A 57,120-nucleotide genomic window follows, 5' to 3' on the forward strand; every position below is an offset into this window, starting at 1 on the left:
GCCTTGCTCGTCCGCGTGGTCTTCTTCGCGGCGGGCTTGGCGGCCTTCTTGGCCGCCGTCTTGGCCGTCTTGGCGGCGGTCGCCTTCTTGGCGGCCGTGCCGGTGACCGTCTTCGTGGCGGTCTTCTTGGCGGTGGCCTTGGTCGCCACCGTCTTCGCCGCCTTGCGCGGCCGGGTCACCGACGGCGCGTCGCTGACCCGGTCGGCGCCCAGGACGTCCCGCAGGAACTTGCCGGTGTGGCTGGCGGGGACGCCCGCGACCTGCTCGGGGGTGCCCTCGGCGACCACCAGTCCACCGCCGGCACCGCCCTCGGGGCCCATGTCGACGACCCAGTCGGCGGTCTTGATCACGTCGAGGTTGTGCTCGATGACGATGACCGTGTTGCCCTTGTCGACCAGGCCGCCGAGGACCGTCAGCAGCTTGCTGATGTCCTCGAAGTGCAGACCGGTGGTCGGCTCGTCCAGGACGTAGACCGTGCGCCCGGTGGAGCGGCGCTGCAGCTCGCTGGCGAGCTTGACGCGCTGGGCCTCACCGCCGGACAGGGTGGTGGCGGACTGGCCGAGCCGGACGTAGCCGAGGCCCACGTCCTTCAGGGTCTTCATGTGCCGGGAGATCGCGGGCACCGCCTCGAAGAAGTCGGTCGCCTCCTCGATCGGCATGTTCAGCACGTCGGCGATGGACTTGCCCTTGTAGTGGACCTCCAGGGTCTCCCGGTTGTACCGGGCGCCGTGGCAGACCTCGCACGGGACGTAGACGTCCGGGAGGAAGTTCATCTCGATCTTGATCGTGCCGTCGCCCGCGCAGTTCTCGCAGCGGCCGCCCTTGACGTTGAAAGAGAAGCGCCCGGGCAGGTAGCCGCGGACCTTCGCCTCCGTCGTCTCGGCGAACAGCTTGCGGATGTGGTCGAAGACGCCGGTGTACGTCGCCGGGTTCGACCGCGGGGTGCGGCCGATGGGCGACTGGTCGACGTGGACGACCTTGTCGACGAGGTCGTCGCCGTCCACGCGCGTGTGCCTGCCCGGGACGTTCCGCGCGCCGTTCAGCTCGCGGGCCAGGTGGGTGTAGAGGATGTCGTTGACCAGCGTCGACTTGCCGGAACCCGAGACGCCGGTGACGGCCGTGAACACGCCCAGCGGGAAGGACACGTCGATGTCCTGGAGGTTGTTCTCCCGGGCGCCGTGCACGGTGAGCCGCCGGGAGGGGTCCTGCGGGCGCCGGATGTCGGGCAGCGGGATGGCCTTCCGCCCGGACAGGTACAGCCCGGTCTGCGACTCGGCGTTGTCGAGCAGCTCCTTCAGGGAGCCGCTGTGCACCACCTTGCCGCCGTGCTCACCGGCGCCGGGGCCGATGTCGACGATCCAGTCGGCGACCTTGATGGTGTCCTCGTCGTGCTCGACGACGATGAGGGTGTTGCCCATGTCCCGGAGCCGGACCAGGGTCTCGATCAGCCGGTGGTTGTCGCGCTGGTGCAGGCCGATGGACGGCTCGTCGAGGACGTACAGCACGCCGACGAGTCCGGAGCCGATCTGGGTGGCCAGCCGGATGCGCTGGGCCTCGCCGCCGGAGAGGGTGCCCGCCGCGCGGTTCAGCGAGAGGTAGTCCAGGCCGACGTCGACCAGGAACCGCAGCCGCTCGTTGACCTCCTTCAGGACCCGCTCGGCGATCTTCTTGTCACGGGCGTTGAGCGTCAGCTCGCCCAGGAAGTCCGCGCAGTCGCTGATGGACATCGCCGAGACCTCGGCGATCGACTTGCCCATGACGGTGACCGCGAGGACGAGGGGCTTCAGGCGGGTGCCCTCGCAGGTGGGGCAGGGCACCTCGCGCATGTAGCCCTCGAAGCGCTCGCGGCTGGCGTCGCTCTCCGCCTCGCTGTGCCGGCGCTTGACGAAGGGGATCGCGCCCTCGAAGGCCGTGGTGTACCGGCGCTCGCGGCCGTACCGGTTGCGGTAGCGGACCTCGACCTGGGTCTTGTGGCCGTACAGCAGGGCCTTGCGGGCACGCTGCGGAAGGCCCGCGAAGGGGATGTCCGTACGGAACCCGAGCGCGTCCGCGAGGGCGCCGATCAGGCGGCCGAAGTAGTCCTTGGTGTGCCCGTGCGACCAGGGGTGGATGGCGCCCTCGTCGAGGGACTTGTCCTCGTCGGGGACGATCAGCTCCGGGTCGACCTCCATGCGCGTGCCGATGCCGGAGCAGTCGGGGCAGGCGCCGAAGGGCGAGTTGAAGGAGAAGGAGCGGGGCTCCAGCTCCTCGAAGGACAGGTCGTCGTACGGGCAGTACAGGTGCTCGGAGTACATCCGCTCGCGCTCGGGGTCGTCCTCGGGGAGGTCGACGAAGTCGAGCACGACCATGCCGCCGGACAGGCCGAGCGCGGTCTCCACGGAGTCGGTCAGGCGCCGCTTGGCGGAGTCCTTCACGGTGAGGCGGTCGACGACCACCTCGATGGTGTGCTTCTCCTGCTTCTTCAGTGTGGGCGGGTTGGACAGCTGGACGGTCTCGCCGTCCACCCGCGCGCGGGAGTAGCCCTTGGTCTGGAGGTCGGCGAAGAGGTCGACGAACTCGCCCTTGCGCTCGCGCACCAGCGGCGACAGCACCTGGAAGCGGCTGCCCTCCGGCAGCTCCAGGACCTTGTCCACGATGGCCTGCGGCGACTGGCGCGAGATCGGCCGGCCGCACTCGGGACAGTGCGGCTTGCCGATGCGGGCGAAGAGCAGGCGCAGGTAGTCGTAGACCTCGGTGATGGTGCCGACCGTGGAACGCGGGTTGCGCGAGGTCGACTTCTGGTCGATGGAGACCGCCGGGGAGAGGCCCTCGATGAAGTCGACGTCCGGCTTGTCCATCTGGCCGAGGAACTGCCGGGCGTAGGAGGAGAGCGACTCCACGTAGCGCCGCTGGCCCTCGGCGAAGATGGTGTCGAAGGCCAGGGAGGACTTGCCCGACCCGGACAGGCCCGTGAAGACGATGAGCGAGTCACGAGGCAGGTCGAGCGAGACGTTCTTCAGGTTGTGCTCGCGCGCGCCACGGACGATGAGACGGTCGGCCACGCCGGTCCGCACCTTTCTTGAGAGAAGTGACAGGGGCGGGGCCCCCGTCTTTCTCAGACTAGGGGGAGCCACTGACAACGCCGGTCGGATTCACCGGTTGTCAACAAACCCCGACTTCCCAGCATGCCCGACGCCGCTTACGACCATATAGCACGTGCATTCGAATTACGGGGGCCGTGCACAACCTTCACCCGAAGGTGTGGTCCGGTCTAAGGTCAGCAGCATGATTGATCACGCTCATGACCTGGAGTCTGTACGTGACGCTACCGAGCGGCTCCTCACCGCGGTCGGGAAACTGGACAACGCGTCCGTGACGGAGTCGTCACGGCTGCCCGGCTGGAGTCGTGGCCATGTCCTCGCCCACCTCGCCCGCAACGCCGACGCCCTCGTGAACGTCCTCGAAGGACGCCCGATGTACGTCTCCGGCGAGGCCCGGGACGCCGACATCGAGCGGGACGCCCCGCGCCCGCTCGACGTCCAGCTCGCGGACGTGCGCGAGAGCGCGGCCCGGTTCCAGGACACGGCGGCCGTCCCCGCGGACTGGTCGCGGACCGTGGAGCTGCGCAACGGGATCACCGACTCGGCCTCCAGGGTGCCGTTCCGGCGTTGGGCCGAGGTGGCGCTGCACCACGTGGACCTGGGCATCGGCTACGAGCTGGAGGACCTCCCGGCGGAGTTCACCGAGCGGGAGACCGACTTCCTCGCCGCCCGGTTCACCGGTCACCCCGAGGTGCCGCCGACCCGGCTCACCGACGGCACGCGCGCGTGGCGCACGGGGCGGGAGGCGGCGGCCGCCGAGGTGACCGTCACCGGTCCCCCGGCCGATCTGCTCGGCTGGCTCGCCGGGCGTCGTGCGGGCTCGGCGCTCACGGTGGAGGGCGGTGCGCTGCCGGTCCTGCCTCCCCTCTAGGCGGCAGCCTGCGGGCGGCCTCCCGGCGCTAGGCTGGCCGTCATGACGTACAGCGGAGAGGTGACGGTCGGCGGACCCGCCGACGTGCACGAGCTCAAGGACCTGATGATCACCAAGGTCGCGGTCGGCCCGATGGACAACAACGCCTATCTGCTGCGCTGCCGGGCCACCGACGAGCAACTGCTGATCGACGCCGCCAACGACGCGCACACCCTGCTCGGCACGATCGGTGACGACGGCATCGCGTCCGTCGTCACCACCCACCGGCACGGCGACCACTGGCAGGCGCTCGCCGAGGTCGTCGCGGCCACCGGCGCCCGTACCCACGCCGGCCGGCACGACGCCGAGGGCATCCCGGTGCCGACCGACGTCCTGGTCGACGACGGCGACACGATCCGGGTGGGCCGGGTGGAGCTCACCGCGCGCCACATCGTCGGCCACACACCGGGCTCCATCGTCCTGGTCTACGACGACCCGCACGGGCATCCGCACGTGTTCACCGGGGACTGCCTGTTCCCGGGCGGCGTGGGGAACACCTTCAAGGACCCGGACGCCTTCGCGAGCCTCATCCATGACGTGGAGACCAAGGTCTTCGACCCGCTCCCGGACGAGACGTGGGTCTACCCCGGCCACGGCAACGACACGACGCTCGGCGCGGAGCGGCCGCACCTGCCGGAGTGGCGGGCGCGCGGCTGGTGAGGCGCGGGAGCTTCCAGGGCGGGCGCGTCCGGCACGTGTCCGCGCCCTCGCGCCCGGGTGCGCGCCCCGTGTGAAGCGTTCGCACACACCCGCGGTCCGCGCGCGCTCCCCGCGCGAGGGTGCGGCGCGGTCGACTGGTGGCAGCCCCGCACAGGAACGACGGCTCCTGCGCGGCACGGGCCGCCGGCCTCCCGACCCCCGCCCCCGGCCGGCGGCCCCGGCGCCTCAGGTCCTGGCCGAGCCCGCCCCGGCCAGGGCCGCGATCCGCTCCACCCCGAAGACGTATCCCTGCACACCGCACCCCGCGACGACCCCGTCGGCGCGCTGCGAGACGTAGGAGTGGTGCCGGAACGGCTCACGCTGGTGGATGTTGGAGATGTGGACCTCCACCACCGGCAGCCCGTCGCAGGTGTTGAGCGCGTCGAGGATCGCGACGGACGTGTGCGAGTAGGCGGCGGGGTTGATCACGATGCCGCAGTGGTGCAGCCGGGCCTCGTGGATCCAGTCCACCAGTTCGCCCTCGTGGTTGGACTGCCGGAAGTCCACCGTGCCGCCGTGCGCGGCCGCCGCCTTCACGCACAGCGCTTCGACGTCGGCGAGGGTGTCGGAGCCGTAGATCTCCGGCTGGCGCTGGCCGAGCAGATTCAGGTTGGGCCCGTTCAGGATCATGATCGGTGCGTTGGCCAGGGTGCGGGGCACGGTTCCTCCGGTCCGTGAGGGGGTGCTGCGGCCCCTGCGCGGCCGCCGCTCGGTCCCCGGTCTATCACGGTGCGCGGACGCCCCGGTCCCGGGCTACGGGTTGACGGCCAGTTCCAGGTACGCCGCGAACAGCATCAGGTGGACGCCTCCCTGCAGGGGCGTGGACCGGCCCGACGAGCAGGCCGGGAGCGGAGAACGGCTTTGCCGTTCGCCGCTCCCGGACCCGGGTGGATCAGGCCTCGACGCTGTCCTTCGACGCCTCGCCGCTCCCGGCGGCCGCCGTCTCCGCCTCGGCCTCGGCCTGCTTCTTCGAGGCACGGAGGCTGGTGATCGTGGTGACGATCAGGACGGAGCAGATCACGCCGAGCGAGACCGGAATGCTGATCTCGGGGACGTGGACGCCGGACTCGTGCAGGGCGTGCAGCACCAGCTTGACGCCGATGAAGCCCAGGATCACGGACAGGCCGTAGGACAGGTGGACCAGCTTCTTCAGCAGGCCGCCGATGAGGAAGTACAGCTGGCGCAGACCCATCAGGGCGAAGGCGTTGGCCGTGAACACGATGTACGGGTCCTGCGTCAGGCCGAAGATCGCCGGGATGGAGTCGAGCGCGAAGAGCACGTCGGTGGTGCCGATGGCGAGCATCACGACCAGCATCGGGGTCATGATCTGCTTGCCGTTCTCCTCGATCCACAGCTTGGTGCCGTGGTACCGGTCGGCGACACCGAAGCGTCGCTCGGCGGCCTTGAGGAGCTTGTTCTCCTCGAACTCCTCGTCCTCCTCGTCGGCCCGGGCCTCCTGGATGAGCTTCCAGGCGGTGTAGATGAGGAAGGCACCGAAGATGTAGAAGACCCAGGCGAAGCTGGCGAGGATCGCCGCGCCCGCGGCGATGAAGACGGCCCTGAGGATCAGGGCTATGAGGACACCGATGAGCAGGACCCGCTGCTGGTACTGCGAGGGCACCGCGAACTTCGCCATGATCAGGACGAAGACGAAGAGGTTGTCCACGCTCAGCGACTTCTCGGTGATGAAGCCAGCGAAGAACTCGCCGGCGGGCTCACCGCCGCCGAAGAAGAGCAGGCCGAGCCCGAAGAGGCCCGCCAAGGCGATCCAGACGCCGGTCCAGATGCCGGCTTCCTTGATCGACACGTCGTGCGGTTTGCGGCCGATGAAGAAATCGACCGCGATGAGGGCGGCAAGGCCCACGATGGTCAGGACCCACAGGGTCACCGAAACTTCCACTACGCCTCCGGCAGTACGTCACACGGCAGATGTCAGCGTCGTCGCTGCCGGAGGTCTCTTCCACCCGGGAACCTGGGACGCGCGATGCGTCTGGAACCACGGGCCGACGCCCCGGGATCTGGCCTGATCCGTATTGACGGGTACGCCGCACAGACAGGGAGTACTCCCCTCCGTACGGACGACAGTACCCCAATCCCCAAGGGATGGTAAAGAGATTTGCAAATTAAGCTCAAAAGCCCAGCTCGGGAGCGGTCACCGACCCCACGAACGGCGGGCGGCGGCGACCTGCGCGAGCACCTGCTGGAGCACCTGGCTGCCGGGCGGCACCAGCGAGGGCTCGTACGTCCAGGCATGCCCGACCCACGGGTCGGCGAGGTGGTCGTCGGCCACCGGCGTCAGCCGGAGCAGCGAGCGCCACAGCGGATCGAGCAGCGGCCCGAACCCGGCGGACTCCTCGCGGTCGGCGACCATCATCAGGTGGACGCCGACGGCCGGCCCCTCGTCGGCGAGGTAGCGCAGCTGGTTGACGGCCCGGTCGTCGAAACCGTGCGGGAAGTCGTTGACGATCAGCAGTTGCTGCGAGGTGTCGAGACCGGGCGGGAGCGCGTCCGGGGCGCCTCCGCGCAAGGCCATCTGGACCAGGTCGACGCGCTGGGTGAGACGGGCCAGTACGTCCGCCGTCCCCGCGGCGCCCTGGGCGGGCGGCGCGGCGAGCACCCCGCTCTGCACCAGCGGCGCCAGTGCCTGCGCCCCGGATCCGGCCGGGTCGATGACGTGCACGGTGAACTCGCCCGCCGGATAGACGGCGAGCAGCCGGGCGGCGTGGGCGACGGCCGTCTCCAGGCCCAGGCGCCGCATCTCGTGGGAGTCGGCGAACGAACCGTCGAGCGAGGCGGAGCGCCCGCTGTCGATCCACAGGCCACGCTCCAGCGGCAGCCGCATCAGCATCGGGATGCGGATGCGGTCGGCCTCCGGCAGATGGAGATCGCCCAGCCTGAGGGCCATCGGGATCTCCATCGGGACGCGGTAGGCGTGCCAGACCGGGTTGTCCCAGCGGGCGAAGGCCGCCGGCAGCGCGGGTTCGACGACCTCCGCCTCTGCGACGAGCTGGGCGACGTCCCGGTCCAGCACCTCCCGGGCCTGGGCCACCAACTGGCCGTGCCGGGCGCGCGCCCCCTCGCGGGCGGCGTCCCCCTGCCCGCCGATCCGGCTGCGCGGGTCGGCCAGGACCTGGTCGAGTTCCTTCTCCATGCGGGAGTCGGCGAAGTCGACGGCGCTGCGGTAGGCGGCCGTGGTGCGGGCGAGGTCCTCGAACATGCCCCACACCTGGTTGTAGAGCCGCTCCTCCATGGACCAGCCGGTGGCGTCGCCGGCGACGGGCCGGGCCGGCTGACCGGGTTCGGCCGGGGGCGCGGCCGGCGGGGGCGGGGGCGGTGCCGTGTTCTGCCGGCGGGGGTGGCTGTAGTCGATCGGGCCGCCGGCGGGCGCGGCCGGCTGGCCGGTGGTGGCGGACTCCCCCGGCCCGCCCGGGTACGGCTGCTGCGCCCCGTGTCGCCCCGGCGCCCCGGGCGTCTGCGGGCCGGGAGCGGAAGCACCCTGGGGGTCGTACGGAGACGACGCCGGCGGTACGGGCGTACCGGGGCCGGTCGGGGGCGGGGTGCCGTGGTCCGGACGGTGTGCCGGGGCGGCGGCGGGCGGGGCGGGTATCGAACGGGCCAGCCCGCTCGCCACCGCCTCGTGGATGCTCGCCGCGAGCTGGTGGGCCTCGGGCAGCTTCTGGTCGGCGAGCAGCTCGGCGAGACCGCCCGCGTAGCCCTGGCCGACGGCGCGGACCTTCCAGGCGCCCTGGCGCCGGTAGAGCTCCAGGGCGACGACGGCGGACTCGGCCTCCAGGCCGGTGATGGTGTAGCTGGCGACCTCGTCGCCGTCGAGATCCGTGACGGCGACGAAGGGGGCGGCGACGGCCCCGAACCGGGCCGGGCCTCTCCCGCCGATGGGCAGGGCGAGCAGCACACTGACGCGGTGCACCGCATCCGGCACGGCGTCCAGGTCCACCGCGAGGCGGTGATCGGCGGCGGCCTGCCGGGAGACCTCCAGGCCCGGAAGGGTGGGCGCGCCCGGGTGGACCACCCGTTCGACGCCGTGGATCGTGCCGTTCTCGTCGCCGAGCGTGGCCCCGGCCACGACCGGCGTGCCGGCCGAGACCCGGATCTCGAGACGGGCCCGGGGCAGCGGGTGGTTCTGTCCCCGCGTCAGCTCGGCCGTCATCGCCTTCCCCCTGTGTCGATCGTGTGTCACCCGCGAGACGTCATGCGGGCCTGGCCGGTCCCGCGAACGGGACCGGCCGGTTCGTGTCGGACGGCTGCGGCCGGACCACCGCAGCTCCAGGCCTGCCGCCTACAGGACCGGCAGGATCGCCGGCATGAGGTCCTGGAAGGTGCGGCCGTTGGCCGGGGTGCCGATGGCGGTCATCGCCCAGCCCTGGCCGGAGCGGTTCACCTTGGCCATGATCTGGGCCGTGAAGGCCCCGCCGCCGGCCAGCGTGTAGCGGGCCAGCTCCTGGCCGTTGGTCTCGTCGACCAGACGGCAGAAGGCGTTCTGCACTTCCTGGAAGGTCTGGCCGGTGAAGGAGTTCACCGTGAAGACGATCTGGTCGATGTGGACCGGGACGCGCTGCAGGTCGACGAGGATCGCCTCGTCGTCGCCGCCCTGGCCGACACCGCCGACGAGGTTGTCCCCGGTGTGGCGCACCGAGCCGTCGTCGCTCACCAGGTGGCGGAAGAAGACGACGTCGACCGGCTGCTTGTCCGCGAAGAGGACCGCGGAGGCGTCCAGGTCGATCTCCCGGGTGCGCGAACCGAACAGGCCGCGCCGGGGAGCCGCCTGCCAGCCGAGACCCATGCGCACCGACGTCAGGCTGCCGCCGTCGCTCTTCTGCAGACTGATGGCCTGACCCTTGGTCATGTTGACGGTCACGCGCTGATCCCCTCTCGAACTGTCCCCTGTTGCCGCGGTGCCCGCGGTTGACCAGAACCCTACGCAGGGGCACTGACAGTGACCCACCCCGGTCCGTGCTTTGTGTCGGTCTTGCAACACAGCGCGTGCCCGACCGGGCCGTCAGGCCAGGCCCGCCTCCTTCATCTGGCGCAGTTCCTTCTTCATCTCGGAGACCTCGTCGCGCAGCCGGGCCGCGATCTCGAACTGGAGGTCGGCCGCGGCGGCCCGCATCCGGGTGGTGAGGTCCTCGATCTGCTCGGCCAGCTCCGCCGCGGGACGGTCGGTCACCGCCGTCTCCTTGGCCCGGCCCTTGGCCGCCTTGGCTCCGCCCGTCGCCTGGCCGCCCAGCGCGGGCACCGGAGCCTTGGCGCCCTTGCCCTCCTTCGCCTGGCGGTAGCCCGAGCCCAGGAGCTGCTCGGTGTCGACGTCCTCGCGGGCGATCTGCGCCACGATGTCGTTGATCTTCTTGCGGAGCGGCTGCGGGTCGATGCCGTTCGCCTTGTTGAACGCGACCTGCTTCTCGCGTCGGCGGTTGGTCTCGTCGATGGCCTTCTCCATCGCCGGCGTGATCTTGTCCGCGTACATGTGGACCTGGCCGGAGACGTTGCGCGCCGCGCGCCCGATGGTCTGGATCAGGGAGGTGCCGGAGCGCAGGAAGCCCTCCTTGTCGGCGTCGAGGATCGCCACCAGGGACACCTCGGGCAGGTCCAGGCCCTCACGCAGCAGGTTGATGCCGACCAGGACGTCGTACTCGCCGGCGCGCAGCTCGCGCAGCAGCTCGACGCGGCGCAGCGTGTCGACGTCGCTGTGCAGGTAGCGGACCTGGATGCCGAGTTCCACGAAGTAGTCGGTGAGGTCCTCGGCCATCTTCTTGGTGAGGGTGGTGACCAGGACCCGCTCGTCCTTCTCGGTCCGCTTGCGGATCTCGTGCACCAGGTCGTCGATCTGGCCTTCGGTGGGCTTGACGACCACCTCCGGGTCGACCAGGCCGGTGGGACGGATGATCTGCTCGACGGCGCCGTCCGAGCGGGACAGCTCGTAGGCGCCCGGGGTCGCCGACAGGTAGACCGTCTGACCGATGCGCTCCTGGAACTCCTCCCACTTCAGCGGGCGGTTGTCCAGCGCGGAGGGCAGCCGGAAGCCGTGGTCGACCAGGGTCCGCTTGCGGGACGCGTCGCCCTCGTACATGGCGCCGATCTGCGGGACGGTGACGTGCGACTCGTCGATGACGAGCAGGAAGTCGTCCGGGAAGTAGTCCAGCAGGGTGTTCGGCGGAGAGCCGGGCGAGCGGCCGTCGAAGTGCATCGAGTAGTTCTCCACCCCGGAGCAGGAGCCGATCTGGCGGAGCATCTCGATGTCGTACGTGGTGCGCATGCGCAGCCGCTGGGCCTCCAGGAGCTTGCCCTGCTTCTCCAGCTCGGTCAGGCGCTCGGCCAGCTCCTTCTCGATGTCGTTGACCGCCCGCTCCAGGCGCTCGGGGCCAGCGACGTAGTGGGAGGCCGGGAAGACGTACAGCTGCTGGTCGTCGCTGATGATCTCGCCGGTGACCGGGTGGAGCGTGGACAGGGCCTCGATCTCGTCGCCGAACATCTCGATGCGGACGGCCAGCTCCTCGTAGACCGGGAAGATCTCGATGGTGTCGCCGCGCACCCGGAAGGTACCGCGGGCGAAGGCCATGTCGTTGCGCGTGTACTGGATGTCGACGAAGCGGCGCAGCAGCTCGTCCCGGTCGTGCTCCTCGCCGACCCGCAGCGGGACCATGCGGTCGACGTACTCCTGCGGGGTGCCGAGGCCGTAGATGCAGGACACGGAGGCGACCACGACGACGTCACGGCGGGTGAGCAGCGAGTTGGTGGCGGAGTGGCGCAGCCGCTCCACCTCCTCGTTGATCGAGGAGTCCTTCTCGATGTAGGTGTCCGACTGGGGGACGTAGGCCTCGGGCTGGTAGTAGTCGTAGTACGAGACGAAGTACTCGACGGCGTTGTTGGGCAGCAGCTCGCGGAACTCGTTGGCCAGCTGGGCGGCCAGGGTCTTGTTCGGCGCCATCACCAGGGTGGGGCGCTGGAGCTTCTCGATCATCCACGCGGTGGTGGCGGACTTGCCGGTGCCGGTCGCGCCGAGCAGGACGACGTCCTTCTCGCCTGCCTGGACGCGCCGGGCCAGCTCGGCGATGGCCGTCGGCTGGTCGCCGCTCGGCTGGTAGGGGCTGACGACCTCGAAGGGCGCCACCGTGCGTTCGATCTGGGAAACGGGCCGCATGGGTTCCACCGTACGACCCCGCACTGACAACGGGTCCCGGTCAGCGGTTCTGCGGGGTGCGGGGGCGCCGGTGGACCAGGGGGCGGCGGGTGCGGCGCACGGGGTGGCGTGCCGTGCGGCGGATCGTGCGCACGCCGTCGGTGTGGGCGGGGATGCCCGGCTTCCGCTCGACGGGGGCCGCGGCGGGCTTCCCCGTCACCATCAGCGGGTCGAGCACCACGACGGCGCCGGCCAGGAGGAGGAAGGCGAGGGGACCGATCAGCATGGGGGCGAGCAGTTCGGCGGGCGATCCGCCGGCGGCGGGCTCGGCCGTGCCGCTGACGTGGACCTCGACTGCGGCCATCCCCGTGTAGTGCATGCCGGTGACGGCGAGTCCCATGATCAGGGCCGCGCCCACGCTCCACAGGAAGCCCCGGACCTGTCCGGCCGCCCACAGGGCGGCGGTGGCGGCGGCCATGGCTATGACGACGGACCCGGCGACGGTGAGGGTGTTGTACGTCAGCTGCCCGTCCAGATGCATCCCGGCCATTCCCAGGTAGTGCATGGACGCGATGCCCAGGCCGGTGATGGTGCCTCCGGTGAACAGGGCCGTCCCGGTCGCTCCCCGGTAGCCGACGATGAAGATCCCGACCCCCACCATGAGGATGGCGACGGCCAGGCTGGCGAAGGTCATCAGCCAGTCGTAGCGGATCGGCGTGTGTTCGATCGTGAAGCCCATCATCGCGACGAAGTGCATGGTCCAGATGCCGGAGCCGATCGCCGCCGAGCCGAGGGCGAGCCACCCGGGACGCCAGGAACGGGTGACGAGCATGGCCCTGGCGGTGCAGCGCAGACCGAGGGCGCCGCCGAGGCACGCCATGAGGTAGGCCGCCAGCGGTGTGACGAGTCCGTAGCCGAATCCGTGGACCGTGCCTTGCATGTGCGGCTGCCCTTCCGCCTTCTTACGCCCCGGTGATGTCCCGGATTCTCCTGATCTGCGCCCCTCCCAGGACCGCGCGGACGATCAGGGTCGAGAGCAGAGAGTATGACTTCCACCGGAATGGTCGAACGATTCTCCGGCAAAGAATCACGGTCTCACCCCAGTTGTGCCGCCCCCGTGAGCGTAGTTGAGCAACTCCATTCAGCCTGTGGCCACTCCGCACCCCTCTTTTGTTGACTCTCTGATGTCACAGTGGTGCTGTCCGTGATCGTTCGACGCGAGGAGTACGCATGCACGTGCGCGCAGTAGCCGTCACGACCACCGCCCTTCTTGGAGTCGCCCTCACGGCTCCCCTCTCGCACGCCCGGGCCGACCAGGCGGGCGGGGACGGGCCCACGGTCGTCGCCCACCGGGGCGCTTCCGGGTACGCGCCGGAGAACACGCTGGCCGCCGTCGACCGGGCGGCCGAGCTGGGCATCCGCTGGGTGGAGAACGACGTCCAGCGCACCCGGGACGGCGAACTCGTCGTCCTCCACGACGAGAGCCTGGCCCGTACGACCGACGTGGAGGAGGTCTTCCCGGACCGGTCGCCCTGGAAGGTGAAGGACTTCACGGCCGCCGAGATCGCGCGGCTGGACGCGGGCAGCTGGTTCGGGTCCGAGTACGCGGGCGCGCGGGTGCCGACGCTGGAGCAGTACGTGGAGCGGGTGGAGCGCAACCACCAGAAGCTGCTGCTGGAGCTGAAGAGCCCCGGGCTGTACCCGGGCATCGAGCGGCAGACGCTCAAGGTCCTCGCCAACGAGGGCTGGCTGGACCGGCGGCACGTGGCCGGGCGGCTGGTCGTGCAGAGCTTCGACGCCGACAGCATCCGGACGGTCCACGACCTCAAGCCCGCCGTCAAGACCGGGTTCCTCGGCACCCCGGCGGTCTCGGAGCTGCCGGCGTACGCGGAGTTCGCCGACCAGATCAACCCGTCGTACGGCTCGCTCTCCATGAGCTACGTGTCCGCGGTCCACGCGTTCACCGGGCCGCACGGCAGGCCGCTGGAGGTCCTGACCTGGACGGTGGACGACGCGGACACCGCGCGCCGGGTGGCCGGGTACGAGGTCGACGGCATCATCACCAACAAACCCGACGTGGTGCGGGACGCCGTGGACTGACCGGCGTTGTCAGTGGCGGGCCGTACCGTGGGCGCATGGACAGCCCTGGGCAGTACGAACAGCAGGTCGTGTGGACCGTCGTCGGGACCGGCATCGGTCCGCTGCTGCTGGCCGCCACCCGCGAGGGTCTGGTCAACGTCGTGTTCCACGCGACCGGCGCCACCCGCGACCGGGCGCTCGAACGGCTCGCGGCCCGGCTGGGCACGGAGCCCGTCGAGGCGCCCGGCTCCCCGCTGCTGGCCGAGGCGATACGCCAGGTGGAGGCCTACTTCGCGGGCCACAGGCGCGACTTCGACGTGCCGTTGGACTGGTCGCTGATCTCGGGCTTCAACCGGCAGGTGCTGCGCGAGCTGGCGTCCGGCGTCCGCTACGGCCAGGTCGTCGGCTACGGCGACCTGGCCCGCCGGGTGGGGCAGCCGGGCGCCGCCCAGGCGGTGGGCATGGCCATGGGGGCCAATCCGCTGCCGGTCGTCGTGCCGTGCCACCGGGTCGTGGAGAGCGACGGCGGCATCGGCGGGTTCGGCGGCGGCGTGGGCACCAAGCGGCGGCTGCTCGCGCTGGAGGGTGTGCTGCCCGAGCCGTTGTTCTGACCGGCGGCACCGGCCGGGCGGGCGTCGCCCGTGGTGGTCACTCGTAGTGCCGGGCCTCGATGATGTTGCCGTCCGGGTCGCCGAAGTAGAAGCTCCGCCTCGCCATGCCGCGGGCGCCGTAGGAGTCGTGGGAGAGGTCCGAGACGGGGATGGACTGCTCCTGCAGGCGTGCGCGCAGGGCGTCGAAGTCGTCCGGGGGCAGGGACACGCAGATGTGGTTGACGGGGTGCCCGGCACTGGCGTCGGCGCCGGGGAGCATGCGCATGCGGTCCGCCATGGTGTGCGGTGCGAGGTCGAGGATGGTCTCGTCGTTGAGACGTACGGAGGGGAAGCTCACGGTCCCGGCGGCGTACTCGGTGACGCGCAGGGGTTCGAAGCCCAGGTTCTTCTCGTAGAAGCCGGCCGCGGCGACCGGGTCGCGCACCCAGAGGACGACGTGGTCGAGACGTGTGGTGTTGTCCGTCATGGCTCCCAGGCTCGTGGCCGGTCCCGGCGGCCGCAAGGGGTGCCTTCCGGCAGGTGTCTTCCGGCCCCGGCGGGGTTTGGCGCGGTCCCCCGCCCGCCAGGGATGAGGGAGACCGTAGCCGAGTCAGACCTTCGACAGGAGGCGGACACGTGACGCTGGTGGTGTCGGAAGAGGTACGGGAGGCGTTGGAGGCCCGCCGTCCCGTGGTGGCGCTGGAGTCCACGATCATCGCGCACGGCTTGCCGCGCCCGCGCAACCTGCTCGTGGCGCGGGAGCTGGAGGAGGCGGTGCGGCGGGAGGGCGCCATACCCGCGACGATCGCCGTGCTCGACGGACGGCCGCACGTCGGCCTGGACAAGGAGCAGCTGGAGCGGGTCGCCAACGAGGACGGCATCCGCAAGCTGGGGCACCGGGACCTGCCGCTCGCGGTGGCCTCCGGCGCGAGCGGGGCGACCACCGTGTCGGCTACCGCCCTGCTGGCGGCGCTGGCGGGCGTCCGGGTGTTCGCGACCGGAGGGCTGGGCGGCGTCCACCGGGAGTGGACGGTGACGCAGGACGAGTCGGCCGACCTGGGCCTGCTGGCCCGCACCCGGATCACGGTGGTCTGCGCGGGCGTGAAGTCCATCCTGGACGTCCCCGCGACCCTGCAACGGCTGGAGACGCTGGGGGTCGCGGTCGCCGGGTACGGGACGGACCGCTTCCCCGGCTTCTACCTGTCCGACTCGGGACATCCGGTGGACTGGCGGCTGGACGACCCGGAGCAGGTGGCGGCGGTCATGCGGGCGCAGGACGCGCTGGACGGCCCGCGGTCCGCGCTCGTGGTCGCCAACCCCGTGCCCGAGCAGGAGCAGCTCGATCCGGTGCTCCACGCGCGCGTGCTCGCCGAGGCGCTGCGGGCCTGTGAGACGGAGGGGATCACGGGCCAGGCCGTCACGCCGTTCCTCCTGGAACGCCTGGTACGGCTCACCGACGGCGCCTCGATGAGCGCCAACCTGGCGGCCGTGCGGGGGAACGTGCGGCTGGCGGCCCGCATCGCCGCGGCCTGGACCGGGGCGTGACCGGGACGGGCGGTACGCCGGGCGGCGCGCTGCTGGTCGTCGGGGACGTGGTCACGGACGTCGTCGCCCGGCACCGGGGACCGCTGGCGCCCGGTACCGACACCGCCGCCTCGGTGCGGCGGCTGCCCGGCGGGGCGGGTGCCAACGTGGCCTGCTGGGCGGCGCACACCGGGTGCGGGGACGTGCGGCTGCTGGGCCGGGTGGGCACCGACGCGTCCGCGTGGCACGCACGGGAGCTGGCGGCGTGCGGGGTGCGGCCGCTCCTCGTGGTCGACGCGGCGGCGCCGACGGGGACGGTGATCTGCCTGGTCGACACCGCCGACGCGGCCGAGCGGACGTTCCTCACGGACAGCGGGGCGTCGCTGCGGATCGGGCCGGACGACTGGTCGGACACGCTGCTCGACGGCGTGGGCCGACTGCACCTCTCGGGCTATCTGGTGTTCTCGGAGCCGAGCCGCGCCCTGGTGTCGGTCGCCCTGTCGGCGGCCCGCGCGCGAGGAGTGCCGGTCAGCCTGGACCCGGCGTCGGCCGGGTTCCTCACCGCGCTGGGCGTCGACCGTTTCCTCGGTCTCGTCGAGGGCGTGGACGTGCTGCTGCCCAGTCGTGACGAGGCGTGTCTGCTCACCGGCCTGCCCGACCCGGCGGACGCGGCCGCGAAGCTCAGCCGGCATGTTCCGCTGGTGATCGTCAAGCAGGGGGCGGAAGGGGCCCTGGTGGCCCGGTCCGGTGCCGTGAGCGCACGGGTCGCCGCGGTCCCGGCGTCGCCTCGGGACAGCACGGGGGCCGGTGACGCCTTCACCGGCGCGTTCCTCGCCGCGCTGCTCACGGGCGCGGAGGCGAGGGATGCGGCGGCCGCCGGATGCCGGGCGGGCGCGCGGGCGGTCGAGCGGGTGGGCGGGAGACCGCCCCGGGCTGCCTGTCGGCGGCCGGCCGACGGGTAGCGGTCCGGGGGTCACCCCTTTGGAGGGAGATCACCCCTTGCGCCCCCACGCCGAGACCATCGGCGCGGTCGCCAGGTCCATGCCGCCGGACGCGACGTTCGCGAGGTGGCGGTCGATGTCGTCGTGGGTGGCGACCCCGGCGGCGACCAGCTGGTCGCGGATCTGTCGTACCGTCGCGGACTCCAGGGCGGCGCACGCGGGCGAGGTGACCGGGAAGTAGGCGTCGGCCTCCACTCGGCGCAGCCCGGCCTCCCGGAGCAGCCGGGGCAGCCGTCGGCCGTAGGAGAGGTCGGCGCCGCGCTGGGCCAGCAGTTGGCGGAAGCCGTGCCGGAGCCGGTTCGCCAGCTGCTGCTCGGGGCCGTGCTCGTCGGGGCAGAGCAGGGGCTGGAGCGCCGGGTCGGCGTCCTCGACCAGGAGGCGGCCACCGGGGCGCAAGGCCTGGATCATCGACCGCAACGCCCGGTCCCGGTCGGGGACATGGACCAGGACGAGCCGTGCGTGCACCAGGTCGAAGCCCTCCCCCGGCGGCTCCTCCGCGCCCACGTCGTGCACCCGCACCTCGACCGGCGGCCGGCCGGCCGGGGCGACCCGTGCGGTGTCGATGTCCGTCGCGAGGACCTTGCCGGTCGGTCCGACCCGCTTGGCCAGCCAGGACACCACGGAGGTGCCTCCGGCCCCGACCTCCCAGCAGCGCCAGCCGGGACCGACACCGAGTGCGCCGAGGTGCCGGAACGTCGTGGGGTCGAAGAGCGTGGCGAAGGCGTCGAAGCGCTCCGCCGCCTCGGACCGGGCGTTGTCGAGGAGGTATCCGTCGGTTCGCGTCATGCCCCGATCATCCCAGTCGTCCCGCTTGTCCGAAGGGGACGACGCTCCGGCACGAGGGCCTCCTCCGGGGCCCGGTGCGGTCGGGACGGGGACGTGTGCGAGACCCCGAGCGATCCGTCCACAGGCGGGAACCAAGCGGAATCTCCGCTTTCCACAGGCTCGTTCGCCGTGCCCGCCGACCTGGCAAACTGGCCTGCCAAGGCGCGGGAAGCACGGCGCGAGGGGACCCACGCGAGGAGATTCGGGATGACCATGGCAGGGAATCTGCGCAAGGTCACGGGGCTGGACAGGGTCGGCGGCCTCCGGAAGATGGCACGGCTGACCCGCCGACGGCCGCGGGTGGACCTGAGCCACCCCGCCCGTTCCCCGCTGGGTTCCTCGGTGGTGAACTGCGTGACCTACCGGGACGGTGTCCGCCTGCCCGAGAGCGGCGATCCGGTCGAGGCGGTGACGCGGATGCGCGGGCGCGGGGCGGGTTTCGTCTGGCTCGGTCTGCACGAGCCGACGGACCAGGAGTTCGCGGGGATCGCGGAGCTGTTCGAGCTGCATCCGCTGGCGGTCGAGGACGCGATCGAGGCGCACCAGCGACCCAAGGTGGAGCGGTACGGAGAGACGCTCTTCGCCGTGTTCAAGACGGTCTGCTACGTGGAGCACGAGGAACTCACGGCCACCAGCGAGGTGGTGAGCACCGGCGAGATCATGGTGTTCGCCGGGCACGACTTCGTGATCACCGTGCGGCACGGGCGGCACGGCTCGCTGGGACCGTTGCGGGAAGGGCTGGAGTCCGATCCCGCACAGCTCGCCAAGGGGCCGTCGGCGGTGCTGCACGCGATCGCGGACCATGTGGTGGACGACTTCCTGAGCGTCATCGAGTCGGTCCAGGAGGACGTCGACCACGTCGAGACGGAGGTGTTCGCGGAGAACGGCGCGCGGGTCGACCCCGGCCGCATCTACCAGCTCAAGCGCGAACTCCTGGAGCTGCGGCGGGCCGTGGTGCCGCTCGGCCGGCCGCTGGAGGAGCTGGCCACGCGGCCGTTCCGGGTGGTCGACCCGGAGATACAGGCGTACTTCCGCGACGTCGCCGACCATCTGCTGCGGGCCACCGAGCAGATCGCGGCCTTCGACGAACTCCTCAACTCCATCCTCCAGGCCCACCTCGCCCGAGTGACCGTCGCGCAGAACGAGGACATGCGGAAGATCACGGCCTGGGCCGCGATCATCGCCCTCCCCACGATGGTCTGCGGGGTGTACGGCATGAACTTCGACCACATGCCGGAGCTGGGCTGGCGCTACGGCTACGGCCTGGTCATGGGCGTGATGGCCGTCGGCTGCCTGGCGCTGCACCGGGGTTTCAGGCGCAACGGCTGGCTCTGAGGGGTCAGCCGCTCCAGGCGGGATGCCGTGGGTCGTCGGCGCGCACCAGGACGTCGGCGGTGCCCGACGGGTCGGTCTCCTCGTCGTAGCGCTCGAAGGCGGGCAGGGTCCACTGCTCGGCCTCGGGGGTGCGGCGGCGCAGGGCGCCGGGGGTGAGGACGAGATGGACACTCAGATCGAGGGGGAACCAGTGCCGGAGCAGGAAGGGGCCGTGGAGCAGCAGCACGCCGCCGGGAGGGAGCCGGACGTAGGCGCTGCGGGTGGCCCGGTCGGTGACCGGGTCCCACAGGTCGGGCAGGACCCGCCCGTCGCCGCCGGGGCCGAGGGGGTCGAAGACCTCGCGCCACAGGGCGCCGGTGTCGTACCAGCCGCTGTAGTAGGACTCGGCGTCCCGGTGTCCGTACTCCAGGCGGAGCGAGGCGGGCCGCAGGAAGCCCTCCGTCCCGACGGCGAGCGAAGGGCGGCCGCGGACGCGCAATGCCTCACCGAGCCGTTCGGCGAGGTCGCCGGGGCGGGCGGCCGGGGCGCCGTCGAGGGCGACGCGCGTCCAGGCACTGCCGTCGGTGGGCTTCAGGTCGAGCAGTCGCTCGGCGAGCCGGTCGCCGAGCCGGTCCCAGGTGATCGCTTCCAGTCGCACCCGCCCATGATGCGTCAGCTCCCGCACCGGCCGTCACGACGGTCGCCCCGTCGGTCGGTCGCCGCCCCCGCCCGCCTGGACGCTCGCGCATGGACCCGGGGCGCTCGGCCATGGTCACCGTGTCGGTGCGGGGGTTGACTTGGGTGATCGACGGCTGGGAGCCGAAGCGAGTCGGAGCCGTCGAACGGGTGGGAGCTGACCGGACGGGTGGGAGTTGACGGACATGAGTGACGGACCGTACGTCGTGCTGGTGGTGCTGGGCGTGCTCGGGACCGGTCTGACGGCCGGTGTCTTCTGCGCGTTCTCCACCTTCGTCATGCGGGGGCTAGCCGCGCTGCCGCCCGCGCAGGGGGTCGCCGCGATGAACGCGATCAACAAGGCAGCGGTGAGACCGGCCTTCATGTCCGTGTTCCTCGGGACGGCGCTGCTGGCCGCGGTGACCGCCGTGGTCACGCTGGTGCTGTGGCCGGAGGATTCGGCGGTGGAGCTGCTGCTGGGCAGCGGGCTGTACCTGGCCGGGTCGTTCGGCGTCACCGTGGCGGCCAACGTGCCGCGCAACGACGCGCTGCTCCGGCTGGAGCCCGGCTCCGCGGAGGCGGCCGACCGCTGGCCCGCGTACGTGCGCGAGTGGACGGCCTGGAACCACGTCCGTGCGGTTGCCTCCGCCGCCGCGGCGATGGCGTACGTGCTGGCCCTCGTCTGAGTCCTTCTGCGCGCGGGGCGGCCCGGTCGTTCCCGCCCGACCACGCGCGGGGAGGCCGCCCGACCCGTCACGGCTTGCGGGCCACCGCCCCGTACCCGGGGATGATCCCGTCGTCCTGGCCGGCGACCGGATCGCCCAGTTCGGGGTGCCACAGGTGCGGCACCGCGATTCCGGGCTCCACCAGGTCGAGGCCGGTGAAGAAGCGGGCGAACTCCTCGCGCGAACGCAGGGCCAGGGTGACCCCGGCGGCGCGGAGCTTCTCGGTGGCCGCCCGCGACTCCTCGGGGGTGAAGTCGGCCGTCGCGTGGGTCATCACCAGATGGCTGCCGGACGGCAGCGCGTCCAGCAGCCGGCGGACCAGGTCGTGCGCCCCGTCCTCGTCCGGGACGAAGTGCAGCAGCGCGACCAGCGACAGCGCGACGGGCCGGTCGAAGTCCAGGATCTTTCCCGCCCCCTCCAGGACGGCGTCCGGGTCCCGGACGTCGGCCTGGAGGTACTCGGTCTCCCCCTCGGGCGTGCCACGCAGCAGGGCGGCGGCGTGGGCCAGCACGATGGGGTCGTTGTCGCAGTAGACGACGCGGGCGTCGGGCGCGGTCTCCTGGGCGACCTGGTGCAGGTTGGGCTCGGTCGGTATCCCGGTGCCGACGTCCAGGAACTGCCGGATGCCCTGGCCCGCCAGCCAGCGGGTGGCACGGTGCATGAAGGCGCGGTTGACCCGCGCCATCACCGGCACCCTCGGGTCGAGGGCGAGCATCTGCCGGCCCATCGCCTCGTCGACCGGGTAGTTGTCCTTTCCGCCGAGATACCAGTCGTACATCCGCGCGGGGTGCGGCTTGCTCGTGTCGATCCCGGCGGTGCTGTGCTGCCCGGTCATGACGCACTCCCAGGTGTTGAGTCCTCGTCGCGATGGGTGACCAACTCAGTGCCAAACAGCTTAAAATCAACAATCAAACGGACATGTGTTCCAGGACGGTTTCAGGACAGAAGGAAGTCCGCCTCTCCCGCCTTCGCCCCCTGGATGAAGGCCGTCATCTCGGCCGTCGTGTAGATGAGCGCCGGCCCGTCCGGGTCGGTGGACTGGCGCACCGCGATCCGCCCGTCGGCGAGCTTCATCGCCTCCAGGCAGTTGCCTCCGTTGCCTCCGCTCCACGGCTTGTGCCAGCCCTCGCTGCCCAGGTCGCGGGCGGGCATGCCGTTGTAGATCCGCGCGCCGCGGGTCAGTGGCGGACGCTGGGGTTTGATGCGGTTCATTCACAGCTCCTTGCGGAGATCCCGGAGGATCTCCTTCGTGCGATGTGCCGTGGCGGCCTGCGCCGCCATGCGGTCCATGACCTCGAGGTGGGTCGCCACCTCGGCACGCGCGTCGAGGTAGACGGCGCCGGTCAGGTACTCGCTGTAGACCATGTCCGGGAGTTCCGGCATGGCGAATCGGAACAGCACGAAGGGCCCGTACGTGCCGGGGTGCGGCCCGCTGGAGAACGGGGCGATCTGCAGCGTCACGTTGGGCAGCTTCGTGGCCTCGAGCAGCCGGTCGATCTGGGCGCGCATCACCTCCGGCCCCCCGACGGGGCGGCGCAGCGCGGTTTCGTCCATCACGACCCACAGCCGGGGTGCGTCCTTACGGGTGAGCAGTTCCTGGCGTTGCATGCGCAGGTCGACGTGGCGCTCGATGTCGTCGGGGCGGGTCTGCCCGATGGCGCCCGAGCGCAGCACCCCGCGCGCGTAGTCCTCGGTCTGCAGCACTCCGGGGACGAAGTGGGGCTCGTAGGCGCGGATCAGGGACGCCGCGCCTTCCAGGCTGACGTACAGCGAGAACCAGCCGGGGAGGATGTCGTGGAAGCGCTGCCACCACCCCGGCTTGTTGGCGTCCTCGGCCAGCCGGACGAAGGCGTCGGCCTCCTCGTCGCTGACGCCGTAGGCCTTCAGCAGCAGCTGGAGGTACGGGATCTTGAGGGCGACCTCGGCCATCTCCATGCGGCGGACCGTGGCGGGGGCGACGCGCAGGATGCGGGCGGCTTCCTCGCGCTTGAGGCCGGCACGTTCCCGCAGGTCCAGCAGGCGCCGGCCGAGTACGACCTGGCCGACCGTCGGCGCGGACCGCGGCTCGCTCACCGCCCACCTCCTGAAGAGTCCCGAAAGAGTCCTTGCGTCCCTGTTCCCCTGTACGGACAGCCTCGGCGAGCCCCGGAGCGTCCTGGTGCGGACAGCCCGGCGGCGCCATTCGAAGGTCTGTTCGAAAACCCGGGGAGGCCTTCGACGACCTGAAGTGGCGCCGCTCGACGTGCTGTTGCGAGCAGTGTGCCACGGCCGTCCAGAACGTCACACAGCACTCTGCATTTTTCAGAGTGACACTTGCCAAGTGTTCACGGCGGGGCGATAGTGGCAAGCGTGATTCCGTCCGCGCCCTTAGGAACAGACGCCACCGCGGGCTCCCTGGGCCTCGGTGCCGCCATGGGAGCCGGCTCCTCGGGAGCCTCCGCCGCCGAGCGCCGGTTCCGTTTCGAGCTGGCCGCCCATCCGGGCTCTCCCTCACAGGCCAGACGCCTGACCCGGGCCCGGCTGAGCGGCTGGGCGGTGTGCGAGGACACCTGCGACACGGCGGCCCTGGTGGTCTCCGAGCTGGTGACCAACGCGATCGTGCACACGGCGAGCAGACACATAGTCTGCGAGCTGCACGACGTGGACGACCTGGTCCGGATAGCCGTGCGCGACGAGGGCTGCGCCCCGGGCCAGCCCCACCCCTCGGCCGATCAGCAGCCCGAGGACGAGCACGGCAGGGGCCTGCTCCTCGTCGACGCCCTGTGCGACGCCTGGGGCGCCCACGAGCACGGCCCCGGTCTGCTGGTCTGGGCCGAGCTGCCGCGCCGGGCCGAGGGACCGCAGGACCCCCTGGAGCCCCACGACGACCTGGGCTGGGGCGCCCGGCCGAAACCCGGTCCGGCGGACGACGGCGGGGACGACGGCGAGGTCGAGGCCGAGTCCCGCCGCGGCGAGGACCGGCGGGCACGGGGCGCCCGGGGGACCGGAGAGAGCCGCAAGGACCGGGAGACACTCCGCGGAACGGGGACCGCATGGCTATGAGGGCTGCGTCCGGCGTCCGACCGCTCGGTCTGGACACGATGGTCCGCCTCCAGCGCGGACGGCACACCGCCGGGACACCTCTGAGACTGCCCGTGCCGGACGGCATGACGGCGCCGCTGGGCTGCGACGCGGTGGCGGTGCCCGCCCGGCTCGGCCAGCAGGTGCTGCCCCGGCTGCCGCGCGTCGGATGCATCTACGCGGACGAGACGCACTGGTGGTGGATCGTTCCGTCCGACTCCGACTACGCCCTGGAATGGCCCGCGCCCGCGCGCTACGCCACCGGTGCGGTCGTCCCCGGCGCCGCGCACCTGCCCGCGCTCATCCACCGCTCGGACGGCACGGTTCCCTACACGCCGCCCATCCCGCTGTATCTGGCCCTGTGCCGGCTGACGGACACGACGCCCACCTGGTCGCGGACGGTCAGCGCGTAGGAGCCGGCGCACCGGCGCGGGCGCGGCAGGTCAGGCCGCCGCGTCGCCCGCTGCCTCGCCGCCGCGCACGACGACCAGGAACATGTCCGTGGCGAGGTCCATCACGACCTCGGCGGGCAGACCCTCAAGACGCCGCGCCTGGGCGAACTCCTCCGCCGGCCAGGATCCCCGCGGTCCGCCGGCGGGAAAGCGTTCGAGCACCGTTCGCCCGTTCACTCCGCACCTCCATGTAGCGCTGTACTCGTAGAGTTAAACGCCAACCATGGAGCGAACGCCTCGCCTGGTGATGGTACTGAGACGTAGTTGACACCCGTTCACCGCAAAGTGTGAGCGGGGTCTCGGCCGTTCGGACGTTTCCGTGACCGAGCGTCTCAGTCCTCGTACTCGTCGTGATAACGCACTCTCCCACTGCCCGCGGGCGCACCGAGAGCCGACGCGCGCCCCTCGGGTTTCTCCCACGCCTCCCGCCGGCCGAGCGCGGTCAGGTCGAGGAGGCTGGTGGTCGAGCCGAGCCCGTCCAGGCCGCGCTCGTACGTCGAGTAGGTGTGGAAGACCCGGTCGCCATCCCGCAGGAAGCAGCTGAGCCCCGGCCGCTCCACCAGCTCGCCCTCGTGCTCCAGGGTCACCTCGAAGTCGGTGTTGAAGTCGCTGACGTAGGACGAGTACCAGGGCAGCGTCCAGCCCATCCGCGCCTTGAACGGCAGGATCCTCGGATACGGCGCCCGGGAGACGGCCGCGAACGACGTGCCGCGGGCCCTGAGGTGCGCGAGATGCCCGATCTGGTCCAGGAACGCCGAGCAGCTGCGGCAGCCGGCGTCCCACTCGGGCGCGAACATGAAGTGGTAGACGACGAGCTGCTCGCGGCCCTCGAAGAGGTCGAGCAGGGTGGCCTTGCCGTCACCGCCCTCGAACACGTACTCCTTGTCGACCTCCACCATCGGCAGCCCGCGCCGCTCGGCGTTGAGGGCGTCACGCGCGCGGGTGGCCGCCTTCTCCTTGGCCAGTAAGGCCTCGCGCGCCGCGCGCCAGTCCGCGCGGGTGACGATCTCGGGCAGCGACATGGCTCCAGCCTCCTGTGCGACATGCGTCGTGCTTCGGTCCGACGGCCGACGGTCCGCGGCGGGCGGGGCCGTCCAGTTGGTGACCGAAGGGCGGAGCGGAACTCATCGCTGCCCGGCAAGATTCTTTTCGGTATGCGCCTGACCAGGCGTTTCAGGTGTCGTACCGCTGGATGCGCCGGCCGTGCCCGCGGTCGGTCAGGGCGGGCAGCCGCTCCCCCAGCTCCCGCACCACCGCGGGCACGTCCAGGGTGAGCAGTTCCCGGTCCCGCATGAGGACGCGTCCGTCCACGATCGTCGTGCGCACGTCGGCGGCGCGCGCGCTGTGCACCAGGGTGGCGGCGAGGTCGTGCACGGGCTGGGTGTGCGGTCCGGTGAGGTCGACGAGGATCAGGTCCGCCCGCCGCCCCGGGGCGATGCGGCCCACCGCGTCCCCGAGCCCGACCGCCTGGGCGCTCTGCACGGTGGCGTGGTGGAGGGCCTGGCGGGAGGTCAGCCAGCGCGGGTCGCCCTCGGCGGACTTCTGGATCAGGGACGTGAGCGCCATCGACTCCCACACGTCCAGGGAGTTGTTGGACGCGGCACCGTCCGTGGCGAGGCCCACGGGGACGCCGGCCTCGCGCAGCGCGCGCACGGGCGTGGTGTCCGGCCAGGCGAACTTGAGGTAGCCGCGGGGCGCGGTCGCCACCGCGGTACGGCCGTCCGCGCGTGCGAGCAGCGGCAGGTCGCCCTCGGTGATGCCGGTGCCGTGGGCGATGAGCACGTCGGTGTCGAGGACGCCGGTGCGGGCCAGGACCTCGATGGGGGTGACCCCGTGCCGGGCGAGGCTGGCGTCGGTCTGTTCGCGGTTCTCGGCGGCGTGCAGGTGCACCGGCAGGCCGTGCTCGCGGGCGAGTTCCGCGGTCGCGGCGAGGTCGGCTTCGGTCACCGTGTAGGGGGCGTGCGGGGCGAGGGCGGTGGTGATCCGGCCGCCGGCGCCGTCCCGGCGGCGCAGCGCGAACTCCAGGGACGCCTCCCTGCCTTCGGACCCCTGCGAGGAGAAGTACGCCTGCCCCAGCTGCGCCCGCATCCCGCACCGGTCGACGACGGCGGCCACGGCGTCCATGTGGAAGTAGCTGTCCGCGAAGGTCGTCACCCCCGCCCGGATCATCTCGGCGCAGGCCAGCCGGGCACCCAGGGTCACGTCCCGCACGGTGAGGTTGGACTCGACGGGCCAGACGACGTCGTTGAACCACTCCTCGGTGGGCAGGTCCTCGGCGAGCCCGCGCAGGGCGGCCATCGGCGCGTGCGTGTGGCAGTTGATCAGGCCGGGCAGGGCGACCTGGCCGCGTGCGTCGATGCGGTCGGCGGCGGGCACGGCCGCCGCGGCGGCGGCGGTGGTCACGGACTCGACGACCCCGTCGCGTACGACGACGGCCGCGTCCGGCTCGAAGCCGATCCGCTCGCGGTCGTCGTGCACGAGGACGGTGCAGCCGGTGATGACGAGATCGGCGGGCTCGCGGGGCGCTGCCGGCTCGGGAGGTCCGGCGGGCTCTGCGGGCCCTGCGGAAGACGGGGGCGGGGCGGAGGAAGGCGTCATCACGCCAACGTACGGGGCCGGCCCACGCGCCCGCGCCGCTCGGCGAGTTCGTCCCGCAGGGCGGCGAGCCGTTCGGTGTGGTGGGCGGTCAGCCGCCCGGTGTCGTCGAGGTGCACGGCGCACGCGGTGGTGGTGTCGACGAGCCGTTCGAGAACGGCGGCCACCTCGTCGGTGCCCTCGGAGTGCCGGGCGACGGCGGGCAGTTCGGCGGCGGCGCGGGCGATCGCGGCGCGGGCCTCGGCGAGCGTGCGGTACGCCTCCCGGCGCAGCGTCCACCGTGTGGCCCGGTCGTCGGACTCGCCCAGTACGTGCGTGAGGTAGGCGTGTGCGGCGGCGTCGGCGGCGTCGATGCCCGCCCGGACGCCGGCGCCCCACTGCCCCGGCATCGGCAGGTGCCCGGCCACCAGCACGATCGCGCAGGCCAGCAGCGTCTCCCCGATCCGGCCCGCGGAGGCGGGCGGTTCGCCGCCGACCATGACCAGCGCGAGGACGAGGACGGTGACGACGGTGGTCTGGGCGGCGAAGTGCCGCGCGGCGACCGGCACCAGCGCCCCGCAGACGGCGACCAGGGCGACGAGTCCCTCCGGCCGCGGCAGCACGGCCGCGAAGGCGGCGAACAGCAGCGCCCCGAGCACCGTCCCGGCCGCCCGGCACAGCACCCGGGACACCAGCGGACCGAGGTCGGGCTTGACCAGGAAGACGGCGGTGGCGGGCAGCCAGTACCAGTGCTGGTGGGAGCCGTACCAGTGACCGTGGTGCAGTGCCTGGGCGACGGCGGCACTGGCGCCGAAGCACAGCCCGACCCGCAGCCCGTACTCCCGCCCGCCCGGGCCGAGCACGGCGCGCGCCACGGAGCGGGGCGATCGCCTCCGCACGTGCAGGTCGGGACCCCTGCCCCGGTCGAAGGCCGCCGCCGCGTGCAGGACGGCGTCGTCCAGGGCGCGCAGGGCGGGATCGGTCCGGCCGGGCGCGGGCAGCGGCCCGGCGTGGGTGTTGCCGCGGACGGCGGCCGCGAGCCGCCGGGGCCCCTCGGCGGCCCGCGCGGGCACCGTCCGCTCCGCCCACGCGAGCGCGGTCGCGGCCTCGCCGAGGGGCAGCGCGGCGGCGTACTGGGCGTGCAGCCGGCGCTCGGCCGCGGTGGCGGCACGGCGCCGCAGCCGGGGTCCGGCGAGCGCGTCCTGCGCGTGGTCCAGGGCTGCGGTGAGCGCGGCCCGGCGGGCCACCGCGTGCTGTGTGCCGACGGCTTCGAGCAGTGCGGCGACGGCCTCGTAGACGTCGGCGACGGCGGCCCGTTCCCCGTCGAAGCGGAAGTCGAGACGGAGTTCGCCGGTGCGCGAGGTGGGCGTGGGCAGGAGCAGCCGCAGCAGGAGCAGCCATCCTGCGCCGGCGAGGAAGGCGAGCACGCGCTGCCATCCGGGGTCGGGCAGCGGCATCCCGGCGCCCACGGCCGCGGTGACCAGCAGCTGCGTCCCCGCCCCGGACGCCACCGGCCCGACGGCGCTGACCCCTCCGGCGACCAGCCCGAGCCCGGTCAGCACCAGGGTCAGCGCCACGGCTGGGAGATGCTGCCCGGCGTACGTCCCGACGAGCAGGCCGGCCGCGCCCGCGAGCGCCGGTACGCCGATCCGGCGCACGGCGGCACGGCGGCTGCCCGGCCGGTCGTTGATGCCGGCCAGCATCGCGGCGATCGCGGCGAGGACCCCGAGGGAGGCCCGCCCGGCGGCCAGGGCCACGATCAGCAGCGGCCCGCCGGCCAGCGCGCCCCGGACCATCGCGTTCCAGGGCACAGGTCCGCGCTGCGCGTTCAGGGCGTGGCCGAGCCAGGGCGGGAGCGTGCGGGCGGCGGTGCGGAACACGGGGTGCGGGGCTCCTGTCGTCCGGTCGAGGGCGGTGGTGAGCCTTCGGGCGACGGTGGCCGGGCTGGTGGTGCGGTGCGGTGCAATGCGGTGCGGTGCGCTGTCAAGCGTACGACGGGTTTTCGAAGGGGCGGAGACGGGCCTGTTTCGGGCAGGTGAAGGCCGTTGAGCGGCACGGCACGGCGCGCCAGGCGCACCAGGCGCACCACGGCGCCCGTGGCGCACTCAGCGGCGGGCGGCCTCGATGGCGTCGTGCAGCAGTGCCCCGGCGCGCGTCACCGAGTCCGCCAGGGCCGGCGGCTCCGGCGTCAGGCCGGCGAGCAGCGCGTCGATCCCGCTCAGCCCGGCCCGTTCGACCAGGCCCTTCTCGTTGGTGACCCACTCCCCCCGGGCCGCCAGCACCGCGTGCGCCGTCTGGGTCGTGGCCAGGGCGAGGGCGCCGGCGACCTGGGTGAGGGCGCCCTTGGGGGCGTGACCGGCCTCGGCGTAGGCGAGGGTGGCGGTGGCCGCGCCGTACCAGCGTTCGGGCGCGGTGGTGCGCAGGGCTTCCGGATAGGCGGGGCGGGGCAGCTCGCCGCGCAGCACCCGGTTGATCGCCAGCTCGGCGACCACGAGGTAGGTCGGGATGCCCGCCAGGTGGAACATCAGCGGCTGCACGCCGAAGCGGCCCGCCTCCGCCTCCGTCACCTCGTGCTCGACCGTGTCGAGATCGCGGTAGTGCACGTCGACCCGGCGTTCGTCGATCGTCAGCCAGGCGCCCCCGTTGAACACTCCGCCGCCCCAGGCGCCGATCTCCGAGACCTCGCCCGGCCAGCCGACGGCCCGCAGGTCCGCCGGGTCGAAGGCGCCCCGGTAGTAGACCGCCAGGTCCCAGTCGCTGTCCGGCCGGTGCGTGCCCCGCGCCCGGGATCCGCCGAGGGTGACCGCACGGACCGCGGGCAGGGCGGCGAGCCGGTCGGCCGTGGTGTCGAGGAAGGCCTGGTCCGTGAGGGTGGGTGTGGGCACGGGTGCGGGCTCCTGACGTGCGGGCGGACGGGTGTGGCCGACTCCGGGGAGCCTAGGCGGCCGGGGTGCGGGCCGCGAACGAAATTCGGGTGCGCCGGGCGGGCGGAGAACGGACGATCAGGAGGCAGCCCGTCCGTCCTCCAGGAGTCCCCGTGATCCAGCGCCTCACCGTGCCCGGTCTCTTCCCGCCGCCCGTCTACTCCCACGCCTCGGTCGTGGAGGCCGGGACCAGGCTCGCGTTCCTCGCCGGTTCCGTCCCGCTCGACGCGGAGGGGAAGCTGGTCGGCGAGGGCGATCCGGTCCGGCAGGCCGAGCAGGTGATCGCGAACCTCACCGAGCAGCTGCGTGCCGTCGGGAGCGGGCTGGAGCACGTGCTGTCGACCGACGTGTACGTGGTGAGCGCCGAGACCGCCGCGCTGTCCGCCGTCTGGGAGGTCGTCGAGGCCTCCGGGCTCAGCGCCGGTCCGCACTCCTCGACCCTGCTCGGGGTGAGCTGCCTCGGCTACCCGGGACAGCTGGTGGAGATCACCGCGACCGCGGCCGTGCCGGACGGCGGCCGGCCGTGAGTCCTTGACCCACCGGCGTCATACACGCGCGTACTTGTCCGTCGCGGCCAGCAGGGCCTCGTCGCCCGTTGTCCCGGCGTCGTGCCCGGCCTCGTCCACGATCACCAGCTCGCTGTCCGGCCATGCGTGGTGGAGCCGCCAGACGATGCCGAGCAGGTTGCCGAAGTCGAGGCTGCCCTGGACCAGGGTGCCGGGGATGCCCTTCAGCAGGTGCGCGTCCCTGAGGACCACGCCCGCGTCGTTGCCGTCGCCGAGGAAGTGGTCGTTGCCCCAGTAGTGGGTGACGGTACGGGCGAAGCCCATGCGGAACTCCGGGTCCTGGAACCGGGCGACCGAGCCGGGCGGTGCCGGGATCGTCGCCGTCTCCCAGTCGGTCCAGGCCCGCGCGGCCCGCTCGCGCACCGCGGCGTCCGGCGACTCCAGCAGGCGGTTGTAGGCGGCGGCCAGGTTGCCGTCGCGTTCCTGCGGGGGCAGCTCGGCGAGGAACCGCTCGTGCGCCTCCGGGAAGACGTGTCCCAGCCCGCGGGTCAGGAGGGCCACTTCGGCGTTGGACCCGGTGGCGACCCCGGTCAGCACCAGCTCGGTCACCACTCCGGGGTGCGTCTGCGCGTAGCGCAGGCCCAGGACGGAGCCCCACGACACGCCCCACACCAGCCAGCGCTCGATGCCCAGGTGGACGCGCAGCCGCTCCAGGTCCGCCATGACGTGGGCGGTCGTGTTGACGCTCATGTCGGTGCCGGGTTCGCTCGCGCGGGGCCGTGACCGCCCGGCGCCCCGCTGGTCGAGGAGGACGATCCGGTAGGCGGCGGGGTCGAAGTAGCGCCTCAGGCCCGGACTGGCCCGGCTGCCGGGTCCGCCGTGCAGCACCAGCGCGGGCTTGCCGTGCGGGTTTCCGCAGGTTTCCCAGTACACGTGGTTGCCGTCGCCGACGTCGAGCATGCCGTGGTCGTACGGTTCGGTCTCCGGATACAGGCCCATCGGAGCACCGTAGCCGCGTCGGCGCGGCACACTCATCCCCTTTTACGGGGCGGGCCTGCGGGTGGGCAGCCCCGCCGTGTCCGCCGCCGTGCGCAGCACGTCGCGCAGCATCTCGGGGGTGAGCCGGCCGGTGAAGGTGTTGCGCTGGCTGACGTGGAAGCAGCCGAACAGGTGCAGGCCCGGCCCGTCGGCGGCGTCCAGGGTCACCTGCCCGCCGTGGGCGAAGGCCGGACGGGGACGGGGCACGGTCCAGCCCGCCGCGGCGAACGCGGGCAGCGCGGCCTGCCAGCCGAAGGCACCGAGGACCACCACCGCCCGCAGCGTCGGCCGCAGCAGCCCCAGCTCCTGGACGAGCCAGGAACGGCAGGTGTCCCGTTCGGCCGGGGTGGGCTTGTTGGCGGGCGGTGCGCAGTGCACCGGCGAGGTGATGCGCACGCCGTACAGCTCCATGCCGTCGTCCACGCTGACCGCGGTGGGCTGCGAGGCGAGGCCGACGTCGTACAGCGCCCGGTACAGGACGTCTCCGGAGCGGTCGCCGGTGAACATCCGCCCGGTGCGGTTGCCGCCGTGGGCCGCGGGGGCCAGCCCGACGATCAGCAGCCGGGCGTCCGGCGGGCCGAAGCCGGGCACCGGCCTGCCCCAGTACGTCCAGTCGGCGAAGGCGGCCCGCTTGGTGCGGGCGACCTCCTCCCGCCACTCGACCAGCCTCGGGCAGGCCCGGCATCCCGCGATGCGCTCGTCGAGTACGCAGAGGCCACCGGTGTCCATGCGTCCACCGTAGGACCCCGGCAGGCGTGTGCGGGACGCGCGGGGCTTCCCGGGGCTCGGTGCGGCCCGTCGGCGGGGTCGGCAGGCCACCGAAATTGCGGTCCGCTCCGCCGGGCCGGGCGGTTAGGGTCGGACCATGGCTTCCGAGCATGACGAGGGCGGGAGCGGCCGGGCGGCCGCCCCGCAGGACGGCCCCGCTGCCGCGGCCGGGGCACCGGACCCGAAGACGGCGGCGGCGATCGCCGCCGCCGAGGCGGCCGGGCCAAAGAACGGCGAGAGCGTCCGCGTGGACAGCTGGATCTGGGCCGTCCGCCTGATCAAGACCCGCTCCCTGGGCGCGACCGCCTGCCGCGGCGGCCATGTCAGGGTGAACGGCGAGCGGGTGAAGCCCGCCCACTCGCTCCGCGTCGGCGACGAGGTGCGGCTGCGGCAGGAGGGCCGGGAACGGATCGTCGTCGTGAAGCGGCTGATCCGCAAGCGCGTCGGTGCGCCGGTCGCCGTCCAGTGCTACGTCGACAACTCCCCGCCGCCCCCGCCCCGCGAGGCCGTCGCCCCGGCCGGGATCCGCGACCGGGGCGCCGGGCGCCCGACCAAGCGGGACCGCCGCGAGATGGACCGGCTGCGCGGGCTGCAGGGCCTGAGCAGCTCCCGCAGGGACGCCGGGACCAGGCCCTGAGCTGGCCGCGGGCGGGGCGACATTCGATCAGCCGCGCCGGACCCGGTCGCCCACCAGCCGGCGCAGCTCCTCGTTGTGGCCGCGCCGGGCCCGAGCGATGACGACGAGCAGCACCAGCAGCACGAGCGGCGTCGCCGCGTTCTCACCGTCGAAATAGGTGAGCTGGACGACGAACGCGCCCACCATCAGCGCGCTCAGCGCCGTCGCCGCCACCGACTGGAGCACCGGGACGACCAGGGCGACCGCTCCCGCCAGCTCCAGGACGCCGATCGCGTACATGCCGGCGTCGCCCCAGCCCATCTCGGCGAAGGTGTCGGCCGCCGAGGAGTGACCGATCAGCTTGGGCAGGGCGCTCGCCAGGGCGAAGAACAGGGCGAGGAGCACCTGCACCGCGCGCAGGGCGACACGGCGGAGGCCACGCCCGCGGGCGGGCACGGCCGGCACGGCGGGGGCGGGGGACGCGGTGGTTTCGGGCATGGCGGTCTCCTGAGCTGGGCGGTCCGTGCTGATGTCGGGGATACAGACCGCTCGCCGCCGCGAAACTCATCGCCGGACCGGGCCCCTGCCGCCACGAAGATGCCCGCGCCGGCCGGTACCGCCGCGGCAGGCCGCTACCCCTGCCGCACGGGCACGGCCCTCACCCACGTCCCGTCCTCGGTGAGATACCGGTCCACCGCCAGTCCCGCCTCCCCCAGCGCCTCCTCGAACTGCTCCCGGGTCAGCGGGCGGGCCCGGAAGGTCTGGGTCCACACGGCGTCCGGGAACTCGTACTCCGCCCGGACCGCGTTGACGCCGTCACCCACCGGGTCCGCCGACAGGATCCGGACGGTGAAGCCGCTGGGATCCACCCGCTCACGCGGCAGGTTCGTGTGGTAGTCCGCCCCTTCCCGCTGGATCAGGACGCAGCCGTCCTCCTCGACGTGCCTGGCACACGTGCGCAGCAGGCCACGCCGCACCTCCACGTCCCCGGTGTGCACGAGGAACGACGCCAGCATCACCGCGTCGAAGCGCTCGCCGAGGTCGAGGTCCTCGATCGGGCTGCATATCGTGCGCGCCCCGCGCACGCGCTCCAGCATCTCGGCGGACTCGTCCACCGCGGTGACCGCGTACCCCCGCTCCAGCAGCGGGTGGGTCATCCGCCCCACGCCGCTGCCCAGCTCCAGTATCCGCGCGCCCTCCGGCACGGCGGCGGCGACGATGTCCGGCTCGGCTCCGGCGGGCAGCCGCGCATAGAGCTCGACCGCGCAGCCGTCCGGGGTGATGGCTCCGGGTCCTGTCCCCTGGTGTCCCTCTCGCATTCTCAGCTCCATGCCAGTCCAACGGCCCGCGCCCGCACAGCCGTTCCCCCTTCGCACGGGTTCACCCGACCGAGTGAACGCGCCCGTTCCAGGGAGGCGACCGGTCCGGCGGTGCGACTCGCTTCGCCGCGCGCGGCCCGTCGCAGTACGTTCGATACAGGAGCACAGGAGTGATGATCCGATGCGTACGGGCAGTGAACCGGCCACCGCGCGCAGTGCCCTGCGGGCGCGGTTCTGGCTGAGTCTGTGGGGGCTGGTCTGGGCCGTCTTCGGCACGGCCGCCTTCGCGCTCACCGGGCGGTTCGGCTGGGCGCTCGCCTGCGGTGTGCTGTGGCTGGTCATCACGGTCGACCTCACCGTGATCCTCCGGCACATCCGCCAGGGCCCGCACTACCAGCCGGGCCGCAGCATCCCGCCGTACCCGCCGCCGAGACGCTGACCCCGGTGCCCGGGCCGGCGGAGCCGACCGGAAGCCCGCCGGGAGCCGACGGTCAGGAGTCGAAGCGCGCCTGCTGCAGGTACTCCGGGTTCGGATCGAGCGCCGCCGCCAGCCGGAAGTGGCGCCTGGCCTGGTCCGGGCAGCCCCGGCGTTCGTAGGTGCGGGCGAGGGCGAAGTGCGCGAAGGCGTTGTCCGGCTCGCGCTCCAGGACGATCGTGAACTCCAGCTCGGCCGGTCGCAGCTGCGCCGCCGCGAAGAAGGCACGCGCCCGCAGCAGCCGGGCCGCGGTGTTCTCGGGATGGGCGCCGATGACGCCGTCGAGCAGTTTCACCGCGCCGCGCGGGTCCCGCGCCGCGAGCAGTTGCTCGGCGGCACGGAAGTCGATGACGTCCGTCTCCGGAGTACGTCCGGTCGGACCGCTTGTCTCGGGCACGGCAGAGTCCTTCCCTCGCTGGGACGGATCAACGCACGCGCCGGATCCGCTATTCCGTGTGCGCCCTGCGCACCAGTTCGTCCCAGACCTCCTTGACGCGCCGCCGCAGCTCCTCCAGCGGTACGTCGTTGTCCACGACCACGTCCGCGATCTGCCGGCGCTGCTCGCGCGTCGCCTGGGCGGCCATGCGGGCCCGGGCGTCCTGCTCGGTCATGCCGCGCAGCCGCACCAGCCGGTCGAGCTGGGTGGCCGGGTCGGCGTCCACGACGACCACGAGGTCGTACAGCGGCGCCAGGCCGTTCTCCGTGAGCAGGGGGACGTCGTGGACGACGACGGCGTCCTCGGCGGCGGCCTCTTCCAGGGCGCGGGAGCGCTCACCGACCAGGGGGTGCACGATGCCGTTCAGGACGGCCAGCTTCTCCGGGTCGGCGAACACGATCGCGCCCAGTTTCGGCCGGTCCAGAGCGCCGTCCTCGGTGAGGACGTCCTCGCCGAAGGCCGCCACGACCGCGGCGAGTCCCGGTGTGCCGGGGGCGACGACCTCGCGCGCGATCCGGTCGGCGTCGATCAGTACGGCGCCGTGTTCGACGAGGAGCCGGGACACCTCGCTCTTGCCCGCGCCGATCCCGCCGGTCAAGCCTACTTTCAGCATGGGCGGAAGCTTAGGGGGTGCCGCTCACGCCGTCAGTTGTCGCCCTCCCGCTCGGCGAGGAACCGTTCGAACTCGCGGCCGATCTCGTCCGCCGAGGGAATCTCGACGGGCTCGGCGAGCATGTTGCCCCGGGTCTCGGCACCGGCGGCCGCGTCGTACTGGTGCTCCAGGCCCTGGACGAGGGCGGTGAGCTCCTCGTCGCCCTCCTGGATCTGCCGGTCGATCTCCGTCTGGGTGCGGTGGGCGTCCGTGCGCAGGCTGTGCGCGATGCCGGGCAGGACCAGTCCGGTCGCCGCGGTGATCGCCTCCAGGACGGTCAGCGCCGCGTCCGGATAGGCGGAGCGGGCGATGTAGTGCGGGACGTGCGCGGCGACACCGAGCACGTCGTGGCCGGCCTGCGCGAGCCGGTACTCGACCAGCGCCTCCGCGCTGCCGGGGACCTGCGCCTCCTCGAAGGGGCTGCGGTGGCCGGGCACCAGGTCGGTGCGGGTGCCGTGCGGGGTGATGCCGACGGGGCGGGTGTGCGGCACGCCCATCGGGATGCCGTGGAAGCTCACCGAGAGGCGGACGCCGAGCCGCTCCACGATCTGCCGTACGGCGGCGGCGAAGCGCTCCCACTCGACGTCCGGCTCGGGGCCCGACAGAAGCAGGAAGGGGGCCCCGGTGGCGTCCTGGACGAGCCGCACCTCGATGGTGGGCTCCTCGTAGTCCGTCCAGGTGTCCCGCTTGAAGGTCAGCAGCGGCCGGCGCGCGCGGTAGTCCACGAGCCGGTCGTGGTCGAAGCGGGCGACGACCTGGTGGGGCAGCGCGTCGAGCACCTGGTCGACGATCTGGTCGCCGGTCTCCCCGGCGTCGATGTATCCGTCGAAGTGGTACAGCATGACCAGTCCGGCCGACTCCTGGGCGAGTGCCATGTCGACGACGGCAAGGCCCTTCGGCTCCCAGGCGTACAAATCCTGCGGATCAAGCACAGTGACCGCTCCCCTCCTCGTGTTCACATGTCACAACGCCCTTGCGGGGTGGGGCATTCCCGGGGAGACACACCGAAGGGGCCGCACCTCGGAAGGTGCGGCCCCTCGGTCAACCGCTGTACGTCAACCGCTGAGGGTCAACGGCCGGTGTGTGCAGAGCTTCAGCTCTGGCCGCCGGCGAGCTTCTCGCGCAGCGCGGCCAGCGCCTCGTCCGACGCCAGGGCGCCGGAGTTGTCGCCGCCCTCGGAGGAGTAGGAACCGCCGCCACCGCCACCGGACGCGGCCTGGGCCGTGCCCGCGGTGTCGCCACCCTCGGCAGCGGCCTTCTCGTCCGCCTCGCGGGACTTGATGACCTGCGCCTGGTGCTGCTCGAAGCGCTGCTGCGCCTCGGCGTACTGGGTCTCCCAGGCCTCGCGCTGGGTCTCGTAGCCCTCGAGCCAGTCGTTGGTCTCGGGGTCGAAGCCCTCGGGGTAGATGTAGTTGCCCTGGTCGTCGTAGGACGCGGCCATGCCGTACAGGGTCGGGTCGAACTCGACCGCCGACGGGTCGGCACCGAAGGCCTCGTTGGCCTGCTTCAGCGAGAGGCTGATGCGGCGGCGCTCGAGGTCGATGTCGATGACCTTGACGAAGATCTCGTCGTTGACCTGGACGACCTGCTCCGGGATCTCCACGTGGCGCTCGGCCAGCTCGGAGATGTGGACCAGACCCTCGATGCCCTCGTCCACGCGGACGAACGCACCGAACGGCACCAGCTTCGTGACCTTGCCGGGCACGACCTGGCCGATCTGGTGGGTGCGGGCGAACTGCTGCCACGGGTCTTCCTGGGTCGCCTTCAGCGACAGGGAGACGCGCTCGCGGTCCATGTCGACGTCGAGGACCTCGACGGTGACCTCCTGGCCGACCTCGACGACCTCGGACGGGTGGTCGATGTGCTTCCAGGACAGCTCGGAGACGTGGACCAGACCGTCGACGCCACCCAGGTCCACGAAGGCACCGAAGTTGACGATCGAGGAGACGACGCCGGACCGCACCTGACCCTTCTGGAGGGTGGTGAGGAAGGTCTGGCGGACCTCGGACTGGGTCTGCTCCAGCCAGGCACGGCGGGACAGGACCACGTTGTTGCGGTTCTTGTCCAGCTCGATGATCTTCGCCTCGAGCTCCTTGCCCACGTAGGGCTGGAGGTCGCGGACGCGGCGCATCTCGACCAGGGAGGCCGGGAGGAAGCCGCGGAGGCCGATGTCGAGGATGAGACCACCCTTGACGACCTCGATGACGGTACCGGTGACGATGCCGTCCTCTTCCTTGATCTTCTCGATGGTGCCCCAGGCACGCTCGTACTGGGCGCGCTTCTTCGAGAGGATCAGGCGGCCTTCCTTGTCCTCCTTCTGGAGGACGAGGGCCTCGATCTCGTCACCGACGGCGACGACCTCGTTGGGGTCGACGTCGTGCTTGATCGAGAGCTCGCGGCTCGGGATGACACCTTCGGTCTTGTAACCGATGTCGAGCAGGACCTCGTCCCGGTCGACCTTCACGATGACGCCGTCGACGATGTCGCCGTCGTTGAAGTACTTGATCGTCTCGTCGATCGCGGCGAGGAAGGCTTCCTCGTTACCGATGTCGTTGACCGCAACCTGCGGGGTGGTGGCGGTGGTCTCGGTGCTGCTCGTCATGTGGGAAAGGGCTCCGGTACGGACATTGAAGTCGTAGGTACTGCTTACGCCGGGAGCCCGTTTCGCTCTGCAGAAGCCGGACAGCCAAGTAAGCGTCACCGAAAATCGCTGGTGACGCCTCGAGAACCGAGGGGACATACAACAGATGCGAGCGCGACCTGCTACGTCTGAGGTGCGCAGGCCCGCAGCGCAACTTGTAGCATACGGGGGCAGCCGGGCAGGGTCAATGCGCGAAGCCGCACACCCGGGGCGGATCGTCGCATACCCGGCACAAGAGCCGTCCCCCGAGGCCACGCGGCCCCCTGGTCACCCTGGCGCGACACGCGGGGCGGGCGGCACGGAAGAGCCCGCAGACTAGTACGAGGGAGCCGGTCATCCAAGAGGGAGTCGAAGCGTCCGAGCCGGAGGCGACCCGGCGTGCCGCAGGTGTCACGGAGAGTTCCCGCGCCAACCGCGGCTGGTGGGACCGGAACGCGGACGAGTACCAGACCGAGCACGGCACGTTCCTCGGCGACGACCGCTTCGTGTGGTGTCCCGAGGGTCTGGACGAGGTGGAGGCGGAGCTGCTCGGCCCGCCGGAGGAGCTGAAGGGCAAGGACGTCCTGGAGATCGGCGCCGGCGCCGCCCAGTGTTCGCGCTGGCTGACCGCGCAGGGGGCCCGTCCGGTCGCCCTGGACCTCTCCCACCGCCAGCTGCAGCACGCCCTGCGCATCGGCGGCTCGTTCCCCCTGGTGTGTGCCGACGCGGCCGTCCTGCCCTTCGCGGACGGCAGCTTCGACCTGGCGTGCTCGGCGTACGGGGCGCTGCCGTTCGTCGCCGACCCGCGGCTGGTGCTGCGGGAGGTGCGCCGGGTGCTGCGTCCCGGCGGCCGCTTCGTCTTCTCGGTGACGCACCCGCTGCGCTGGGCGTTCCCGGACGAGCCGGGCCCCGAGGGGCTGTCGGTGTCCGCCTCGTACTTCGACCGGACGCCGTACGTCGAGCAGGACGACGAGGGCCTCGCGGTGTACGTGGAGCACCACAGGACGCTCGGCGACCGGGTGCGGGACGTGGTGACGTCCGGGTTCCGGCTGGTGGACCTGGTGGAGCCGGAGTGGCCGGACTGGAACACCTCGGAGTGGGGCGGCTGGTCGCCGCTGCGCGGGCACCTGATCCCGGGGACGGCGATCTTCGTCTGCGAGCGCGACTGAGCCGTACCGGAGCGTCGCGGCCACGCGCGCGTGGAGGGCGGTTTCGCGGACGTACGACACTGGGGGCGTGATCCGTTACGACGCCCTGGACGCGCTGCCCGTGCGCGGTGCCCTGCCCGCGCTGCACGACGCCCTGGAGGGGCACGGCACGGCGGTGCTGGTGGCGCCGCCCGGCACCGGCAAGACGACGCTGGTGCCGCTGGCGCTGGCCGGGCTGCTGGACGGGCAGGAGGCTCCCGCGCGGCGCGTGGTCGTGGCCGAGCCGCGGCGGATCGCGGCGCGGGCGGCGGCCCGGCGGATGGCGTGGCTGCTGGGCGAGAAGCCGGGCGAGCGCGTCGGGTACACCGTGCGCGGCGAGCGGGTGGTCGGGCACCGCACGCGCGTGGAGGTCGTCACGACCGGTGTACTGCTGCAGCGGCTCCAGCGGGACCAGGAGCTGACGGGCGTCGACGCGGTGGTGCTGGACGAGTGCCACGAGCGGCATCTGGACGCGGACACGTCGGCGGCGTTCCTGTGGGACGTGCGGCAGGCGCTGCGTCCCGAGCTGCGGCTGGTGGCCGCGTCGGCGACGACGGACGCGGAGGGCTGGTCCCGGCTGCTGGGCGACGCGCCGGTCGTCGAGGCGCGGGGCGTGTCGTACCCCGTCGAGGTCGTGTGGGCGCCACCGGTACGGCCGGTGCGGCCGCCGCACGGGATGCGGGTGGACCCGGCGCTGCTCGCCCACGTGGCCTCGGTGGTGCGGCGGGCGCTGGCCGAGCGGGACGGGGACGTGCTGTGTTTCCTGCCGGGCGTCGGGGAGATCTCCCGCGTCGCCGGGCAGCTGGGGGCGCTCGGGGACGTGGACGTGCTCCAGGTGCACGGTCGGGCGCCCGCGGCCGTGCAGGACGCGGTGCTGGCGCCCGGGGCGCGGCGCAGGGTGGTGCTGGCGACCGCGGTGGCCGAGTCGTCGCTGACGGTCCCGGGCGTGCGGGTGGTGGTGGACGCGGGTCTGGCGCGGGAGCCGCGGGTGGACCACGCGCGCGGGCTGAGCGCGCTGACGACGGTACGGGCCTCACGGGCGGCGGCGCGGCAGCGGGCGGGCCGGGCCGGCCGTGAGGCGCCGGGAGTGGTGTACCGCTGCTGGGCGGAGGCGGAGGACGCCCGTCTGCCGCGGTTCCCGGCGCCGGAGATCAAGCTGGCCGACCTGACGGCGTTCGCGTTGCAGGCGGCCTGCTGGGGCGATCCGGACGCGTCCGGCCTGGCGCTGCTCGATCCGCCGCCGGGCGGGGCGATGGCGGCGGCCCGGTCGGTGCTGGCGGCGGTCGGCGCGGTGGACCCGGCCGGCCGGGCCACGGAGCGAGGCGTACGGCTGGCCCGCCTCGGCCTGCACCCCCGGCTGGGCCGTGCGCTCCTGGACGCGACGGAGCTGAGCGCGGCCGTCCCGCCCCGGGCCGCCCCGGCACCCGCGGGCGGCTCCGGGGCCGGGTCCGGGAGCGGCGGGCCCGGGACCGGCGCGTCCCGGGTGGGGGGCCGCGGGGGCGATGTGGTGGCCGAGGTGGTGGGGCTGTTGAGCGAGGAGGCGCCGCGGGAGTACGGGGACGACCTCGTGTCCGTGCTGCGGGCGGCTCGGCGGGGCGGGGACGCGTACGGGGCGCGGTGGCGGGCCGAGGTGCGGCGGCTGCGGGACGCGGTGGCGGGCGGGGACGGCGGGCGGGGGCAGTCGGCCGGTGACGACGCCCTCGCCGGGCTGGTGGCCGCGCTGGCGTTTCCCGAGCGGGTGGCCAGGAAGGACGGCGGTTCGTACCTGATGGTGTCCGGCACCCGGGCGGAGCTGCCGGAGGCGTCCGCGCTGCGCGGGGCACCCTGGATCGCGGTCGCCGTGGCGGACCGGCCCGTGGGCAGGGGGCACGCGCGCGTGCAGCTCGGCGCGGCCGTCGACGAGGAGACCGCCCGGCTCGCGGCCCGGGCGCTGCTGACGGAGCGGGACGAGGTGCACTGGGCCGACGGCGACGTGGTGGCCCGGCGGGTCGAACGGCTCGGGGCGGTGGAACTGGCGGTGCGGGCCCTCACCGACGCCGACCCCGCCCTCGTACGGGCCGCGTTGCTGGAGGGGCTGCGGCGGGAGGGGCTGGGGCTGCTGGGCCGGTGGGCCGACGCCGAGCTGCTGCGCAAGCGGCTCGCGTTCCTGCGCCGGCACCTCGGTGAGCCCTGGCCGGACGTCACCGACGACGCCCTGCTCGCGCGCGCGGACGAGTGGCTGGAGCCCGAGCTGGGCCGGGCCCGGCTCCGCGCCGACCTGGGGCGGATCGACGCCGGGCAGGCGCTGGCGCGGCTGCTGCCCTGGGCCTGTGGGGAAGCGGCGCGGCTCGACGAGCTGGCCCCCGAGCGGATCCTCGTCCCCAGCGGGTCCAGGATCCGGATCGACTACGGCGACCCCGAGCAGCCCGTCCTGGCCGTGAAGTTGCAGGAGATGTTCGGGCTCCAGCGGTCACCCGAGGTCGCCGGGGTGCCGCTCCTCGTGCACCTGCTCTCCCCCGCCGGCCGCCCCGCCGCGGTCACCGCCGACCTGGCCTCGTTCTGGCAGGACGGCTACAAGGGCGTACGGGCGGAGCTGCGCGGCCGGTATCCGAAGCATCCGTGGCCCGAGGACCCGGCCACGGCGGAGCCGACGCGGTACACGAAGGCCCGGCTCGGCAGGTGACCGGCTCCCGGCGGGGCGGGGAGCGCCCCGCCGGGCGGGACGGTGGCTACGCCGCCGGTGCCGTCGACTCCCCGGTCGACGGGTCCGGTGTCGGCTCGGCCGCCTTGGCCACGTTCAGGGTGATGTCGAGCTTGGCGCCGCCCGGTGTGGTGAGCCGGAGGATGTACGTGCCCTCGGCGTCGTCGGCGTACAGCTTCGGCAGCTCCAGCAGACCCTTGGCGTCGGTCTTCCGGCCGGTCAGCGTACGGACGGCGGTCCCGTCGGCGTCCTTGAAGTAGGGGCCCTTGTCGCTCTCGGTCGGGTCGTCCTTGGACTTGATGAGGGTCGCGGTCACGGCGACCTGGTCCGCGACGGCGCCCTTGAGGGTGGCCTTCACCGCGACCGGGTCGGCGAACTCGCCGCCCGGCGTGCACGTCAGCTCCGTCGCACCGGTGCTGGTGAGGGTGTCGGCGGCGCGCTCGGTGACGGTCGCCCGGTAGTCGAGGCCCGGGACGGTACGGCCGATCACGGTGGCGCGGACGGTGAACCCGCCGGTCTGCTCACCCGCCACCAGCGCGGGCGCGACGGCCACGCCGGAGGCGTCGGTGGTGACCGCGGCGACCTTGTCGCCGCCGGTGAAGGCGGCGTCCGTGTCGCCCAGGACGGTGAAGCGGATGCGCACCTTGCCGACGGCCTTCCCGGCCTTGGTCTCGGCGCGGGCGCTGATCCTCTTGGCGAACGTGTCGCCCGCGCTCGCGGTGAGCCCCGTGGTGCCGGCGTTCTCCAGGTGGTGAACCGTGTCGGTGGGGGTGGGGGCGGGCGTGGGGGTCTCGGTCGGCGGTGTCGGGTCCTTGGGCGGCGTGGAGGGGGTGGTGCTCGGCCCGCCGGGATCGGTGGGCGTGCCCGACGACGGTGGCTTGCTCGCGCTCTGGGACGGGCTCGGCGTCGCCCCGCCGGGAGTTTGCGACCCGGTGCTCGCGCCCGGCGAGGGGTCGGCACCGGCGCCGGGGTCGTCGCTGCGGCCGACCGGGAGGCTGCCGGTGCCGTCCGGGATCTCGTGGGTGCCCTTGCGGTAGTGCTCCAGCCACGACAGGACCGTGTACAGGTAGGTTTGCGAGTTGTTGTAGCTGAGGATCGCGCTCTTCAGGTCGGCCCGGTCGGACAGGTCCCAGCCGTTGCGGCACAGGTAGTGGCCGGCGGCGAGCGCGGCGTCGTAGACGTTGTTGGGGTCTTCCTTGCCGTCGCCGTTGCCGTCGCGGCCCGCCCAGGCCCAGGTGGACGGGATGAACTGCATGGGGCCGACGGCGTTGTCGTAGCTGCTGTTGCCGTCGTAGACGCCGTTGTCGGTGTCCTTGATGAGCGCGAAGCCGTTGCCGTCGAGCTGCGGGCCGATGATGCGGCCGATGGTGGTGCCGGCCGCGTCGACACGGCCGCCGCGGGCCTGACCGGACTCCACCTTGCCGATGGCGGCCAGCAGTTGCCACGGCAGGTTGCAGCCGGGCTTGGCCCGGCGCAGCTCCGACTCGGCCTTCTTGTAGGCGTCGAGGACGGTGGCGGGGATGCCGGTCTCGGACGAGTCCCGGGAGGACGGGGTGCCCGTGGTCGGGGCGGGGTTGGGGCTGTTGAGGGGCGGCAGGTCGGTGTAGTAGGGCGAGTTGCCCGTGGCGCTCTCCTCGGAGGGCGTGTCGGACGTCGGCACGTTGTCGGCGGTGGTCTGTCTGCCGTTGGCGTCGGCCGTCACGTCGGGGGCCTGGGACGCGGACAGGGCCGCGACCGCGACCGCCGCCACGGTGGTGGTGACCGCCGCCTTGCGGAGCCTCCTGTCGAAATGCGCCGCCATAGAGTGAACCCCTCCCGTGGACGCCCGCGCGTCCGTCCCGGCCGTCTTCTGCTGTCGTACGCGCCCGTTGTACCTGCCGTGCCCGCCCTGTTGTGACGATCGACCGGCGCAGACGGTTGCACCGCGATCCTCCGGGCGCCGTGCTCGTCTGTTCGACCAGTACGGTGCCGCAGGCGACCCTACGACAACTTCCTTTGCACGGGCACCCGTTCCTGCCCGATATTCACCAGTTGGTCATATGCGGAGTTCTGTTGCCGTTCCCCCTGGTCGCGCGGCCGGCCTGCGGTCCGGGGGTCGTGGTCAGTAGCGGGCCGGGCCGCCGGGTCGCGCACCGAGGGTGTCGGCGGTCGCGACGAACACGGTGAAGGTGTGGGCGGGCCGGGGGCGCGGCAGCAGGGTGAGGGCCAGCGCGAGGTAGCCGCGGGCCAGGTCGGCCCACAGCCGCCAGGCGGGTGTCTCGTGCGGGGTGGTGGCGGCGGTCGCGGGGGCGCGGCGGGCCAGTGGGCGGCTCAGGCCCGTCGCGGTGCGGCGCAGCACCGTCGTGAGGGTGGCGGGGGTGCGGCCGGTACTTGCGCCCGGTGCGAAGACCGGGACCGGGAGGAGTGGCACGCGGGCGGGTCCGTCGGTGCGTGCCCGTGCCCGTGCCGGTGTCGTCCGGTGGTGGAGCATGCGTATACCCATGCCCGCATCCTCACGGGAGAGCGGGGGCGGGGCGTTTCCTCGGGGGCCACCGGAGTGACGGGACGGGCGGGCGGGTGGCCCCGGGGGCCGCCCACCAGCGCCGGAAGAGTGTCCAGGTACCCCCACCCCCAGCGGCACGACTGCCCGCAGCGGCGGCAGCACGGCTGCGCACAGCGGCGGCCGGGGGCGGCGCGGCGGGCGCGGCTAGTGTGCTGCCGATTCCCAGTCCGGGCCCGCGCCCACCGAGACGCCCAGGGGGACCCTGAGCTGCACCGCGTTGGCCATTTCGCGGCGGACCAGCTCCTCCGCCGCGGCGCGCTCGCCCGGGGCGATCTCCAGGACGATTTCGTCGTGCACCTGGAGGAGCATGCGGGACTTGAGGCCGGCCTCGCGCAGCGCCTTGTCCACGTTGAGCATGGCGATCTTGACGATGTCGGCCGCGGTGCCCTGGATCGGCGCGTTCAGGGCCATCCGCTCGGCCGCCTCGCGGCGCTGCCGGTTGTCGCTGTTGAGGTCGGGCAGATAGCGGCGGCGGCCGAAGAGGGTCGCCGTGTACCCCGTGGCCCGTGCCTCGTCGACGACCCGGCGCAGATAGTCCCGTACGCCGCCGAAACGCTCGAAGTAGGCGTCCATCAGGCCGCGTGCCTCGGCCGCCTCGATGTTCAGCTGCTGGGAGAGGCCGAAGGCGGACAGCCCGTACGCCAGGCCGTAGGACATGGCCTTGATCTTGCGGCGCATCTCGGCGTCCACGGCGGACTGCTCGACGGAGAAGACCTGGGCGGCCGCGGTGGTGTGCAGGTCCTCGCCGGACGTGAACGCCTCGGTCAGGCCCGCGTCCTCGGAGAGGTGGGCCATCACCCGCAGCTCGATCTGGCTGTAGTCGGCCGTCATCAGGGACTCGAAGCCCTCGCCGACCACGAACCCGCGGCGGATCGCCCGGCCCTCGTCGGTGCGGACCGGGATGTTCTGCAGGTTCGGGTCGGTGGAGGAGAGGCGGCCGGTCGCGGCGACGGTCTGGTTGAACGTGGTGTGGATGCGCCCGTCCGCGGCAATGGTCTTGATCAGGCCCTCCACCGTGACGCGCAGCTTGGCCTGCTCGCGGTGGCGGAGCATGATCACCGGCAGTTCGTTGTCCGTCTGCGCCGCGAGCCAGGCCAGGGCGTCGGCGTCGGTCGTGTAGCCGGTCTTGGTCTTCTTGGTCTTGGGCAGGTTCAGCTCGCCGAAGAGGACTTCCTGGAGCTGCTTGGGCGAGCCAAGGTTGAACTCTCGTCCGGCCGCCGCGTGCGCCTCCTTCACCGCTTGCTGGACGGCGCCCGCGAACATCTGCTCCATGGCCTGGAGGTGCTCCCGGTCGGCGGCGATGCCGTGCCGCTCCATGCGGGCGAGCAGCGCGGAGGTGGGCAGCTCCATGTCGCGCAGCAGGTCGGCGGCGCCGACGTCGGCCAGGCGGCTCTCGAAGGTCTCGCCCAGGTCGAGGACGGCGCGGGCCTGCACCATCAGCGCCTCGGCCTCGGCGCCCTCGTCCGTGCCGAAGGCGAGCTGTCCGTCGGCCGCGGCGGCGGGGGCCAGCTCCCGGTGCAGGTACTCCAGGGACAGCGCGTCCAGGTCGAAGGAGCGGCGGCCGGGCTTGACCAGGTAGGCGGCCAGCGCGGTGTCCATGCCCACGCCGGCGACGCTCCAGCCGTGCTCGGCGAAGACCCGCATCGCGCCCTTGGCGTTGTGGAAGACCTTCGGCCGGTCCGGGTCGGACAGCCAGGCCCTGAACGCCGTCTCGTCGGCCTCGTCGATCTCCGTCGGGTCGAACCAGGCGGCCTTCCCGTCGGACGCGGCGAGCGCGACCTCGGTCACCGATCCGGTGCCCAGCGCCCAGGTGTCGACCGTGGCCACGCCGAGCGGCTGCGCGCCGTGCTCGGCGAGCCAGCCGGCCAGCTCGCCCGTGCCCAGCACGGTGCCGTCCAGCTCCACGCCGTCCGCGACCACCGGGGTGGCCTCGGCCTCCTCGGCGCCCGGGTCGACGGCGTAGAGCCGCTCGCGCAGGGAGGGGTTGCGGATCTCCAGGGTGTCCAGGATCACCGCGACGCCCTTGCGGTCGTAGGCCGTCCGCTCCAGGTCGGCGACCGTCCTCGGCAGCTCGACCCGGCGCTCCAGCTCGGTGAGCCGGCGGTTGAGCTTCACGGACTCCAGGTGGTCGCGCAGGTTCTGCCCGGCCTTGCCCTTGACCTCGTCGACGCGCTCGACCAGCTCCGCGAAGGACCCGAACTGGTTGATCCACTTCGCGGCGGTCTTCTCGCCGACGCCCGGGATGCCGGGCAGGTTGTCGGACGGGTCGCCGCGCAGCGCGGCGAAGTCGGGGTACTGGGCGGGGGTCAGCCCGTACTTCTCGAAGACCTTCTCCGGGGTGAAGCGGGTCAGCTCGGAGACGCCCTTGGTCGGATACAGGACCGTGGTGTGCTCGCTGACCAGCTGGAAGGAGTCCCGGTCGCCGGTGACGATCAGCACGTCGAAGCCCTCGGCCTCGGCCTGGGTGGCGAGGGTGGCGATGACGTCGTCGGCCTCGAAGCCCTCGACGGCGAAGCGGGGTACGTGCATGGAGTCGAGCAGCTCGCCGATCAGCTCCACCTGCCCCTTGAACTCGTCCGGGGTCTTGGAGCGGTTCGCCTTGTACTCGGTGAACTCCTCCGAGCGCCAGGTCTTGCGGGAGACGTCGAACGCCACCGCGAAGTGCGTGGGCGCCTCGTCACGCAGGGTGTTGGCCAGCATCGACGCGAAACCGTAGATCGCGTTGGTCGGCTGGCCGGTCGCGGTCGTGAAGTTCTCCGCGGGCAGCGCGAAGAACGCGCGGTACGCCAGCGAGTGCCCGTCCATGAGCATCAGCCGCGGTCGGCCGCCGGAGGTGCTGTCGGTCTTCTTCGATGCTGTCTTCGCCACGACACCGATCCTGCCACGTGGCACTGACAGTCGGCCCCGGCCTCGCCGTCCCGTGGTCTCCCCGCACCGTCCCGCGCCGTGTGCGCGACCGCGGCACCTCAGGTTCCGCAAGCATTGCTCACCATCTCCGCCCCGCCCGGACGGCCTCGGTGTCGGCGGGGCGTGCGAGGATCGGAGACGTACCTCACAACGCGTAAGCGAAGGAGCGCGCGATGGCGACCAAGCCGCCCAAGGGTGATCCGGTTCAGGACGCGCCGCGGGTCTCGGGGCCCCAGCACGCGGCGGCGGGCATCCCGGCGATCGGCCACACCCTGCGGGTCGCGCAGCGGCAGATGGGGGTGAAGCGGACGGCGCTGACGCTCCTGCGCGTCAATCAGAAGGACGGCTTCGACTGCCCGGGCTGCGCCTGGCCGGAGGGCGACCACCGGCACACGGCGGAGTTCTGCGAGAACGGTGCGAAGGCCGTGGCCGAGGAGGCCACCCTGCGCCGGGTCACCCCGGAGTTCTTCGCCGCGCACTCCGTGGCCGACCTCGCCACCCGCAGCGGTTACTGGCTCGGCCAGCAGGGCCGGCTGACGCACCCGGTGTACCTCCCGGAGGGCGGCGAGCACTACGAGCCGGTGACCTGGGAGCGCGCCTTCGACATCGTCGCGGAGGAGATCGCCGCACTGGACTCGCCCGACGAGGCGGTCTTCTACACCTCGGGGCGCACCAGCAACGAGGCGGCGTTCCTCTACCAGCTCTTCGCGCGCGAGCTGGGCACCAACAACCTGCCGGACTGCTCCAACATGTGCCACGAGTCGTCCGGCTCGGCGCTGTCCGAGACCATCGGCGTCGGCAAGGGCAGCGTCCTGCTGGAGGACCTGTACAAGTCCGACCTGATCATCGTGGCGGGCCAGAACCCGGGCACGAATCACCCGCGGATGCTCTCGGCTCTGGAGAAGGCCAAGGCGAACGGCGCGAAGATCATCAGCGTGAATCCGCTGCCCGAGGCCGGTCTGGAGCGCTTCAAGAACCCACAGACCCCCAAGGGGCTCACCGCGGGCGCCTCCCTCACCGACCTGTTCCTGCAGATCCGCCTCGGTGGCGACCAGGCGCTGTTCCGGCTCCTCAACAAGCTGATCCTGGACACCGAGGGCGCGGTCGACGAGGCCTTCGTCGAGGAACACACGCACGGCTACGAGGAGTTCGCCGCGGCCGCCCGCGCCGCCGACTGGGACGAGACGCTGGCGGCGACGGGGCTCACGCGCGCGGAGATCGAAGAAGCGCTGCGCATGGTGCTCGCCTCGGAGCGCACCATCGTGTGCTGGGCGATGGGCCTGACCCAGCACAAGCACTCGGTGCCCACGATCCGCGAGGTGGTGAACTTCCTCCTGCTGCGCGGCAACATCGGCCGCCCCGGCGCGGGCGTGTGCCCGGTGCGCGGTCACTCCAACGTGCAGGGCGACCGCACGATGGGCATCTTCGAGCGGCCCGCGCCCGCGTTCCTGGACGCGCTGGAGAAGGAGTTCGGCTTCGCCCCGCCGCGCGCGCACGGCTACGACGTCGTGCGGGCCATCCGCGCGCTGCGCGACGGCGAGGCGAAGGTCTTCTTCGCCATGGGCGGCAACTTCGTCTCCGCCTCCCCCGACACGGAGGTCACCGAGGCCGCGATGCGCCGGGCCCGGCTCACCGTGCACGTGTCGACGAAGCTGAACCGCTCGCACGCGGTCACGGGCGCGCGGGCGCTGATCCTGCCGACGCTGGGCCGCACCGAGCGCGATCTGCAGAGCGGCGGCGAGCAGTTCGTCACCGTGGAGGACTCCATGGGCATGGTGCACGCCTCGCGCGGGCGGCTGGAGCCCGCGAGCGGGCAGCTGCTGTCCGAGCCCGCGATCGTGTGCCGCCTGGCGCGCCGGGTGCTGGGCGAGGCGAGCCGCACACCGTGGGAGGAGTTCGAGAAGGACTACGCGACGATCCGGGACCGCATCGGGCGGGTCGTGCCGGGCTTCGAGGACTTCAACGCGCGCGTGGCCCGCCCCGGGGGCTTCGCCCTGCCGCACGCCCCGCGCGACGAGCGCCGCTTCCCGACGGCCACCGGGAAGGCCAACTTCACCGCCGCTCCGGTCGAGTTCCCCGAGCTGCCCGAGGGGCGGCTGCTGCTGCAGACGCTGCGCTCGCACGACCAGTACAACACCACGATCTACGGCCTGGACGACCGTTACCGGGGCATCAGGAACGGCCGCCGCGTCGTCCTGGTCAACCCGGAGGACGCCCGGAGGCTGGACGTCGCGGACGGCGCGTACGTCGACCTGGTGAGCGAGTGGCGCGACGGCGTGGAGCGGCGGGCGGCCGGTTTCCGCGTCGTGCACTATCCGACGGCCCGGGGCTGCGCGGCGGCGTACTACCCGGAGACCAACGTCCTGGTGCCGCTGGACGCCACCGCGGACACCAGCAACACCCCGGCCAGCAAGTCCGTGGTCGTCCGTCTGGAACAATCGGCGACCGACTGAGCGTTCGCTCAGCGAAGCGGCCGGCCGGCGCCCCGAGCAGCCGGCCGGCGGACCCGCAGACGGATGGAAGAAACGGAGCCGGCCCATGGGCGAGCAGCAGCAGGTGCAGTTCCCGCAGGAGGTCATCGACGAGTACGCCGCGCTCGGCGTGGACCTGCCCGCGCTGTTCTCCGCCGGGCACCTGGGGACCCGCATGGGGGTCCACATCGTCGAGGCGTCCGCGGACCGGGTCGTCGGCACCATGCCGGTGGAGGGCAACACCCAGCCGTACGGGCTGCTGCACGGCGGCGCCTCGGCCGTGCTGGCCGAGACGCTCGGGTCGGTCGGCTCGATGCTGCACGGCGGTTCCTCCAAGATCGCTGTCGGTGTCGACCTGAACTGCACCCATCACCGCGGGGTCCGCTCCGGCCTGGTCACCGGGGTGGCCACGCCCGTGCACCGGGGTCGCTCGACGGCGACGTACGAGGTCGTGATCAGCGACGAGCAGGACCGCCGGGTGTGCACGGCCCGGCTGACCTGCCTGCTGCGCGACGTGAACCCGGGCGACGGTGCCCCGGCGGCCACGGCGGGCTGAGCCCCCGCGCCGGGCGCTTGTGCGGTGCGGTGCCCGCGGGTGCCGGCCCGCGGCACCCGTGACCGCTCCATTGCCTGCGGTCGTCCCGCGTCCTAGCGTCGGGGCATGGGACGGGGAGGGGCACTACGGCGGGGACGGACGGCGCTGGCGCTGGCGACGATGGTGGTGGCCGTCGGCTGCGGCAACTCCGGTGACGGAGCGGGCGGTTCCGCACGCGGCGCCTCGGCGTCGGCCGCGTCGCCCGCGTCCCGACAGCCTCTGTCCGGCGCCGAGTTGTGCGTGAGCGCCGTCGGTTACTGGGCGCGCGAGATGCTGGACGGCACGGAGCCCTACGGCGACTATCAGTCGATGGGGCTGTCCAACCGGCAGTACGACATCCTGCGCGAGGTCGTGGCCGAGGCGCGGGCCGCGCAGCGGGACCAGGGCGCCCGGGCGGCCGGGGAGTTGACCGACCGCCGGGTGCGCCAGGAGTGCACCGACGGATACCGCGACGGCGGTCCGAGCCGCGGCCCGTGGCAGTCGTGACCGGCATCGGTCCGGTCGAGCCGGGTGCGGACACCCGCGTCCGCAAGGCGCCGCCGCCCCGGCCGCGCGGACGCCTCGCCCGGTACTGCGAGCGCCACCGCCGCACGCTCCTGGCCTCCGCCGCCGCCCTCGTCGTCCTGGCGGGCGGCGGCTACCTGTACGCGAGCCGGCCGCAGCCGCGGCCCGCTCCCGCGCCTCCCTACCCGTCCCAGGCGGTCGACCTCGTCTACGGGGCCCCCGCGACCGGCTCGCCCGGGGCCACGTCCGGCGCCTACAGCTTCACGGTGCTGCTGAGCGTGCGGTCGGGACCGCCCGTCACGGTGACGCGGCTGACCCAGCCCTACGACGGCCTGTCGGTGACCTCCTCCCCCGCGGCACCTTTCCAGACAAAATCGCATTCCACCCGCAAGATCATTGTCACACTACGGGTGACGGAATGTGAAAAAGCGCCCCGGAATCCCGGACTCCCTTTCCTGGATGTAACGCTGCGTAATGCGCGCGCAATAGAAGCCCACAGTTTCATCCTGGGGGCGCGCTATGCGCAGGACCTCTCCCGGGCCCTCCAGGTCGCCTGCAGCAACGATTCAAGGTAATCACCAAAACGCCCCAGACGCCTGAACCCGTGCCGTTCGTCCTGCGGGTTCTCATCATGCGGACAGGGCGAATCGGCCTGAATTCAGCCCTTCTTCCCACCGAGTACCGCTCTGCAATACCCGGTGTCATAACAAGAGAGTCACAGCCTCAGTCAGACCCTCCTCCACCTTCCCCACACACGCTTAGAGTCACGGCCAGTCACCGCGCCGTCGGATTGTCATTTCGGCCCCGCGCTCGACTCGACCGCCTCCACGGGGAAGCGGCCGTGCCAGGGAAAGGACTGATCGTGCGTCAACGTTCGCTCATCGCCATCACCGCCGCTCTGGCGGCGGGAGCGCTCACCCTCACCGCCTGCGGCTCGCGCGACGACGACGGCGGATCCGACTCCGGCAACGGCGGCGGTGGCACCACCGTCGTCATCGGCGTCGACGCCCCGCTGACCGGCGACCTGTCCGCGCTCGGCCTCGGCATCAAGAACTCGGCCGACCTCGCGGCCAAGACGGCCAACAAGGAAAAGACCGTCGACGGCATCACCTTCAAGGTCGAGGCACTCGACGACCAGGGCCAGCCCTCCGTCGGCCAGCAGAACGCCAGCAGCTTCGTCGCCAACAAGGACGTCCTCGGCGTCGTCGGCCCGCTGAACTCGTCGGTCGGCGAGTCCATGCAGAAGGTCTTCGACACCGCCAAACTGGTCGAGGTCTCCCCGGCCAACACCGGCCCCTCCCTGACCCAGGGCCCCGACTGGCGGAACAAGAAGGTCCGCCAGTACAAGTCGTACTTCCGCACCGCGACCACGGACGCCATCCAGGGCCCGTTCGCCGCGCAGTACGTCTACAACGACGCCAAGAAGAAGAAGGTCTTCGTCATCGACGACAAGAAGACCTACGGCGCGGGCCTGGCCGGCACCTTCACCGAGGAGTTCAAGAAGCTCGGCGGCCAGGTGGTCGGCACCGAGCACATCAACCCGGACACCAAGGACTTCTCCTCGGTCGCCACCAAGGTGAAGAACTCCGGCGCCGACGTCGTCTACTACGGCGGTGAATACCCGCAGGCCGGCCCGCTCAGCAAGCAGATCAAGGAAGCCGGCGCCAAGATCCCGCTCGTCGGCGGCGACGGCATCAAGGACGACACCTTCATCAAGCTGGCCGGCGCCGCCTCCAACGGCGACCTCGCCACCTCCGTCGGTGCGCCCGTCGAGACCCTCCCCTCGGCCAAGAAGTTCGTGGCCGACTACAAGACGGAAGGCTACAAGGAGGACTACGCGGCCTACGGCGGCTACTCCTACGACTCCGCCTGGGCGATCATCGAGGCCGTCAAGAAGGTCGTCGCGGACAACGGCGGGAAGCTCCCCGACGACGCCCGCGCCAAGGTCACCGAGGCCATGCAGAACGTCTCCTTCGACGGTGTGACCGGCAAGGTCTCCTTCGACGAGTTCGGTGACGCCACCAACAAGCAGCTCACCGTCTACTCCGTCGAGGGCGGAACCTTCAAGGCCGTCAAGTCCGGTACCTACACCGGCTGACCGACCCCGCACCACAGCCCACGAGCCGCGCGGGGCGCTGTTCCACAAGCGCCCCGCGCGGACTCGCATCCGGCCATATCCGTCGAACGTCCGAATGTCTCGGAGGACATGCGGTGAACGAACTGCCGCAGCAGCTGGTCAACGGCCTGCTACTGGGATCCATGTACGGGCTCGTCGCCATCGGCTACACAATGGTCTACGGCATCGTCCAGCTCATCAACTTCGCCCACGGCGAGATCTTCATGACCGGCGCCTTCGGGGCACTCACGGTCTACATGTACATCCTGCCCGACGGCACCTCCATGCTGATCGCGCTGCCCCTGATGCTGCTCGGCGCCGTGATCGTCTCGGTCATCGTCGCCGTCGGGGCGGAACGGTTCGCCTACCGACCCCTGCGCGGCGCCCCCCGGCTCGCGCCCCTGATCACCGCGATCGGCCTCTCCCTCGCCCTGCAGCAGGCGGTATGGGCCTGGTACCCCGACGCCAAGTCCGCGCGCCCCTTCCCGCAGATCGACGGCGGACCCTTCCACCTCGGCGACGTCACCATCCAGACCGGCGACATCTTCCTGCTGATCGCCGCCCCGGTCAGCATGGCCCTCCTCGGCTACTTCGTCATGCGCACCCGCACCGGACGCGGCATGCAGGCCACCGCCCAGGACCCCGACACCGCCAAGCTCATGGGCGTCAACACCGACCGCATCATCGTGATCGCCTTCGCACTCGGCGCCGTCTTCGCCGCCGTCGGAGGCGTCGCCTACGGCCTCAAGTACGGCCAGATCGAGTTCAAGATGGGCTTCATCCTCGGTCTCAAGGCCTTCACCGCGGCAGTCCTCGGCGGCATCGGCAACATCTACGGCGCCATGATCGGCGGAGTCGTCCTCGGCGTCGCCGAGACCCTGGCCACCGCCTACATCGCCGACATCCCCGGCCTGGACAAGTTCGGCAGCCAGTCCTGGGCGGACGTCTGGGCCTTCATCCTCCTCATCCTCGTGCTGTTGTTCAGGCCGCAGGGCCTGCTCGGCGAACGCGTTGCGGACAGGGCGTGACACCGATGACCACACAGACCACCGCGCCGGAGAACACCGGCACCCCCGCCCCCGGCGACGCCCCCGGCCTCATCGGCATACCCGCCGGCCTCGGCCGCGCACTCGCCACCGGCGGCGGCGTCCTCACCGTCGTCTCCACCTTCCTCGCCTGGACCTGGACCGCCGAATTCCCCGGCGACCTCACCGTCTACGGCTACCCCGGCGGCCTCCAGGTCCTGGTACTGATCGCCGGCGCCCTCACCGCCCTCTTCGGCCTCGCCTCCTACGGCGTCAAGGGACTCCGCTGGCTCGTACCGGCCGGCGCCGACGCCGCGCTCAAGTTCGCCGCACTCGCCGCCTTCGCCACCACCTGGTACACGGTCGTCGCGATCAGCACCAAGCTCGGCGGCGTCGTCAACCTCGAACCCGGCGGCTACATCGCCGCGGCCGTCACCCTGATCGCCTTCCTGGGCGCCCTCGCACTGCCCTTCGAACGCCCCGAGCCCGACCCCTTCGACCCCGACGACACCGGCTGGGACCAGTTCAAGCACACCAGCTCACAGAACTGGCAGACCGTCCGCGCGGCCTTCGCCTCCAAAGAACCCCGGCCCGTACGCACGCTGCCCTCCTACGTCGAGATCCTCGTCATCGTCGCGATCCTCGCCGTGGCCCTGCTCGTCTTCACCTACGGCATCGGCACCGAGTACGACGAACTGTTCATCGGCTTCCTGATCGTCGCCGGCTTCGGCTTCGCCGCGCTCCACCGCTCCGGACTGATCGCCCACGCCACCGAGATCACCGCACGGCACCAGAACATCACCGTCTGCGGCGGCTTCATCGCGGCAGCCTGCTTCCCCTTCACCCAGTCCGACGACCAGTACGCCACCCTCGGCGTCTACATCCTGATCTTCGCCACCGTCGCACTCGGACTCAACATCGTCGTCGGCCTCGCCGGCCTGCTCGACCTCGGCTACGTCGCCTTCCTCGGCGTCGGCGCCTACGCCGCCGCCATGGTCTCCGGCTCCCCCAGCTCCCCCTTCGACCTGCACCTGCCCTTCTGGGCCGCCGTCCTGGTCGGCGCCGCCGCCTCCCTGGTCTTCGGCGTCCTGATCGGCGCACCCACGCTGCGGCTGCGCGGCGACTACCTCGCCATCGTGACACTCGGCTTCGGTGAGATCTTCCGGATCACCGCCAACAACCTGGACGGCACCTCCGGCCCGGACGTCACCAACGGCTCCAACGGCATCTCGTCCATCCCCGACCTCAAGATCCTCGGCTTCGACCTCGGGGTCGCACACGACATCGGCGGCTTCACCCTCGGCCGGTTCGCCAACTACTTCCTGCTGATGCTCATCATCACCGCCGTCGTCGTCCTCGTCTTCCGGCGCAGCGGCGACTCCCGCATCGGCCGCGCCTGGGTCGCCATCCGCGAGGACGAGACCGCCGCGCTCGCCATGGGCATCAACGGCTTCCGCGTCAAGCTCATCGCCTTCGCCGTCGGCGCCTCCCTGGCCGGACTCGCCGGCACCGTCCAGGCACACGTCACCTACACCGTCACCCCCGAGCAGTACCTCTTCGCCGGCACCACCCCGCCCAACTCGGCCTTCCTGCTCGCCGCCGTCGTACTCGGCGGCATGGGCACCATCGCCGGCCCGCTCATCGGTGCGGCGCTGCTGTTCCTCATCCCCAACAAGCTCCAGTTCCTCGACGACTACCAGCTCCTCGCCTTCGGGCTCGCGCTCGTCCTGCTGATGCGCTTCCGCCCCGAGGGCCTCATCGCCAACCGGCGCCGCAAGCTGGAGTTCCACGAAGAGGCCGAAGCGCCCGCAGTCCTGAGCAAGACAGGGGCCTGACCACCATGACCACCGACACCACCACCAAGGACACCGCACCGGGCGCCCCGGCCCCCGGCACCACCATCCTCGACGCACGCGGTGTCACCATGCGCTTCGGCGGACTGACCGCCGTCAACGGCGTCGACCTCACCGTCAACAGCGGCGAGATCGTCGGCCTGATCGGCCCCAACGGCGCCGGCAAGACCACCTTCTTCAACTGCCTCACCGGCCTCTACATCCCCACCGAGGGCGAGGTCCGCTACAAGGGCCAGGTCCTGCCCGCCAAGTCCTTCAAAGTCACCGCCGCCGGCATCGCCCGCACCTTCCAGAACATCCGCCTGTTCGGCAACATGACCGTCCTGGAAAACGTCCTCGTCGGCCGCCACACACGGACCAAGGAGGGCTTCTGGTCGGCCGTACTGCGCGGCCCCGGCTTCCACCGCGCGGAAAAGGCCTCCCGCGAACGCGCCACCGAACTCCTGGAGTTCGTGGGCCTCGCCCACAAGGCCGACCACCTCGCCCGCAACCTGCCCTACGGCGAGCAGCGCAAGCTGGAGATCGCCCGCGCACTCGCCAGCGAGCCCGGCCTGCTCCTCCTGGACGAACCGACGGCCGGCATGAACCCCCAGGAGACGCGGGCCACCGAGGAGTTGGTCTTCGCCATCCGCGACAAGGGCATCGCCGTCCTCGTCATCGAGCACGACATGCGGTTCATCTTCAACCTCTGCGACCGCGTCGCCGTACTCGTCCAGGGCGAAAAACTCGTCGAGGGCGACAGCGCCACGGTGCAGGGCGACGAACGCGTGGTCGCCGCCTACCTCGGTGAACCCCTGGAGAACGACCCCGGCGCCGCGGAGGCGGCCGAGGTGGAGGCCGCCGAGGCAGCGCAAGCCTCGGAGACCCCGGAGACCCCGGAGACCTCGGAGACCTCGGAGGCCGACACCACCACGGACACCGCGGCCGGCAAGGAGAACGACCGATGACCGCACTCCTCGAGGTCGAGGACCTCCGCGTCGCCTACGGCAAGATCGAAGCCGTCAAAGGCATCTCCTTCAAAGTCGACGCCGGCGAGGTCGTCACCCTCATCGGCACCAACGGCGCCGGCAAAACCACCACCCTGCGCACCCTGTCCGGGCTGCTCAAACCGGTCGGCGGCCAGATCAGATTCGCCGGCAAATCGCTCAAGAAGATCCCCGCGCACCAGATCGTCTCCCTCGGGCTCGCCCACTCCCCCGAAGGGCGGCACATCTTCCCGCGCATGACGATCGAGGACAACCTG

The 57,120-nt window shown here is 72.2% G+C and carries 53 protein-coding genes (1 of these 53 only partly in view); 24 read left to right on the forward strand and 29 right to left on the reverse strand.

The annotated features are described in order from the left end of the window. On the reverse strand, positions 1–3,041 hold a 3,041-nt coding region (gene uvrA, locus K7854_RS00005), incomplete at its 3' end, for an excinuclease ABC subunit UvrA (RefSeq protein ID WP_226024230.1). 223 nt (positions 3,042–3,264) lie between these two features. Here uvrA and K7854_RS00010 point away from each other — a divergent pair. Together K7854_RS00010 and K7854_RS00015 are read left to right on the forward strand one after the other, a co-directional pair. Beyond that, on the forward strand, positions 3,265–3,951 hold the full coding sequence (locus tag K7854_RS00010) for a maleylpyruvate isomerase family mycothiol-dependent enzyme (protein WP_226024231.1): 687 nt from the start codon (positions 3,265–3,267) through the stop codon (positions 3,949–3,951). A 42-nt stretch (positions 3,952–3,993) separates the two neighbouring features. Then, positions 3,994–4,650 carry an MBL fold metallo-hydrolase gene (locus tag K7854_RS00015; RefSeq protein ID WP_226024232.1) on the forward strand — a complete coding sequence of 219 codons (657 nt, stop codon included), beginning with the start codon at positions 3,994–3,996 and terminating at the stop codon, positions 4,648–4,650. Positions 4,651–4,875: 225 nt separating this feature from the next. Here the strand turns inward: K7854_RS00015 and aroQ are convergent, their stop codons facing one another. The 6 genes from aroQ to K7854_RS00045 form a co-directional block, all read right to left on the reverse strand. Beyond that, positions 4,876–5,349 carry a type II 3-dehydroquinate dehydratase gene (aroQ, locus tag K7854_RS00020; protein ID WP_226024233.1) on the reverse strand — a complete coding sequence of 158 codons (474 nt, stop codon included), beginning with the start codon at positions 5,347–5,349 and terminating at the stop codon, positions 4,876–4,878. A gap of 232 nt (positions 5,350–5,581) precedes the next feature. After that, positions 5,582–6,589: a TerC family protein gene (locus K7854_RS00025; RefSeq protein ID WP_226024234.1), complete on the reverse strand. Its 1,008-nt coding sequence runs from the start codon at positions 6,587–6,589 to the stop codon at positions 5,582–5,584. Between the two features lie 252 nt (positions 6,590–6,841). Next, positions 6,842–8,857 carry a TerD family protein gene (locus K7854_RS00030; RefSeq protein WP_226024235.1) on the reverse strand — a complete coding sequence of 672 codons (2,016 nt, stop codon included), beginning with the start codon at positions 8,855–8,857 and terminating at the stop codon, positions 6,842–6,844. Positions 8,858–8,986: 129 nt separating this feature from the next. Further along, positions 8,987–9,565, reverse strand: coding sequence for a TerD family protein (locus K7854_RS00035; protein ID WP_226024236.1), 579 nt, complete (start codon positions 9,563–9,565; stop codon positions 8,987–8,989). Between the two features lie 141 nt (positions 9,566–9,706). After that, the gene (gene uvrB / locus K7854_RS00040) at positions 9,707–11,845 is read right to left on the reverse strand and encodes an excinuclease ABC subunit UvrB (RefSeq protein ID WP_226024237.1); all 2,139 of its coding nucleotides are present in this window, start codon (positions 11,843–11,845) and stop codon (positions 9,707–9,709) included. A 40-nt stretch (positions 11,846–11,885) separates the two neighbouring features. Continuing rightward, on the reverse strand, positions 11,886–12,764 hold the full coding sequence (locus K7854_RS00045; RefSeq protein ID WP_226024238.1) for an MHYT domain-containing protein: 879 nt from the start codon (positions 12,762–12,764) through the stop codon (positions 11,886–11,888). A 290-nt stretch (positions 12,765–13,054) separates the two neighbouring features. Here K7854_RS00045 and K7854_RS00050 point away from each other — a divergent pair, with 290 nt between their 5' ends. Then, on the forward strand, positions 13,055–13,924 hold the full coding sequence (locus tag K7854_RS00050; protein ID WP_226024239.1) for a glycerophosphodiester phosphodiesterase: 870 nt from the start codon (positions 13,055–13,057) through the stop codon (positions 13,922–13,924). 35 nt (positions 13,925–13,959) lie between these two features. Further along, a complete protein-coding gene (locus K7854_RS00055) occupies positions 13,960–14,514 on the forward strand; it encodes a methylated-DNA--[protein]-cysteine S-methyltransferase (protein ID WP_226024240.1) in 555 nt (184 codons plus the stop codon). Between the two features lie 37 nt (positions 14,515–14,551). Here K7854_RS00055 and K7854_RS00060 read toward each other — a convergent pair whose 3' ends face one another. Next, a complete protein-coding gene (locus tag K7854_RS00060) occupies positions 14,552–14,980 on the reverse strand; it encodes a VOC family protein (protein WP_226024241.1) in 429 nt (142 codons plus the stop codon). 149 nt (positions 14,981–15,129) lie between these two features. Between K7854_RS00060 and K7854_RS00065 the strand changes: the two genes are divergently transcribed. Beyond that, entirely contained in the window at positions 15,130–16,038 is a 909-nt protein-coding gene (locus K7854_RS00065; protein WP_226024242.1) for a pseudouridine-5'-phosphate glycosidase, read from the forward strand. Continuing rightward, the gene (locus K7854_RS00070; protein WP_226024243.1) at positions 16,035–16,979 is read left to right on the forward strand and encodes a carbohydrate kinase family protein; all 945 of its coding nucleotides are present in this window, start codon (positions 16,035–16,037) and stop codon (positions 16,977–16,979) included. The genes K7854_RS00065 and K7854_RS00070 overlap by 4 nt, the downstream gene beginning before the upstream one ends. 30 nt (positions 16,980–17,009) lie before the next feature. On the opposite strand, the gene K7854_RS00075 is transcribed toward K7854_RS00070, so the two are convergent. Next, positions 17,010–17,804: a methyltransferase domain-containing protein gene (locus K7854_RS00075; protein ID WP_226024244.1), complete on the reverse strand. Its 795-nt coding sequence runs from the start codon at positions 17,802–17,804 to the stop codon at positions 17,010–17,012. 246 nt (positions 17,805–18,050) lie between these two features. Between K7854_RS00075 and K7854_RS00080 the strand changes: the two genes are divergently transcribed. Further along, complete coding sequence (locus K7854_RS00080; RefSeq protein ID WP_226024245.1) at positions 18,051–19,178, forward strand: magnesium and cobalt transport protein CorA; 1,128 nt, start codon at positions 18,051–18,053, stop codon at positions 19,176–19,178. A 4-nt stretch (positions 19,179–19,182) separates the two neighbouring features. Here K7854_RS00080 and K7854_RS00085 read toward each other — a convergent pair whose 3' ends face one another. After that, positions 19,183–19,815, reverse strand: a complete 633-nt coding sequence (locus K7854_RS00085) for a nucleoside/nucleotide kinase family protein (RefSeq protein ID WP_226024246.1) — start codon at positions 19,813–19,815, stop codon at positions 19,183–19,185. Between the two features lie 223 nt (positions 19,816–20,038). Here K7854_RS00085 and K7854_RS00090 point away from each other — a divergent pair, with 223 nt between their 5' ends. After that, complete coding sequence (locus tag K7854_RS00090) at positions 20,039–20,518, forward strand: anthrone oxygenase family protein (protein ID WP_226024247.1); 480 nt, start codon at positions 20,039–20,041, stop codon at positions 20,516–20,518. A gap of 67 nt (positions 20,519–20,585) precedes the next feature. Here the strand turns inward: K7854_RS00090 and K7854_RS00095 are convergent, their stop codons facing one another. The 3 genes from K7854_RS00095 to K7854_RS00105 all read right to left on the reverse strand — a co-directional run bounded on the left by K7854_RS00095 (position 20,586) and on the right by K7854_RS00105 (position 22,630). Beyond that, positions 20,586–21,392: an SAM-dependent methyltransferase gene (locus K7854_RS00095; protein ID WP_226024248.1), complete on the reverse strand. Its 807-nt coding sequence runs from the start codon at positions 21,390–21,392 to the stop codon at positions 20,586–20,588. A 101-nt stretch (positions 21,393–21,493) separates the two neighbouring features. Further along, positions 21,494–21,769, reverse strand: a complete 276-nt coding sequence (locus tag K7854_RS00100; RefSeq protein WP_226024249.1) for a DUF397 domain-containing protein — start codon at positions 21,767–21,769, stop codon at positions 21,494–21,496. Next, positions 21,770–22,630 carry a Sco1979 family transcriptional regulator gene (locus K7854_RS00105; RefSeq protein WP_226024250.1) on the reverse strand — a complete coding sequence of 287 codons (861 nt, stop codon included), beginning with the start codon at positions 22,628–22,630 and terminating at the stop codon, positions 21,770–21,772. A gap of 267 nt (positions 22,631–22,897) precedes the next feature. Here K7854_RS00105 and K7854_RS00110 point away from each other — a divergent pair, with 267 nt between their 5' ends. Both K7854_RS00110 and K7854_RS00115 read left to right on the forward strand, forming a co-directional pair. Further along, positions 22,898–23,599 (forward strand): ATP-binding protein, encoded by a 702-nt coding sequence (locus K7854_RS00110; protein WP_226024251.1) that lies wholly within the window; start codon positions 22,898–22,900, stop codon positions 23,597–23,599. Next, entirely contained in the window at positions 23,590–24,030 is a 441-nt protein-coding gene (locus K7854_RS00115; RefSeq protein ID WP_372480973.1) for a hypothetical protein, read from the forward strand. The genes K7854_RS00110 and K7854_RS00115 overlap by 10 nt, the downstream gene beginning before the upstream one ends. 30 nt (positions 24,031–24,060) lie before the next feature. Here K7854_RS00115 and K7854_RS00120 read toward each other — a convergent pair whose 3' ends face one another. The 5 genes from K7854_RS00120 to K7854_RS00140 form a co-directional block, all read right to left on the reverse strand. Next, a complete protein-coding gene (locus K7854_RS00120) occupies positions 24,061–24,246 on the reverse strand; it encodes a DUF8839 family protein (protein WP_226024252.1) in 186 nt (61 codons plus the stop codon). Between the two features lie 155 nt (positions 24,247–24,401). After that, positions 24,402–25,091: a DUF899 domain-containing protein gene (locus K7854_RS00125; protein WP_226024253.1), complete on the reverse strand. Its 690-nt coding sequence runs from the start codon at positions 25,089–25,091 to the stop codon at positions 24,402–24,404. Between the two features lie 151 nt (positions 25,092–25,242). Continuing rightward, positions 25,243–26,667, reverse strand: a complete 1,425-nt coding sequence (locus tag K7854_RS00130) for an amidohydrolase (RefSeq protein ID WP_226024254.1) — start codon at positions 26,665–26,667, stop codon at positions 25,243–25,245. Then, positions 26,667–28,523 (reverse strand): FUSC family protein, encoded by a 1,857-nt coding sequence (locus K7854_RS00135; RefSeq protein WP_226024255.1) that lies wholly within the window; start codon positions 28,521–28,523, stop codon positions 26,667–26,669. Before K7854_RS00135 ends, K7854_RS00130 begins: the two co-directional genes overlap by 1 nt. A gap of 225 nt (positions 28,524–28,748) precedes the next feature. After that, positions 28,749–29,528, reverse strand: a complete 780-nt coding sequence (locus K7854_RS00140; protein ID WP_226024256.1) for a nucleotidyltransferase domain-containing protein — start codon at positions 29,526–29,528, stop codon at positions 28,749–28,751. 152 nt (positions 29,529–29,680) lie between these two features. Between K7854_RS00140 and K7854_RS00145 the strand changes: the two genes are divergently transcribed. Continuing rightward, complete coding sequence (locus K7854_RS00145; protein ID WP_226024257.1) at positions 29,681–30,094, forward strand: RidA family protein; 414 nt, start codon at positions 29,681–29,683, stop codon at positions 30,092–30,094. A gap of 18 nt (positions 30,095–30,112) precedes the next feature. Here the strand turns inward: K7854_RS00145 and pip are convergent, their stop codons facing one another. Together pip and K7854_RS00155 are read right to left on the reverse strand one after the other, a co-directional pair. Continuing rightward, entirely contained in the window at positions 30,113–31,072 is a 960-nt protein-coding gene (gene pip, locus K7854_RS00150) for a prolyl aminopeptidase (RefSeq protein WP_226024258.1), read from the reverse strand. A 42-nt stretch (positions 31,073–31,114) separates the two neighbouring features. After that, complete coding sequence (locus K7854_RS00155) at positions 31,115–31,840, reverse strand: uracil-DNA glycosylase (RefSeq protein ID WP_226024259.1); 726 nt, start codon at positions 31,838–31,840, stop codon at positions 31,115–31,117. Positions 31,841–31,976: 136 nt separating this feature from the next. Here K7854_RS00155 and K7854_RS00160 point away from each other — a divergent pair, with 136 nt between their 5' ends. Then, complete coding sequence (locus tag K7854_RS00160) at positions 31,977–32,516, forward strand: RNA-binding S4 domain-containing protein (RefSeq protein ID WP_226024260.1); 540 nt, start codon at positions 31,977–31,979, stop codon at positions 32,514–32,516. Positions 32,517–32,543: 27 nt separating this feature from the next. Here K7854_RS00160 and K7854_RS00165 read toward each other — a convergent pair whose 3' ends face one another. Together K7854_RS00165 and K7854_RS00170 are read right to left on the reverse strand one after the other, a co-directional pair. Continuing rightward, positions 32,544–32,993 (reverse strand): DoxX family protein, encoded by a 450-nt coding sequence (locus K7854_RS00165; protein ID WP_226024261.1) that lies wholly within the window; start codon positions 32,991–32,993, stop codon positions 32,544–32,546. Between the two features lie 134 nt (positions 32,994–33,127). Further along, on the reverse strand, positions 33,128–33,814 hold the full coding sequence (locus tag K7854_RS00170) for a class I SAM-dependent methyltransferase (RefSeq protein ID WP_226024262.1): 687 nt from the start codon (positions 33,812–33,814) through the stop codon (positions 33,128–33,130). A 181-nt stretch (positions 33,815–33,995) separates the two neighbouring features. On the opposite strand from K7854_RS00170, the gene K7854_RS00175 reads away from it, so the two are divergent. Next, positions 33,996–34,253, forward strand: a complete 258-nt coding sequence (locus K7854_RS00175) for a DUF6343 family protein (RefSeq protein WP_226024263.1) — start codon at positions 33,996–33,998, stop codon at positions 34,251–34,253. A gap of 52 nt (positions 34,254–34,305) precedes the next feature. Here K7854_RS00175 and K7854_RS00180 read toward each other — a convergent pair whose 3' ends face one another. The 4 genes from K7854_RS00180 to rpsA form a co-directional block, all read right to left on the reverse strand. After that, positions 34,306–34,686, reverse strand: coding sequence for a tetratricopeptide repeat protein (locus K7854_RS00180; RefSeq protein ID WP_226024264.1), 381 nt, complete (start codon positions 34,684–34,686; stop codon positions 34,306–34,308). Between the two features lie 49 nt (positions 34,687–34,735). Beyond that, the gene (gene coaE / locus K7854_RS00185) at positions 34,736–35,338 is read right to left on the reverse strand and encodes a dephospho-CoA kinase (protein ID WP_226024265.1); all 603 of its coding nucleotides are present in this window, start codon (positions 35,336–35,338) and stop codon (positions 34,736–34,738) included. 32 nt (positions 35,339–35,370) lie between these two features. Further along, on the reverse strand, positions 35,371–36,309 hold the full coding sequence (locus K7854_RS00190) for a PAC2 family protein (RefSeq protein ID WP_226024266.1): 939 nt from the start codon (positions 36,307–36,309) through the stop codon (positions 35,371–35,373). Positions 36,310–36,470: 161 nt separating this feature from the next. Then, entirely contained in the window at positions 36,471–37,979 is a 1,509-nt protein-coding gene (rpsA, locus tag K7854_RS00195; RefSeq protein WP_226024267.1) for a 30S ribosomal protein S1, read from the reverse strand. A 374-nt stretch (positions 37,980–38,353) separates the two neighbouring features. Here rpsA and K7854_RS00200 point away from each other — a divergent pair, with 374 nt between their 5' ends. Continuing rightward, complete coding sequence (locus K7854_RS00200) at positions 38,354–39,166, forward strand: class I SAM-dependent methyltransferase (RefSeq protein ID WP_372480982.1); 813 nt, start codon at positions 38,354–38,356, stop codon at positions 39,164–39,166. 67 nt (positions 39,167–39,233) lie between these two features. After that, positions 39,234–41,846, forward strand: a complete 2,613-nt coding sequence (locus tag K7854_RS00205) for an ATP-dependent RNA helicase (RefSeq protein WP_226024268.1) — start codon at positions 39,234–39,236, stop codon at positions 41,844–41,846. Between the two features lie 46 nt (positions 41,847–41,892). Here the strand turns inward: K7854_RS00205 and K7854_RS00210 are convergent, their stop codons facing one another. The 3 genes from K7854_RS00210 to polA all read right to left on the reverse strand — a co-directional run bounded on the left by K7854_RS00210 (position 41,893) and on the right by polA (position 47,274). Next, positions 41,893–43,665 carry a lytic transglycosylase domain-containing protein gene (locus tag K7854_RS00210; RefSeq protein ID WP_226024269.1) on the reverse strand — a complete coding sequence of 591 codons (1,773 nt, stop codon included), beginning with the start codon at positions 43,663–43,665 and terminating at the stop codon, positions 41,893–41,895. 300 nt (positions 43,666–43,965) lie between these two features. Beyond that, complete coding sequence (locus K7854_RS00215) at positions 43,966–44,346, reverse strand: hypothetical protein (RefSeq protein WP_226024270.1); 381 nt, start codon at positions 44,344–44,346, stop codon at positions 43,966–43,968. Between the two features lie 204 nt (positions 44,347–44,550). Further along, the gene (polA, locus tag K7854_RS00220; protein WP_226024271.1) at positions 44,551–47,274 is read right to left on the reverse strand and encodes a DNA polymerase I; all 2,724 of its coding nucleotides are present in this window, start codon (positions 47,272–47,274) and stop codon (positions 44,551–44,553) included. Positions 47,275–47,486: 212 nt separating this feature from the next. Here polA and K7854_RS00225 point away from each other — a divergent pair, with 212 nt between their 5' ends. The 9 genes from K7854_RS00225 to K7854_RS00265 form a co-directional block, all read left to right on the forward strand. Next, positions 47,487–49,766, forward strand: coding sequence for an FdhF/YdeP family oxidoreductase (locus K7854_RS00225; RefSeq protein WP_226024272.1), 2,280 nt, complete (start codon positions 47,487–47,489; stop codon positions 49,764–49,766). Between the two features lie 85 nt (positions 49,767–49,851). Then, positions 49,852–50,340 (forward strand): PaaI family thioesterase, encoded by a 489-nt coding sequence (locus tag K7854_RS00230; RefSeq protein ID WP_226024273.1) that lies wholly within the window; start codon positions 49,852–49,854, stop codon positions 50,338–50,340. A gap of 105 nt (positions 50,341–50,445) precedes the next feature. Then, a complete protein-coding gene (locus tag K7854_RS00235) occupies positions 50,446–50,865 on the forward strand; it encodes a hypothetical protein (RefSeq protein WP_226024274.1) in 420 nt (139 codons plus the stop codon). Beyond that, a complete protein-coding gene (locus K7854_RS00240) occupies positions 50,862–51,458 on the forward strand; it encodes a Tat pathway signal sequence domain protein (protein ID WP_226024275.1) in 597 nt (198 codons plus the stop codon). The genes K7854_RS00235 and K7854_RS00240 overlap by 4 nt, the downstream gene beginning before the upstream one ends. A gap of 287 nt (positions 51,459–51,745) precedes the next feature. Continuing rightward, the gene (locus K7854_RS00245; protein ID WP_226024276.1) at positions 51,746–52,981 is read left to right on the forward strand and encodes a branched-chain amino acid ABC transporter substrate-binding protein; all 1,236 of its coding nucleotides are present in this window, start codon (positions 51,746–51,748) and stop codon (positions 52,979–52,981) included. 113 nt (positions 52,982–53,094) lie between these two features. Continuing rightward, positions 53,095–54,027 (forward strand): branched-chain amino acid ABC transporter permease, encoded by a 933-nt coding sequence (locus K7854_RS00250; protein WP_226024277.1) that lies wholly within the window; start codon positions 53,095–53,097, stop codon positions 54,025–54,027. A gap of 5 nt (positions 54,028–54,032) precedes the next feature. After that, on the forward strand, positions 54,033–55,859 hold the full coding sequence (locus K7854_RS00255; RefSeq protein WP_226024278.1) for a branched-chain amino acid ABC transporter permease: 1,827 nt from the start codon (positions 54,033–54,035) through the stop codon (positions 55,857–55,859). 5 nt (positions 55,860–55,864) lie between these two features. After that, a complete protein-coding gene (locus K7854_RS00260) occupies positions 55,865–56,824 on the forward strand; it encodes an ABC transporter ATP-binding protein (RefSeq protein WP_226024279.1) in 960 nt (319 codons plus the stop codon). Then, positions 56,821–57,120: the 5' end (the start) of an ABC transporter ATP-binding protein gene (locus K7854_RS00265; RefSeq protein WP_226024280.1), read on the forward strand. The gene runs 417 nt beyond the window's last position; the window shows 300 of its 717 coding nt (coding positions 1–300); its start codon is at positions 56,821–56,823; the stop codon falls past the right edge of the window. The genes K7854_RS00260 and K7854_RS00265 overlap by 4 nt, the downstream gene beginning before the upstream one ends.

The sequence above is a fragment of the Streptomyces hyderabadensis genome, from assembly GCF_020404845.1.
In the GTDB taxonomy this organism is placed as follows: Bacteria; Actinomycetota; Actinomycetes; order Streptomycetales; family Streptomycetaceae; genus Streptomyces; species Streptomyces hyderabadensis.

Coding starts and splice junctions, on each gene's coding strand:
- K7854_RS00100 (WP_226024249.1), bottom strand. CDS start 21,769: ATGAACCGCATCAAACCCCAGCGTCCGCCACTGACCCGCGGCGCGCGG.
- uvrB (WP_226024237.1), bottom strand. CDS start 11,845: ATGCGGCCCGTTTCCCAGATCGAACGCACGGTGGCGCCCTTCGAGGTC.
- K7854_RS00175 (WP_226024263.1), top strand. CDS start 33,996: ATGCGTACGGGCAGTGAACCGGCCACCGCGCGCAGTGCCCTGCGGGCG.
- K7854_RS00155 (WP_226024259.1), bottom strand. CDS start 31,840: ATGGACACCGGTGGCCTCTGCGTACTCGACGAGCGCATCGCGGGATGC.
- K7854_RS00255 (WP_226024278.1), top strand. CDS start 54,033: ATGACCACACAGACCACCGCGCCGGAGAACACCGGCACCCCCGCCCCC.
- K7854_RS00075 (WP_226024244.1), bottom strand. CDS start 17,804: ATGACGCGAACCGACGGATACCTCCTCGACAACGCCCGGTCCGAGGCG.
- K7854_RS00210 (WP_226024269.1), bottom strand. CDS start 43,665: ATGGCGGCGCATTTCGACAGGAGGCTCCGCAAGGCGGCGGTCACCACC.
- K7854_RS00215 (WP_226024270.1), bottom strand. CDS start 44,346: ATGGGTATACGCATGCTCCACCACCGGACGACACCGGCACGGGCACGG.
- coaE (WP_226024265.1), bottom strand. CDS start 35,338: ATGCTGAAAGTAGGCTTGACCGGCGGGATCGGCGCGGGCAAGAGCGAG.
- K7854_RS00260 (WP_226024279.1), top strand. CDS start 55,865: ATGACCACCGACACCACCACCAAGGACACCGCACCGGGCGCCCCGGCC.
- K7854_RS00160 (WP_226024260.1), top strand. CDS start 31,977: ATGGCTTCCGAGCATGACGAGGGCGGGAGCGGCCGGGCGGCCGCCCCG.
- K7854_RS00030 (WP_226024235.1), bottom strand. CDS start 8,857: ATGACGGCCGAGCTGACGCGGGGACAGAACCACCCGCTGCCCCGGGCC.
- K7854_RS00015 (WP_226024232.1), top strand. CDS start 3,994: ATGACGTACAGCGGAGAGGTGACGGTCGGCGGACCCGCCGACGTGCAC.
- K7854_RS00225 (WP_226024272.1), top strand. CDS start 47,487: ATGGCGACCAAGCCGCCCAAGGGTGATCCGGTTCAGGACGCGCCGCGG.
- K7854_RS00055 (WP_226024240.1), top strand. CDS start 13,960: ATGGACAGCCCTGGGCAGTACGAACAGCAGGTCGTGTGGACCGTCGTC.
- K7854_RS00170 (WP_226024262.1), bottom strand. CDS start 33,814: ATGCGAGAGGGACACCAGGGGACAGGACCCGGAGCCATCACCCCGGAC.
- K7854_RS00115 (WP_372480973.1), top strand. CDS start 23,590: ATGGCTATGAGGGCTGCGTCCGGCGTCCGACCGCTCGGTCTGGACACG.
- K7854_RS00080 (WP_226024245.1), top strand. CDS start 18,051: ATGACCATGGCAGGGAATCTGCGCAAGGTCACGGGGCTGGACAGGGTC.
- rpsA (WP_226024267.1), bottom strand. CDS start 37,979: ATGACGAGCAGCACCGAGACCACCGCCACCACCCCGCAGGTTGCGGTC.
- K7854_RS00010 (WP_226024231.1), top strand. CDS start 3,265: ATGATTGATCACGCTCATGACCTGGAGTCTGTACGTGACGCTACCGAG.
- K7854_RS00125 (WP_226024253.1), bottom strand. CDS start 25,091: ATGTCGCTGCCCGAGATCGTCACCCGCGCGGACTGGCGCGCGGCGCGC.
- K7854_RS00060 (WP_226024241.1), bottom strand. CDS start 14,980: ATGACGGACAACACCACACGTCTCGACCACGTCGTCCTCTGGGTGCGC.
- pip (WP_226024258.1), bottom strand. CDS start 31,072: ATGGGCCTGTATCCGGAGACCGAACCGTACGACCACGGCATGCTCGAC.
- K7854_RS00095 (WP_226024248.1), bottom strand. CDS start 21,392: ATGACCGGGCAGCACAGCACCGCCGGGATCGACACGAGCAAGCCGCAC.
- K7854_RS00130 (WP_226024254.1), bottom strand. CDS start 26,667: ATGACGCCTTCCTCCGCCCCGCCCCCGTCTTCCGCAGGGCCCGCAGAG.
- K7854_RS00235 (WP_226024274.1), top strand. CDS start 50,446: ATGGGACGGGGAGGGGCACTACGGCGGGGACGGACGGCGCTGGCGCTG.
- K7854_RS00230 (WP_226024273.1), top strand. CDS start 49,852: ATGGGCGAGCAGCAGCAGGTGCAGTTCCCGCAGGAGGTCATCGACGAG.
- K7854_RS00165 (WP_226024261.1), bottom strand. CDS start 32,993: ATGCCCGAAACCACCGCGTCCCCCGCCCCCGCCGTGCCGGCCGTGCCC.
- K7854_RS00050 (WP_226024239.1), top strand. CDS start 13,055: ATGCACGTGCGCGCAGTAGCCGTCACGACCACCGCCCTTCTTGGAGTC.
- K7854_RS00090 (WP_226024247.1), top strand. CDS start 20,039: ATGAGTGACGGACCGTACGTCGTGCTGGTGGTGCTGGGCGTGCTCGGG.
- K7854_RS00045 (WP_226024238.1), bottom strand. CDS start 12,764: ATGCAAGGCACGGTCCACGGATTCGGCTACGGACTCGTCACACCGCTG.